Source organism: Cyclobacterium salsum (genome assembly GCF_010119245.1).
GTDB lineage: Bacteria > Bacteroidota > Bacteroidia > Cytophagales > Cyclobacteriaceae > Cyclobacterium > Cyclobacterium salsum.
In genome coordinates this window covers 57,672-115,342 of record NZ_WNKG01000010.1, presented here as the reverse complement: position 1 = coordinate 115,342, position 57,671 = coordinate 57,672, and the positions used below count along the sequence as shown (strand labels likewise).

The following is a 57,671-nucleotide window of genomic DNA, read 5'->3' as shown; positions in this document are numbered from 1 at the left end:
CCTCTTTCCCTTTACTTCGTCAACTACTTTGGGGTCATATTCCCATATCAACGCGCCGTTCGTTGCATCCACCGCCCTGATGATATTCATGGTTCCGGTAAAGTACATCACGCCATTTACCACCAGAGGTGTTGACACCAGGCCTACATCGTTTGGGAGTTCCATGAACCAATCCACCTTCAGGTCAGCCACATTATTGGTATTGATGTCAGTTGCAGGACTATACCGCCGCTCGTTGTGTGTACGTCCGTACGCAAGCCAGTCAGAGGTCTGCTCCTCATCGGCAATAGCAACATCGGCGTAGTGAGGGGTTTGATTTTTATTTCCGCAAGAAACCAATAGCAATAGTCCGATTAAGGCTGTTACGGTTTTTTCCATGATTTATTTAAGTTATATCTTTAAACCTTTAGGTTTATCGAGGACAAGGATTATGGTTTTGGCCATAGTTTTTTTTATGATTCAGTAGGCTTCCCAAAGGTGCTTAGACGGTTTAGAACTTGATTCCAAGGTCGTTGATTGCGAACTGGTTGAAATAGACCATTGGAGATTTTTTTCCAGGATCCTGATAATCGAGCATCCGGGTATAGTCCGAGACCGGATTGGTTTTACTCATTCATAGCATCATGTAATTTTTTTGTATCCACATATTGTTGAAAAGCGATCACTTTCCCATCCTTAAGTGTCCAGAAATGCGCCACTTGGGCATCATAACTATTGCCATTATTGCGTTTGGCATCATAGCGTAGATTGGCCAATACTTTGTCGTTATACATCTCGTGGAGCTCGATATCCTTCAAGTTAAAATATTCATGTTCTGCACCGATGCGGGCAAAAACACCATTCAGTACCGCTTCCGGTCCTTTGTATGGATTGCCATCTGCATAGGCATTGCCTTCGGCCTCATTCCAGACTATATTTGAATCCATCATTCCCAGAACTGTCGGGATATCGCCTGTAGCAAATGCTTTGTAAAGTCCTTCTATAATGGACTTGTTTTGGGTGGCAATTTTTAAATCATCTTCATGTGCTTTCATAAATATTCTTTCTGTTTTAATTTGTTAAGCTACTTTATAACTTTTCCAAAGTTCCAAACTTTGGAAAAGTTGGTTAGTATGGTTTATGTACTTCCAATTCGATTTCAATTAAGAATTCCGGCATGGAAATATCCGTAGGCTATGGGTCTCAATCAGAAGTATTCTGGTTTTTCTGATTTCATAGGAATCGTATATTTGAATCGTATATTTTTTTATTTTGGAAAAATCAATGACGGACTCAATGATCTGACCTTCAGTATTAATCAGTTAGAATTTAATCTTTCAAATTTTGAAATAAAACCCATCAAGGACGAGGCCACCCCTTTTTTGTCCGAATGCATCAATTTATTTTCTTTTGATCAATTGGTCACCCTTTTCTGTTCTTCCTGGGAGCCTACTTTTCTGTCTCTGGTACCTTTGATCTTACTGTTACCAAACTTGTAGGTGTAGGTGGCCATAAACACCCTTTTTTCAAACTTAAACCTCACGTTGAGTTCCAAATCAGCACCTTCCATTGATCTCGCTCTAAGTTGACTGGTTTCGAATATGTCGTTGCAGGATACCCTCAATACCCCGGCTTTTTCAAAGTTTTTCTGGATGCCGATATTCACAAAGCCGCGCGAGAGCATTTTGTAATAGCCGAAAATGCCGGGAGACATGTAATTTCCCATCAATTCAATGGTATATTTTTTGGGTAGGGTAAACGTATTGGTAAGCACCGCCTGAATCCCTTTCTGGTCAACTTCAAACACCTGGCCGTTATGCTCTGAAAGGACCCGTTGATAATTTGCCGTTAAGTTGTTTTGGGTTTCCCACCAGGGAGTCACTATTAAAGGAAATGCAAGTATCACGGCAACCGTCTGCCTTTGGTCGATATTTTCGGTTTTTAGAAACACCGTATTGGTTTCCTCATCCAGGGTAGGTTGAAAACGTTGGATTAAGTTTTTATCCACACTGTACTGTATCGAGAAGATCCAGCTTTTGTGGGAATAATCTGTCTTGAGGGTATTGGTATAAGTAGGCAGGATGTTTTCATTTCCGGCAAAAAGCGTATACGGATCAGAAAAAAACACAAAAGGAGCTATTTCATTGAAGGTAGGTCGGGTGATCCTCCGTCCGTAAGAAAGCTGCACCAGGTTATCAGCATTGATCTTTCTGGAAAAAAAGGCCGTTGGAAAGAAATCACCGTAATGCCTGTCAACGATTTCCTCTCCGGACACCGTTGTCAAATTGGTTTTGGTGTTTTCGTACCTGACTCCGGCATTCAAGCCGGTCTTTTCATTAAATTCAATTTTTGCGGCGGAAAAAACGGCCAGTATGTCCTCATGGAGAAGGCCGTTGCTGCTGAAATTGGGATTTACTTTCCAGTTTGATCTAAGTTTTTCTTCGAATACTACGTTATTGGTCAGAATTGAAAAAGCACCCCTGATGCCTGATTCGACCGATATGGCGTTTCCCATTTTCATCGAATGATTGAGGTCTGTCACCCAAAGCTCGATAGGTGTTTCCTTGGCTATGCGGTACTCTTCCGAAAAGCTGAGATCATTGGATTCATCGTATTTTAAAAGGGTATACCCTGATGGATTGGAATTTTTGTAGGTCAGGTAATCTACATTGGTACTGATGACCTGACCATTTTTAAAAGTATGCTGCAGATTGATATTGCCCATAATATGACTCCATTGGTTTTCTTCAACCGTTGTCATCCGGACAAGGGTGTCCGGGGAAATGGAATAATTGGATTTGGTTGTATTGGGTGCGGTCATATTCCAGCGGTTAGTATAGCCGCTGACCAAGCCACTAAGGATCGTATTGGATGCTAATTTGTAGTCAAACCCTGCCTGGTAATTGATAGCCTTTCTATTGGCGATTCGTTCGCTATACGAATCGAAACCGATGTCTTCAAACCCATTGTTGTTCCCTCTAAATTGTTCCCATTCCTGAACCTGATCTACATAAGTCGTGGACAAAAGACCAAACCAACTGAATTTTGGACCCTGATGGTTGAGATTGAGGCTCATATTGCCGTTATAGCCCGATCCATAGCCTTGGCCGACCGTCAGAGAACCGTTGGTGCCTATTATATCGTTGTCTTTTTTCATCACAATATTGATAAATCCGGCATCTCCGTCCGCATCATAGTTGGCCGGAGGGACGGTAATGATTTCGATCTTTTCCACATCGCTTGAATTCAGCCCCGCCAGCATCTGATACGCTGCCTCCAGGGGCATTCTGAACCGTTGGCCATTCATCAGGATAACCACGCCGTTTTTCCCTAAAACGGAAAGGGTATTGCTTTGCCTGTTCACCATTACCCCGGGAGACCTGTCCAGCACATCGATGACGGACAAACCCGCAGCAGAAACGCTGTTCGCCACATTGACCACCATTTTCCCCTGTTCCAACTCAAAAAGAGGCCGGATGGCGGTTACCGTCACTTCATCCAGGTCCTGGTCTTCTTCCTTCAATAAGATAGCCGCCAACTCATTTTTTTCAGTCCCCAAAAAAGGGAACACAGGGGAATACCTTTTGGCGTATCCCAGGATCGTTACTTCCACAAAGTATTGCCCTTTTGGGATGTCCGTAAATACATAGTTTCCGGATTCATCGGAAATGGCCCCTTTGATCAGGGAGGAATCCGGCTCGTTTCTTAGCAATACACTGGCATAGGATATCCCTTTTGTCTGGGAATCAAGAATCTTTCCCTGGATCATTCCTTGAGAAAAAACGCCAGATGCCAATAGACAAAGCAGTATGGCAATTAAGGGGGACTTCATTGGGTTAGAATAAAATTTTTAGTGGGTTATTTTTTTCAGCGTTAACTCTTCAAGACAAGCCAAAAAATGCCTTTTGATCGGAGAAATAAATCCCCTTGGCGATCTCAAGGTCACCAAAGGAAATATGATATGATGAAGGTGGTGATTTACTCAATTAGCCGGAGGAGTCACCTTAAACCCCTGCGTTTGTAGAATATTAAGCATGTCATACCAGTATCTCATAAACGTAATTTTACCATTTTCCATACGGGAGGCAGAGTGGTAGGGAACTTCAATTGTGTCCCCACTTGCCTTGTTTGTAAGCGTGTTTATTCCCCATGACAGGATCCATTCGCCTTCATTCCAGTTATTACTCACTTTGACAGGCAGATAAAGCTCCTGCGAAAGGCTGTGCCTGAATTGGTTGGTACTATTGGTGTAATATTCGTTGTGCTGTGCCACTGTAAGTGAGTCCAAGCCTCCGCCCAAACCATAAATCATAGCTCCTTTTGCGAATTGAGCGTTCATTGTGGCCACATCACCTGCTTGAAGTGCGTTCGCATAGGTTTGGGCTGCTTCCATCGCTTTTGCTGCATTCTGAAATTCCAGCGTTACTTCCTGTGCCATTGAAAGAGTGGTTGTCAATATCAGCAGGAAGGCAGATGCTATGACGGTTTTGAAAATTTTCATGGTAAATGGGTTTGATTGGTAAGAAAGGGGAAAAGTTTATGTAATCGACTAAATATAAATTGATTAGTAGTGATTGGAAAGAGGGGCAGGACGAATGGATGGTTTAATTGTCCGAAGTCAATAGAATTGTTTCCGGAGCAAGTTTTGAAGAACGGATTCTGAGGCCCATTTAAAAAATATACATGCCCGCTCCAAAAAGCGGGGGGAAATTATGCCCATTTCATGCCTGTAACTATCAAATAGGCAACCATCAAAGGACGAAAAGCAACGGCAGAAGGTCTCCGGAAATTTGGAATAGAAGTAAGGGGATAGCAATGAGCACTCAAAAACAAATCTCCTAGGACCATAAAAAATTATACTATAGGAAAATCCAACAATTGCTTTTATTTCCTAAGAAAAACCTTTTGCTCGATGTCCAAATGGGTGTATTTCGACATGCTTCCGGGGATAATAATCACGGTGATATAGTATTGCAAGTACCAAATCTGCAGGTCTGTTTTCCTCAAAAGGGATTGGTCGGCTTTCCTGCGTTCAAGCATGCCTAAGTAATTTTTAATTTTAACGAGTTTAGTAGATGTACGTTTCCTCAAACTGCCGGATACTTTCATCGGTTCCGGCTATAATCACCTCATCTTGATCTTGAAATCGAAAGGTTTTGGGGTCCAGGGTAGAAATTTTTTCACCTTTTCGTATGACGGCAAGTATGGTGCAGCCGGTTTCAGCTCGCACATCGCTTTTGGCCAGGGTAGTTCCTGAAAGACTACCAGCAGGCAACTGCACGAGGTTAATCCGTTTTTCTGCCGCTAAGGAGGTTTCGTCCTCAAATATGTTGGAGGCAAGCATACGGGCACTGACCGTGGCGAGGGACTGAACATAATCTGCTCCGGCATGGTACAGTTTTTTTACATTTTCAATATTATTGGCCCGTACGATGATATGCATTTTGCTGTTCATATTTCTCGCCAGTAAGGTGGCAAATAGTGCCATTGTATCGTCCTGAATGGTGATAATCATGGCCGATGCCTCACTAACGCCAGCTTCCAGGAGTGTTTCAGTTTTCCGGATATCACCGACCACGTGTACCCCTTCTTTTTCCCGAATGTCAATGACTTTTACTTCTATACTCTTCGTCTTCAGCACCTCAAAAGCAGCCTTTCCGGAAAGGCCATAGCCGACGATCAGTACCATTTTTCGGGTAAAATGCCGGATGGTCGCTTCCGCCTTTTTATTGAGCCTGGCGAGTTCCTCCTTGTCCCCGGCAACAAGCAAACGTATTTTTGGTTTTAAAATCAGATCAATAGGGACTGGGCTTCTAAACTCACCATTTTGCCAGGCACCAATAATATTCAGGTGGTATTTGTCGAGTAAATGCGCCTCACCAATAGATTGGTTACAAAGTTCGCTTCCGTCCTCAATGTCAATCTCGATTAATTCGACTGTACGATCAATCTCTACACTATTTTTGATGGAAATGGCGGGAACCTGGACCGCCAGGCTTTTTCCAATGAGTTGTCTTGGGGAGATGGTCGTATCGACCCCTGCCATTTTATAATATTTTTCCTTTTCTTCATCTTCCAGCACCGCAATTATTTTGATCGTTTTATGGGTATTTCTGATAGAAAAGACGATGCTTATATTTTTGTCGGTGGTTGAATTGAGAACGACGGTTTTTGCACTTGTTAACCCAGCCGCTTCCAACGTAGACTCCATCTCGGGATCGCCTACCATGACCTCCATGCCAGATCTCAAAAGAGCAATTGCCTTTTCCTCGCGGGATTCTACAATGACGTAGTCCTGGTTTCGGGAAACAAGCTCTTTAATTAGTACTTCGGCGTGACTTGAGTAAGTACAAATAATGACATGATTTCTTTTTGTCACTTTGGTCGGCGGGGATTTTTCGAGGGCTCCTTTTAGAAAAGGCAGGAAAAAAACGGGAAAAGCGATAAAGACAAGTAGCACTCCGGTCAGGTTCATGATGAGCACGAAGTAGTTTAAGAAATCACTTTCCCAAGGCGAAAACCCTCCATAGCCACTGGTTGTCAACGATTCTACGACTACCTGCAAGGCCTGCGGAAAGGTGACATCGCGATTTTCAAAAAAAGCCATGGACCATAAAAAGATTTCCGCATAGAAAACGATAATTGCAGCCACTATGAGTAATGCGATCGCAATTCTTGATCTAAGGTCTTTTTGCATAGGCAGACGAATTGGTAAAAGGACGGATAAAGTCTTTATCCGAATGGTTTTAGAGTCTTTTTTTTACTAAATCCTCAGTTTATTGTTTTTATGATTTAATGTACGTAAAAGGGACTGGTTTATAAAACAGAAATTGAATACTCGGTACACCTTAAAGGCACGGTCCCGGAAATTTTACGCAGGCGAAATAGTAGAATATGGTTTAAATTCAACAGTTTATTGATCAAACAGGCTCTGCTTCTGAATCAAAAGCCTCCCATGCTGCGCGAAGCAGCTCCGTGAAAATTTTTGGCTTAAGATGATACAATCGCTTTCCTAATTTGAGTGCATGGGTCTGTAATTTTGCTCTTTGGTAGTTGATGAGCGATTTTAATAACTGATAGGATTCGGGACCCGAGAATTGATTTCTATTTTTTTCAACCTCCGTTTCCAGCATAAAAAGATCGCGATCATCCCCCAGGTAATCTGATAGGTCATGTAATTCATCTTCCCAGAATGTTAGAAAACCCGGCCAGGTCCGGTGCAACAAGTCGAGTTGATAGCGTAGGTATTTAACCCGCTTTCGCCATTCGTGAAAATCTTCGGCCCTTTTTTTCTCTTTCGCTTGTGCATACCCCTTCCGACCCCTTTTGTAGACGCGTCCGATTGATGCTGATAGATCAGTAAAAGATTGAATGTCAATCGGCCAATGGGTGATGTTTACACACTTTGCTGAGAGGTGTGTTTTAATGACGGTCAGAACACCCCTGTCTTTCAATAAATCAGCAGTCATTTGGTCACGTGTTGCAATTAAGTAATCCCTGAATTGACCAAAGGTGTGCTTATAGAGTTGATCCTCGTAGAGGCCATAGAGATTGTCCAGCGCCTCAATGATTGAGGTGGTGTCACGGATAGCGGAGAGTCTTCGTCCTTCATCTCTAAAAAAGGCATTTTCTTCCTTATAAAATGGAATATGGTCACGAATAAGGCGTAAAATGCCTCTGGTTTTTTTGAATCTTTTGCGTATTTCGTGAATGATGTCATGAGGATCATTTTCCGATTCGGATGCGATTAGCTGAAATGCTTCCGTGCACTGCTCTTTGAGTTTTGATTTTAACCCCTCCGAAAAATCCGTTTTTGCTGCTATTTGTAGACTCATTGTATCCTTACGTCACGTTATTTTACTTCGAATCAAAAGAACTTCCACCCTTCATCACCTGAATGGACTACGGGTTTGGACGGTGTATCTTCCGATCAATCGTCGGCCATTTATCGACTTAATATAGCCACAATCACTCAAAAAAAACAACCAAACTATATAGAAAAGCCCTTTCGGATTCTCGGTTACCTGTATTTTGTTTTTTTGGCAGGCAGCACCTTTGGGCACGGATCTTTTTTACGGGTCTGCTTCAGATAGTAGGGCGGGAACCAGGTATTTAGGAGGTAAAAGGCGTTGTATTTATCTCACCAGGTGCTTTTTATGGCTTCTTTTGTGTTTACCATTCCAAATAATAAAACCAGTGATCGGCAGCGTTGCTGCAATTACAGCGGCTAAACATACCATAATCCTTCCCGGAAGCCCCAGAATACTCCCAAAAGTAAGTTTCGGTGGAGTTTTTTTAAATAATTAATCCAGCCCTTATTCATATCTTGTAAATGAATCAGTTCTGCCGAATAAGGGTTTAGTTGTGCGAGATAATAGGTACCAGGGGCGTACAACAGTACTTCGATGCTGCTTTCCGGGTCGCGGTAGAGGGCCGTCCGGAAATCTCCCTCGGGAAAGGTTTTTTCCAGGCTGTGTCGTAGGTCAGTGATGGAGACAACCGGTTTGTCCTGTGCTGCCACGGCTTGATGGTAGGCAAGCCGACTGAATTCCGGTTCCCAGGTATAAATCGCACCGGAAAGCGCAATGACGAAAAACAACAGCCCCGTCCCCAGTCCAAGGATCAGGTGTAAACGCGTAAGCAGTTTTCGAATAGACATGCGGAAATACGACATTCGCTGGCAGCCTAAATCCCTTATCCGGCCACGGCTATTTTGTGCATACCGGATAAGGGGTGGAGGATTGGAATCCTTGCTTATTTCTCAATGGGCGTCAAAACAATGTTCCGGTAACTCACCTTGCCATGATCTCCCTGCAGGTAGATTGGCCCGGGGGCCAGTACATCGGCACTCATAGCCCCACCGGTTGGTCCCCAGGCGGGCTCATTGTCAATGATTTTTTTACCATTCAATATTACCGTAACGTGGCGATCAACCAAGGTGATATCCATGGTCTGCCATTCGCCAGCGGGTTTTTCAGCAGCTTGGCTGGGGGTAATGCGGCTGTATAAAGCTCCCATATGGTGTGAATCAAGCGGTTTTCCGTAAGAATCCACTACCTGGATTTCATAGATACCACGCAGGTATACCCCGCTGTTATTTCCCTCTGGCACGTTGACTTCCAGTTTAAGGTTAAAGTCTTCAAATTCCTGTTGGGTGCGAATGTTGCCATAGGATAGATGCTCTCCATTTTCTGGCTGTACGGGATCGTTTACCAAAACGCCGTTTTCCGCGGTAAAGCCATTGGATTGATTGGGATTCATCAGTTCCCAACCGCTAAGGTCCCCGCCGTTGAACAAGGAAATGGGATTTCCATAGCTGAGTTTAGACAGGTCTGGTTTTTCCGGCATGGAAGGCATGCGTTTGCCGGTAAAATCGGATTGGTACTCTCCGTTTCTTCCAGGCCCAGTCATGGTTCCTTTTAGGGAGTCTCCGGATTTCTCTACCCGCAGGGTATGGGTGAGGATGTGGGTTCGGTCCTCACTTTTTCGGGAGTTGGTGGTTCTTGTGACTACCAGCGTGTTTTCATCGGCCAGGTAAACATTGGCTACGGGTAGCACACTTCCTCCTATCCAAAGCAGTTCGGCATCGAGGTATCCTTTTTCTTCACTGACATGCAGCCATCCGACCCCACCGCCTTCAATTTCCAGGCCCCACATGCCTAGAAATGGGTTGGCAAGCCGGGTTTCCGCAGCAGCATTTCCAATACTGCCTGCCAGCATAAGTAGGGATAAGATTGGGATTTTAAATCGTTTCATAATGTATTTTTTAGTTTTTTCTTGGATTTATTTTATTCTTAGTTTAATCTGCTCGTAGTTTGGAAATGACGACACTGACTTCTTTTGTTTCAAACGCATGAATCAATTTAAGAAACAACCATATCGTCGGGGAGGTAGGTGATTTGATAAGCCTGCTAAGGAATAGCACCACCCGATCTATCTTGTTTATAGCCCGTTCACTACGCTTCTCGTCCAAGGACCATAGGCGTTTGGCGGCATTCCAGGATTGCAGACGAGCCTTTCGCATGCTAAAATTAATGATTTTTTCGTCTTTGTTTTTGCCAATCAGGTCAAGCAGAAACATTAGAGGCGATACCCTGCTGAGGCGGTCTTGCAACTCATTGGTAATCTGAAAAAGAATGTCGTTCACTTTATGGAAATCATTTTCGATGGCATGGATGTCCTTACCCTCCATTACCGTAGCCGCCGCCACGGCAAGATCCAGATTGATATGGGCATTCATACCCAGGAGGATGTGTTGAACAATCGTCAGGGGCTTGTCTACCTGATCAAAGGCGTATGCCCAGGCGGCACTTACCTCTTGGTTATTTTTATAGGCTTCATAGGCATCCAGGTATAGTCGGGCAAAAACGACGTCAAATTCCTCTAGCAGCTCGTTATCCTCAAAATTACCCAGAGAAATCTCGGAAGCGATCTCAAAAGTAGTACGCCGGTAGATGTACGCAAACAAGCCGGTCCTGCTGTTGTTCTCGATGCTCTCTTCTATGATCCGATCGAGTTCCTTGAGCACATCTTGAATGGTAGTGGTTTCGGGCATAGCGTTACATGTATTACTACTAAGAAATAAAATCAGGCTGGCTTAAAGATCGCTAACCAAGCGTGAAAATAGTGGATTCGATTGATAAGTGTAGCTATTTTTATACCTATGAACATTTTTTTTACTGGGGAATATCCAACCAGGGGCTAAATGGTCCAAAGAGTAAACGAACCAGAAACAGGTCAACCTTTTACTCTATGTTATATCGGTACTTGTACCGAACCTCATTCAGTAGTATCTCGAAGGATTTATCCGATAGCCATTGGGGCATTCCTCCGGCTGTTACTTGTTTCATGCCTTAAATAGGCTCGAATTCATTCGATTGTTTACGGTATTTCACGGAATTCAGCGATGCTTCTTCGAGGGAAACGGTCCTGCCTTCTTTGGCGGTTTGGTAAGCCGCATATAGGATATTCACGTAATAGACTGTCCGATCGATGCCAGCGAGTGGCTCCCGCTCTTCCTGTATCACCTTTATGAAATTTGCAATCCCGGCGGCACTTTCCTGTGTCAGGGGACAGACACCCCTTCCTGCTACCTGTTCCGGCGGTACGTTCCGGTAATTTTCCAGATGCATAGGTGTCTGGTAGTGGGCACCGACCATTCCTATTCCTATCGTTTTTTTCGTCATAGGGCCTCAAAGTTATCCTTTTTCACCTTTCCATCCTCATCAACGGTATATCCCTGAGGCGTCCCTTTCTCCCAGGTCAATTGAGGTAACATGTCGCGCAACACGTTTCGGTGTTCTTCGATGACCGGTTGGTTTTCTTTTTTATAGGCGATGTTTTCCCATTCATTGGGGTCGTTCGCGTGATCGTAAAGCTCTTCCAGATTGATCTCCGGATAATAAATATACCGGTACCGCATGCTTCTCACGGCATGTCCGGTGACTCCATTCGGTTTGGGGTTACCAAATTTATAGCTGGATATGACCGGTGCCGTCTCGGTATCTGGGTCGTTTAGTTGGGGCAGCAGGCTTTTCCCATCCAGATGGGCGGGCTGCTCAAAGCCCGTCAGATCCACCAGGGTGGGGTACAGATCCATTAGGCTTACCGGTTGGTCACAGCGGCTCCCTGCCTGCTCCATACCGGGAACGGAAATGAGCAAGGGTACCCGGGTGGACCGTTCCCAGAGGGTGAACTTTTCAATGTTGTCTTTTTCACCCATGTGCATGCCATGGTCGGACCATAACACTACAATGGTATTATCGGCGTAGGCTGATTTTTCCAGGGCATCCAGCAATCGTCCCACCATCGCATCGGAGAAGGTGATGGAGGCAGCATAGGATTGGATAATTTTTTCCCATTGCTGGTTCTCCAGCACCCATTCCATGATCCAACGCCGCCCATGATCAAAGGCATCCTCCAGGTCGTCTTTTCGTCGTTCTGGCAGGACAATGTTTTCCAGGGGATACCTATCGAAATATTTTTGGGGAACTTCCCAGGGATCATGGGGTTTCCACATGCCCGCAGCCAGAAAAAAGGGTTTGTCCTGCGGCTGAAGGAGTTGGTGACTTGCCCAATCCACTACATGGTAGTCGGCCATTTTTTCATCCGGAACAGGGATGGCACCCCAGGTCCACCATCCGTCTGCCCCGCCACCGGGTCGGTTCTCGTTGTCTACGTCCTCCGGATAGATGACCTCGTCAGGGGCACGAATTTGAAAGGGGTGGGAAATATAGGGGCTGGGGTAGTAAAAATCCCAGTTGGCCGGCTCCACCTGGCTGGTGGGGGTCCAGGGAGGTGCCTGGCTGTGGTAGATTTTACCGGCGCCCAGTGTTTTATAGCCGTTTTGCTTGAAAAATTGCTCCAGGGTTACGACTCCTTTTAATGCCTCGAATTCCCGCCACTTCGGGCCATCACCCCAATGCACATTTTCGGCCCCCGAGCGGGCATGGTGTACGCCGCTAAGAATGGCTGCGCGGGTGGGCGCACAGGCCGGTGCCGGGGTGTGGGCGTTGGTAAACACCATGGAAGCAGCCGCAAGCCGATCGATGTTGGGCGTATGGATTTTCATTCCGGCATGTCCGGCCAAAAAACCGGCCCAATCGTTCATATCGTCTACCGCGATAAACAAAATATTTGGCTTCTCCACCGCCTTTTCTTGCGGGGCACTGCAGGCATGGAGCAGCAGGACCATTGCTGCTAACATAGGAAGACTGTAGGGATATAATGTTCTCATGGGGTTTCTTTTTTTCATTTTTTATATCGTGACTATCCTTTTAAAAGTTGACCGCTAGGACTGGTTGAAAATGCCTTGGGCCGAAAAGGCTCTGCCCGGCAGCAGCGAGGCTGGTTTCAGAAAAGAACGACTATTGGGCATTACACTCATCTCAAAAGAAAATATTAGTGGTTATGGAATAATGAAAAATAAAAATAGGTCAAAAGCCCCATTTGATCAACTTTTTAACGGAAAAATTCCTGTGCAACCTACGTTCGTGGACATCATCACGTTTTTTGGGGCAGTGGTGCGCTACGAAGCAAATGGGTACACGCCATTTTATTGATTACCGACCATTCAAAGGTGCACAACTCCTGTTCCAAAGGAAGAATAAGAGCTTGTCCACCAAAACCGGGAGGGATTTTTTCAGCATTTTCAAATTATTGACGCCTAAGTTAATAGAATCATCCCGACTAGGTTAGGGATAGTTGGAGAAAAAACCAACAACGAGAGTCCGATTTAAGCCTGTGGCTTGTTTCCTTATTGATGGGTAATTGGGGTTTAGATGTAGCGTTTTCACCACTTGATGCGTAATGGCTATATTAGGCGTAAAATTTAGTACATTGATTCAGATCTTTATCACGCACCTCTATTCTAATCGAATGATGTTTTTAAGCAGATAAAAAATAATGAATAAGGAGTCGATTGGGAATAGCCATTTTCTTATGATCCTGCTCGCTCTGGTTGGTTTTTGCGCTGGAGGTTGTTTGGAAAAAGAGGCTGAAGAAGTCTGTCTTCAAGGGCGGTATACAGGGACCTATTGCGACGGGATGGTCGTTGAGATTTTGGGAGAAAGTGATATTGCAATGAATTGGGAGGGAATGTTCCATTCCGAGACCTACGCCCATTCCGTCGTTGCCAGCGTAGACACTCTTTTTCTCTCCCAGTTGCCTGATAGAACAGAACTTGAGGAGTTTATTCTAGCTGGAAATAGTTTCTATTTTCAATACAGAATCGGGGGGTATCCCCGAAAACAGTACAGCATTTGCGAACCATCCCCGTTTATTACCATTTCAACTATCTCTAAAACCAGGTGCCATGACCATGTCGAAATTTAAATTTTTTGAGATCAAGCCATTTGCAGTTTTTACAGGTAATTGGTTGATTTGGGTAGGAATGGTTTTTCTTTTACCGATTCTTGGCGGATGCCAGGACAATGATGAAACACCCGTTTTTCAGGCCGAAGGGTACCTGATTGGCCACCATCCCTGCGTTCGCGATGCTACAGTAACAACAAGTAAAGGAGAAGGCAAAGGCTACCTGGTGGCAACCCTAGGTGCTAGTCCCGATACCTTGATGCTGTTTGGGTTACCAACCGATATGTTTGATGTTCCACTGGAATGGAACAGTTTTTTGCCAGAAGAGAGTCGTGATGGGTTCAAAATGAAGTTTTCCTATCAGGTGTCAAAAGAAAGCATTGGTTCACGATACCATTGTAATGGCTATTTTCCAGGGCGTATATTGCGCTATCTGGATCCAGAATATATAGTCTTGAAGGCGGAAAAAATCAATTGAGCTTGGGTTCGAAGACCTGAATAGGTCACCTGAAAGGATGAATCTTGCGATAGGGCGGATCAGCTTGAAAGTAATTGCTTATTTCGGATTAAATACCCCATTAATCTCAGCGATGGAAATCCCCAATAATTGCCGGGTGATTTTATCCAATCTGCTTTCGTTTCCGGTAAAGTGGTAAACATGGTGGAAATGCTCCATACTTTCGCCTGGAGAAAGAAAGGCAGCGGAAGAAACACTCTCTAATTCGTAAAACGGCCCCATCTGGCTACCATCCTCCAATGGTCCGTCGTTGTAGGCGTTGACCGCATCTCCTTTGAAGGGATCGGCTTCGGTGTTCCATTCCTGATTGAGGTAGGGCAATTCCGATGCGACATCGAAGGTAGTAATCGTCAATACCTTGTGGAGGGGATCGTAGCTGCCGGCCATAGGAAGGGCTCTTTCGGGAGAGACACCTACTTTCCCTCTGCTTTGGCCATCGGCCTTTAGGAACAGGTGGTTGTTGGTGATGGCTATTCTTTCCTCCGGAATCGTTCCGAAATAGTTGGTGGTGAGGCCTGCTTTTGTTTCGTTTGGTTGGAGAGGTAGCACAATGGTGGTTTCCGGGCTGGGTTTGAACATGTCCAACACCCAGATGCAGGGAGCTCCGGTTTCTCGGGTCCATGGAAAGTCTCCGGTATTTTGAATGGAATTGATGGTTTCATATCCTACCATCTTGATGGAGGAGACATCGGTTGTCAATCCCGTGTTAGCTATAATACCTTCCTTTTCCAGAAGGGTAATGGTCCGTTGGATCTTCAATGCAAACTCGGTGCCCTGATAGTTGGTGATCGATGTGGATTTGGTCATGGATACGTCCCTGCGGCCCGCCTCGATTTTTTCCCAGGCTTCGTGGTCGATGGCTGCAGGGGTATGCCAGTTTTCAAATTCCATTTTTTTCCCTGGTTCGAAGAATAAAGAGAAGGTATTTCCTTCCGGTCCCAGCCATAGGCGGCTTTCGCCTCCATAGGCATTCATGTGCTTGTCCAGGGGGCCTTCAAATGCTTCGTAGTTTATCCAGCCAAAGCTTTCTCCATCGTCCCCTGCTGCGGTGGAAGTAAAAACCTTGCCCTGGTATTTGGGGGATACCAGGACTTTGGCCTGTTTGTCTTCCGTACTCAGCTCGATAAGTTGCGGATCGTATTTTTCTAAAAACGTTTTATCCTGCAAAAAATGAGTTGGTACATCTTCTGAGGTTTGATTACGGTTTTTAGGCGCTGAGCAAGCGGTAGTAACGATTAAAATGCTGAGAAAAGCTAAAATAAGTGGGGATTTGTTCATTTCGGGTGAATTAATAGTCATTCTATACGCAATTATACCATTAAACCCAGATTATCCAATAGGGCTCGTAGTGGTTCCTTCAACTGACAGGAGGATTATTACTCATATTGAGTATATGAAAATTTGAATTTACAAATCGAAAAAACAAATTCCTGAACTGGCGGTGTCTTTCGGATACCTATTGAAAGTATTAAATAGTGTATATTTACAAAAAAGATTTGCGCCATGGTAGACTACAAACAGATAATCACCATTGAACCCGGAAAGCGTGGAGGTAAACCATGCATAAGGGGAATGCGGATTACGGTAAGTGATATTTTAGGTTGGCTGGCCTCAGGAATGACGTTTCAGGATATCATTGCTGATTTTGACGAATTGACTGAAGAAGATATCTATGCTGCATTACGTTTTGCAGCTAATAGGGAAAACAGGATATTTCAATTAGCTGTTTGAAGCTTTTGTTCGATCAACATATTTCTCACAAAATATTAAAATTTATCCCCAACCAATTTTCAGCTTCAAGCACTGTCAAAAAGGAAGGTTTGCTGAATGCTACTGACCGTGAAATTTGGGATTTTGCCAGGAGAAACGGCTATAGCATCGTTACAAATGATTCTGATTTTAATGATTTAAATTTGTTGTATGGATTTCTTCCAAAAATCATTTGGATCCGAACAGGTAATCTTCCTACCAAGAACCTGGCTAACCTACTGATAGCAAATGCGGAGAAAATTATTAATCAAGCATTAAACTGAAATTGAGGATGCGAAATGAGAAAGGGAATAGGCCTCAAATTCCTGAAGCAGTAGTGGCGATCTAAGTTTCAATATAGAAAACCAAAAAGCCATAAAGGAACCTTCGTGCCAAACCCAATTTCTATGTCGTCTGCTGCAACCAGGAATGACGGTTCCGTTTTTACCTGGGTGGCTTTTTTATTTTTGCCCCCTACTTCAATATGGATTCCAGACGCAAAAAAATCACCTGATTGGGGCAAGGTGACAGGTAGTTTTGCATTGATTAATTGGTTAAGCAAAAAGGTTTCTCTGATTGCTCCCAGGTCTGGGTGGGTTTTCATGGCAAAAGCCAAATTGGTGTTTTCCAGGTAAACCTTTTCCGGCTTTTGTAAGGTTGAGACTCCTTTTTCCTTGGCTAAAAGCAGATTTAGCATCCGGGCTTTGTCCAAGTGGACAAGCCATCCGTAAACGGTTTCTCTGCTTACATCCAACTTCCTGGCCAATGCGGAGATATTGGGTTTGAACGGAACTGACTCAGCCAGTACCCCTAAAAGTTTTTTAACCTTGAATGCAGTCCCTTGGCTATATCCTTGGATAAATGCCAAATCTGTTTCCACCACGGTATTTATTGTCTGGTTCAAGCGTAAGGGAAGTTCTTCCGGGATACTCTCTTTAAAGTAGGGGAAATAGCCATGTCGTAGGTATTGCTTAAAAAATGGCAAAGGCTGTATTGCATTGACAATATCCCTGGCAAGTTCATTCGGTCTGCTTGTCAGATCATTCCAGGGGATTGCCGGAATTTCCAGGTTTGCCTCCAAATTTAAAAATTCCCGAAATGACAACCCCGGCAAATCATAGGAGATCACCCGTCGACTTAAGTCAGCCTCACCTCTATAAATATCCAGTGCAGAAGAAGAGGAAAAAACAACCCTTAAATCCGGATACCCATCGTAAATATTCTTTAATTCTCTGGACCAATTTGGATATTTATGTACCTCATCAATAAATAAAAACCTGCCTCCATTTTTATAGAATTCATCCGCTGTTTCTACCAGATTGTGTGTGTAAAACCAATAATGGTCCGCAGTTATGTACAAAACCTTTTCGCGAGGTTGTTTCAGATGGTAACGGATATATTGCAAGATCAAGGTGGTTTTCCCTGAGCCACGGGGACCCTTAATGGCAAGCATCCGTTGCTCCCAATTAATGATTTGCATTAGAAAACGAAAGAAGGCATCATCTATCTGCTTGATTAGATTGTCATGAAAGTTATACAAAATATCCATACTTTTGTCATCTATACCTGACAAAAGTAATCAATAATTGTCAATAATTGGCGACAAATATACGATTAGATTACCTTGTCCTTAGGATCAGGGTGGTTTAGAAGTTCTCCCATTTATTATAATTAAATAAAACTGTCTAACCTGAACTTACAACTCTCCAAACACCTCATCCAAATCCAATTCAAAACCAGGAAGAGCCTGTGACCTTACCCGATCCCCAAAAGTAAACAGCCGGGAGGGGAGGTATTTCCCGGCTTTCAGGGTGTAGATCAGCAAGGTTCGTTCATCCGGATGTACTACCCAGTATTCCTTCACACCGGAGGTCTCGTACACTTCGTATTTTAGTTGAATCTCTTTCTTGTTATTTCCCGGAGAGAGGATCTCAACGATCAGGTCCGGGGCACCCACGCAGCCCAGTTCATCCAGTTTCTCCGGATCACAGACCACACAGAGATCCGGCTGCACCACGGTATCGATTTTGTCAGGGTCCCTGGAGGAAACGGGTAAACGCACACCAAAAGGAGCAGAAAATACTTCGCAGCGTTTTCCCTGAAGGAAATTACAAATGGGGTTAAAAATTTTCCTGGAGATTCGTTGATGAATAAGCCTGGGCGCTGCTGCCTGTCTGAATACGTTTCCCCGGATCAGCTCCACCATCTCATCCAACTGCCAGGAGAGGTAATCGGCATAGGAATAGTGTCCATAACCGGCAATGGGTTCTTTGATCTTATCTTGGGGCTTTTCCATAGTTGCTATACCAATTAAGAACTGTTTCTAAAGATAACAAGATTTGGGCAAATCCGCCAGAAGTAAAAACCTGACAATTCGGAATCGGCGTTGCAACTACCGAACAGCCCGATTCATCGCATCATCGAACCATCATCTGATCAGACAAACGGTTCGGTTCTGCTTTCCGAAACCTATTCACCGTGTGTTACTTTTGGTAATTACGGGGATTACAAATCCCCTGTATCTGTACCACGGAATTACAAATTCCGAGGAGCTGCTTACCTGGGGTGGTCATTGTTAGGGAAAATCAAATTAATTTTTTATTTTTCATAACCTAATCTTTAACTAAATATCGCAACAACCATGGCAAGATTATTCCTGATTACCGGCTTTATTTGGTTATTATTAAGCTGTCAATCCAATCCAGAGGATGTCCTCGAGCTGGCAAAGGAAAAAATGGAAGAAAATGCATATATCTCCTACAGCTATTTTTCCCTTTGGCCCGACATGATAGGGGAAAATGACACCATTGCAGGTACCTCCCAATTTAAAAGAAATAAAAACACCTATTTTGATTATGATTTTATAAGCCAACGGGATAAATATGACCTCATCTATGTTGGAGATGAATTCAAGCAAATCCTTCACGGGGATAGTATGGTTATTGTGTATACAACAAAAGACATCGAAAGGGAATCTATTCGAATGAATAAGCTGATGGTAACAAATTATTCTCCTATGATGCTTTTGAAAGCAGGGGAATGGAGGTACAGAAGGGACACAGCCATTTTAGATAAGCAGCTTTTGGATTTTTTTATAGTGGAAACGGATACTGTAATAAAAGACATGAATATTTATACCGAAAACCATCTTTTTATAAATCCTCATTCAGCTTTGGTGGAGCGTTACGAAAGGAGGCTTTATCACGATGGTAAAGAAAAACAGTTTATAATTTATACCTTTTCTGATTATGATTTCCATAACGATTCTTTGGAACTCACTTATTCCTATCCCAGCCATTATGTGTCTAAAATGGCCAGCGAAAAGGAAAAGCTGCATCGTTTAAAAGCAGGTCTTCCTGCTCCTGAATTTGAGCTAATGGATATGGAAGGGCGAAACATCAACCTATCAGATCTCAGGGGGCAAAAAGTGTTGATTAATTTTTCTATGATCAATTGTGGTTGGTGTAAAGTTGCCCTCGACAATTTCAATGAAGAAGAATTTGAATTCGCCGAGGGGATTACCGCTTTGTATATTAATCCTGTGGACAGTAAGGAGGATATGGCAAAATACCTGAAGAAATTCACTGTTCCTTTTCCCGTTATCCCCGAAGCCAAATCGGTCGGCAAATCCTATGGAGTAAGCGGATACCCGACTTTTTACCTGATAAATGAAAAAGGAGTAATTGAAAATGTTATTTCCGGATACCAAGAGGATTTTATTAATAGTTTAAGAAGGTAATTATTGGAGCACCTTTTTTCCTACCCTGAAATTTACCTTTGTATTGTATCTGTCCGTAAACCCATCTTTCAGGAATTCTAAATAGGTATGTTGGGAATATTAGTTAGGGCCTGCTGGTAAAACTAAAAAAACAAAACCAGCCCAGAGAACTTTCTGGGCTGGTTTTAAGATCTGGGATTCTTTGAGTTTTTCAGCAGGCCCTACTTAAAATATTTACGTCATGGTGGACTGCGAATCACCAAACGATCACATGATGGTACAAACGGTTCGGTTCTGCTTTCCGAAACCTATTCGCCGTGTGTTACTTTTGGCAATTCCGGGGTTTACAAATCCCCTCTATCTGTACCACGGAATTACAAATTCGGAGGAGCTAGGTTCGGCAATGCAATTTCCAACAGCCCGAATCATCTAATCATCGTACCATCACATCATCAGACCATTAAAAACCGCCATTTCAATTTGTTGGGGCGTAGTGGGTTTTATGCATGAGAAAAACGTCGTACCTGCCAAAGGGTAAAAAATTAAACCCGGTGCAACTTATACGGATACACCCCATCGGCATTCCACTGGCAAACATACAGGTTTTTGTCCCGATCCAGGCAGACATCGTGGCAATGCTTGAATACCGCTTGTTCCTGTAGCATGAGTGTCAATTTTCCATTTTCATACTGAGGCTCCGTTCCTCCCGGATTGGAGACTACCCGGTTTTCCTTGTCCAGAATGGTCACAAATCCCCTGTTCAGTTGCATGTTATAATTGCCCTCCGTCATGCCAAAGCAGACCCCGGAATACAGGTTTTCTCCGTCCAGCACCGGCCGGCTGATAAAGGCTCCCGGCAGGTAATGTTCTTCCAAATACTCCCCGGAAAGGGTAAATCGTTTGAAGGTATTTTTGATGCGGGCAGAAACCAGTAGCGTAGGATCACCGGGACTGCGGTAGTCGATGGCCACTCCGTGCGCCTGTTTGAATTTATCGGGCTGCAGAAAACTGTCGCCTCCAAATTTCCGGATAAAATTGCCCGCCGCGTCGAATTGCAAAATGAATTGCGCGCCGTAACCATCCGCCACGTAGATGTCACCGTTTGGACCGATGGCCGTTTCCGTTGGCCGGTAGGGCATTTTTTCATCGTAGGCGCCAATGGTGGCGGGATGCGGTAGTTCCAGTAGCACCCGGCCCTCCAGGCTGCATTTGACTACCTTTCCCTGGCCGGTGTCGGTGATGAATAAAAATTGTTCCCCTCCTTCATCGGACAGGGTCAATCCATGGGCACCCGGAAAATCCAAGGTCCAGCTATCCACTAACCTTCCCGAAGGCTCGTAGATCAGGATGTTGTTTTGGGGATGATCGGTTAATAGGATCAACCGGTTTTTTTGGTCCAACACCATCTCGTGACAGTTTTTGACCGGGAAGCGGCTGGATTCGGCCCGACTCCAGTTTTTTTCTACCCGATACCGGAAATCGCCATGGCCCAACACTTCCTCCTCCAGTTTGGGCCGGGCCGGTAGGATATGAAAGAGCGGCAGGCCGGAAGCTACTAGCGTGGCTCCTCCTGCGAACGACTGTTGAATAAATTTTCTTCGGCTGCGCATCGTATGTTGGGTTAGGCCAAAATATCGTTTACCACCTGCCCGTGAACGTCCGTCAGTCGGAAGCGCCTGCCCTGGTGTTTGAAGGTAAGCTTTTCGTGGTCAATCCCCAGCAGGTGAAGCAGGGTGGCTTGAAAATCATGCACGTGAACGGGATTCTGGGCCACGTTATAGCTGAATTCGTCCGTTTCCCCATAGACCATGCCCTTTTTTACCCCGGCTCCGGCCATCCACATGGTAAAACAGCCCGGATGGTGGTCCCGTCCGTAGTTGTCGGCCGTCAGCCTGCCCTGGGAAAAGCTGGTGCGCCCGAATTCTCCTCCCCAGACCACCAGGGTGTCTTCGAGTAATCCCCGTTGTTTGAGATCCTGGATCAAGCCCGCCGTAGCCTGATCGGTGCTGAGTGCCTGCCTTTTGATGCCTTTGGGTAAGTTGCCGTGTTGATCCCAGCCCATGTGGTACAGCTGAATAAATTTAACGTCCCGCTCGGCCAGCCTTCTCGCCTGTAGGCAATTGGAGGCGTAAGTGCCGGGTATCCGGGCATCTTCTCCGTACAATTCGTAGATGTAATCCGGTTCGTTGGAGGTGTCCACCGCATCCGGAACGGAGTTCTGCATTTTGTAGGCCATTTCGTACTGGCTGATTTTGGATTGGATTTCCGGATCCTGCCAGATGTCAAATTGCTGCTCGTTTAATTGCCGGATATGGTCCAGGGCCCTTCTTCGGTCATGGTCCTGTACGCCATGGGGGTTATTGAGGTACAATACCGGGTCTTTACCCGATCGGAATTGGATGCCCTGATGGTGGGAAGGCAGGAATCCATTGCTCCAGGCGGTGGAATTCAGGGGTTGAGCACCCGAACTCTTGGATAACAATACCACAAAGTTGGGCAGGTTTTCGTTGTCGCTGCCCAGTCCGTAGCTCAGCCAGGAACCAATGGAAGGCCTGCCGCTGAGCTGAGAACCCGTCTGCATAAACATGACGGCGGGTTCGTGGTTGATGGCTTCCGTAATCATGGATTTGACGATGCAGAGCTCGTCCACTACCTGTGATGTGTAGGGAAACAAATCGCTTACCCAGGCTCCAGATTGGCCGTATTGCTTGAAATCATAGATGGACTTCACCAGGGGAAAGGTGGACTGATCGGCCACCATGCCCGAATTTCGCTGGGTGCCCTGCACGGAAGGGGGGATTTCTTTCCCATGCCATTTGGCCAGGGAGGGCTTGTAATCAAAAGTTTCCAGCTGCGAGGGTCCCCCGGATTGAAAAAGGTAGATCACGCGTTTTGCCTTTGCGGGGAAATGGGTGCCATTCAATATGCCTCCCAGTCCCGGATCGCCCAGGCTTCCACCCCATGCTCCCGTTTGTCCCAAGAGACTGGAAAGGGCGATGGAACCAAATCCCAGGGAGGCTTTTTTCAAGAACCCCCTTCTGCTTTCTCCAAATTCGGTATGATCGTATCGACTCATTTTCTTCGTGTTTATCTGATGGTGTATCCGTCCGTGGTATTCATGATACCGTTGATAACGGTAGCCAGGGCTGCCACCTGAACGGGATCCAGGTTCGGTTTGGTGGGATGGCTCCCGGTGCTTAAATAGGCCAGCGCTTCATTTTTATTTTGGGAAAACCGCTCGGTCTCCTCCGTGTAAAACTGGTGTAAAATCTCTTTTTCTTTGGGGTTCGGCTGTCGGCCGGTACTCAATTGAAACGCGTTTTCCAGACGCTGTTCCGGCTTGTATGTTGCAATCAGTTTTTCTGCCGTTACCCGTGCTGCTTCCACGAACTGAGGATCATTTAGCAGCACCAGGGCCTGCAGGGGCGTACTGGTTTCGGAGCGTTTTACGGTACATTCTGCCCGGTCCCCTACATCAAAGATCATCATGGAAGGAGGGGCGGAAGTTCGTTTCCAAATGGTGTAGAGGCTTCTGCGGTACAGCCCTTCCCCCGGTTCCTGCAGGTAGCGATACCGCCAGGATTTGGTGCTGATTTCGTCCCATAGCCCTTCCGGCTGGTAGGGGTAAGCACTTTCACCTCCGATTTTGGGGGTTAAAAGTCCACTTATGGCCAGGGCATTGTCCCGGATCATCTCTGCCGTCATGCGAAAGCTGGGGCCCCGGGCCAACAAAACGTTTTCTGGATCTCTCTCCTGCAATTCTGGGCTGGTTTTGGAGGATTGTCGGTAAGTGGCCGACATCGCTATCAACTTGTGCATTTTTTTGATGTCCCAGCCAGATTCGCGAAAGGTCACCGCCAGCCAGTCCAACAGCTCGGGATGGCTGGGCATGCTGCCCTGATTGCCAAAATCATCCGAGGTTTTTACCAGTCCATTGCCGAAATGCATCTGCCAGAGGCGGTTGACAAATACCCTTGCGGTCAGCGGATTTTGCGGTTCGACCAGCCATTGGGCGAGGCCCAGCCGGTTTTGTGGGTAGTCGGAGGATTCGTCATGCAAGACCACCTCGGGAACGTTGGGGTAGACCTGTTCGGTGGGGGCACTGTACAGGCCCCGGTCCAGCATATAAGTGGGTCTGGGTTCGGGAAGATCCCCCATTACCATGATTTCGGGGATGTCGTTAGTATGTTCCGCCCGTTGCTTCCGGTATTCCCACACCGATTTTCGCAGCTTTTTGGCCGGTTCGTTGGCTGATTTAAACACATGCTGCCGGATGAGTTCCCGCTCGGAGGTATTTTGCGGGTTTTCGATCAGGGTTTTTGCTTTTTCCGGGTCGTTGGCAAATTGCACTTCCAGCGCGGTCAGCTCCCGCTTGTAAATTTTCAACTCGTCCAGGCCTCCGTTGAGGAAGGTTTTCATCTTGTCTCGTACGCCCAGGACAAAGCCTCTAAAGCCATAGGTATGGATATCCGGTTCAAACAGGATGGACTTGTAAATGTGATCCGCTTCCACTTCTACCGGCACTTTTTCTCCATTCAGGTAAATGCCGATACCGGAAGCCTTGCCCATGCCATCGTAGGTAATGCTGATATTGGACCATTCTTTTGGTGGGATGGGATCCCGGGTTTTTACCTGCAGGGCATTGGTGGGCCAACTGTAGGCCATGATGAAATTGAGGCGGTTGTCTTCCAGGAACAGCGAGTACCCTTTCAGCCCCAGCCGGATATCCTCGCAGTGAGTAAATAAGACGGCTTCTTTGTAAAGGGTATCCGGGAAGACGGAGAGGGAAACGGAAAAGGGATCCGTTTGGTCAAACCAGCCTACTTTTTCGGGAAGGGAAAGGGTGGTAAAATCGTTGATAAAGATGCCCTTACCGCGTACTCCTTCCGCAATATCGGGTTCGCGTATAAGCGCGGGACCGGGGTTTCCAGACCAGCCCGGATTTTTAAAGGATTTGCTATCCGGCTGTGGCATCAATTGGTCAAAATCGTAGGAAGCCACCAGGCCCTGGGTTTGCTGCTTCGTCAGATCCGCATGCAGGGCTTCGGGGCTGGGCTGCCCGGCAGTCGGGTCCGTTTCAGCCAATTCCTGCAGCTCGGATTCCGTCGTGTGAATTTGCTTGTCCAGATAATCTAAAAGTTTATCCTGCTCCTCATTGGTCAGCAGCAGGGAAGGACCGGGTACCTGTCCCGGGCCGTAAACGGCCGTTCCCAGTTCGTTGGTGCTATTGAAGTAGGCGGAAAATTCGTAGTAATCCTTCTGGCTGATGGGATCGTATTTGTGGTCGTGACAACGGGCGCACTCCATACTGAGTCCCAGAATGGCTTTTCCAACGGTATTGGTGCGGTCGGCCACGTACTCTGCCCGGTATTCTTCAAAGACGATGCCTGCTTCTGAGTTTCGTTTATGCAGCCGGTTAAAGGCCGTAGCGAGTATGCTCTCCTGGCTGGGATTTTCGATCAGGTCCCCGGCAATTTGCCAGGTAATAAACTGATCATAGGGCATGTTTTGGTTAAATGTCTCGATCACCCAATCGCGGTAGGGGCTGAAGTCCCGGTGTTTGTCATCCAGGTAGCCGTCTGAATCGGCATAGCGGGCCACGTCCATCCAATCTGCCGCCATGCGCTCCCCGTAGGCTGGAGAAGCCAGTAACCTGTCCACCAGTTTTTCATAGGCATCTTCGGAAGTATCCGAAACGAATTGCTCAATTTCCTCCAGGCTAGGGGGAAGTCCGGTCAAGTCAAAGCTTAGGCGACGAATCAACATCTCCTTGCTGGCTGCGGGGGAAGGTTGCAAACCAGACGCCTGCAGCTTTTCGGCGACAAAAGGGTCTATTTCATTCCGAGCCCAATCATCGGTTTCGACGTTTGGTTGCTCCGCTATTTCCGGTGGGATAAAGGACCAGTGCGGTTTGTATTCGGCACCCTGCTCGACCCACTTGGTGAGGATGGCAATTTCCTCCGTGCTGAGGCTAAGGTTGGAATCCGGTGGAGGCATAACCAGTTCCTTGTCCTCCGACAGGATGCGGCTTACCAGCTCACTTTTGGCGGGTTTACCGGGTACGATGGCATGGTTGCGGGTGTTGCTTTTTAGTGCGGCAAAGGCAAATTCCTCCCGATCCAGCCGGAGGTCGGCTTCCTGATTGGCTGCGTCCGGACCATGACAGGCAAAGCATTTGTCGGAAAGGATGGGCTTGACGTGGTAATTGAAGTCGATGGCCTCGGGTAGTTCCTGGTATGCCTCCTGGATTTTCTCCGGTGTTTCCCAGCTGCAACCGACCCAGCCCAGGGACAAAGCGATGAGCGGCAAAAGATGGTTGAAGCGGCGAGTTTTCATGGCTATTGGGAATTTGACTAGTTTTTTGACTTTTGGGTATTTTCCAAATATACTTGGAAAAATCCGGGCAATGCAAGGCAAAAAACCGTTTTGTTAACTGTTAAAGTTATTGATTATCTTTAAGAAATAAAAGAAAAGTACGGGATGGAGAAGGCTGTTTTTCTGGAACTTACGGAAAAGATCATCAAGAGTAAGGGTTTTGGGCGATCCACTACCTATGCCAATTTACTGCGGTTTCTGGTTCGTTGTTCCCTGGATGAGGATGCGCCCAAAGAGACGATTATCGCGGCCGAAGTGTTTGGTAAGCCGGATTTTGATCCTTCGGAGAGCACCCTCATACGGGTATATGTGTACAAATTGCGGGAAAAATTGCGCAATTATTACGTTGCGGAGGGTAGGGGGGATCCATACCGGCTGCGCATACCCAAGGGGAGCTACGGTATCGTGTTTGAGAAGGCGAAGTATCAAGCCGGAATTTTGCGCCTCGTTCAGAAGAAAACCGTTCGGATCGGCCTGATCGGTGGGATTCTTACCAGCCTGTTGCTGCTGGCCTGGTTTCAGCTGGGGCGGGGCGAGCACGGCTCTCTACAGGAAAGTACCTGGTCTGATTTGGTCAACAATGGTTTTCCGACGGCGGTATTTTTGGGGGATCTGTTTATCTACCTGGAAGAGGACAGTCTCGCCGGCATGAGCCGAACCATCCGTGATCCCGATATCAACGGGCTGTCTGATTTTGCTTTTTTTCGGAAGGATGATCGCCGGGAGGGTGTGCAAACCACCGCCTTGTCCTATGGCCTGCTGATTCGGGGCAGCTTGCAATGGATCAAGGACCTCACCCGCTTATTTGATGCGGCCGGGCATTTTTTTTCCATCCGGACCATTTCCCGTTTCAATCCCAAAGAATTGCAGGACCAGAATTTTGTGGTGGTGGGCATGATCAAAACCCTGGGCCTATTCAAAGATTATTTTAAGTACTCGCATTTTGCCTACGAGGAAACGGAAGAGGCATTGGTACTGAGAGAGGGTGAGTCAACTGAAAGGCGTGTTTTTTCTCCCACCGGCGATCCGGACGGGTACCATACCGATTATGGATTCATGGCCAAATTTCCCGGGCCAAACCAAAATACCGTTTATCTTTTCTGTGGTCTTTGGGATACCGGAGCTACACAAAGCCTGAAAAACTTCACGGATGCCTCGCTGCGGCAATCCATAGAAGCTGAAATCGCCGCGCGATTGGGCGAAGTGCCTGCGTATTTTGAAGTGCTTTTTGAAGTTTCAGGAATTGACCGCACCGAGCTCAGCACCCAATTGATTCATGTATTTGCACTGGAAGAACCGGCATCGTTCTGGGTAGATCCGGGTGGTGATAGCTTAAACCGTTGAGGTCTTTGGGACCTCGACGGTTTTTTTAGTGTACGTCCTGCTGAAAGACCTTCGGGGTTGGGAAAACCCCAAAGGTAAGGATTCTTCTATAACCTTTGAGGTCTTCGAGACCTCGACGGTTTTTTTAGTGTACGTCCTGCGAAAGACCTTCGGGGTTGGGAAAACCCCAAAGGTCAGGATTCTTCTATAACCTTTGAGGTCTTCGAGACCTCGAAGGTTTTTTCGTGAACGTATTGCGGAACGACCTTCGGGGTTGGAGAAACCCCAAAGGTCATAACCTTTGAAGTATTCCCTTACCAGGAAATATCCATTCGGACAAAGCCCATTTCATCTTCCAGATTTTCGAAGAGCCATAGCTTGCCGTCTTTGGCAAAATAAAAAGGAGGATACTTGTTCATTGCGGTTAGTTGACCTTCACTTACCGGATTGAAATCTTTGTCCAAAACGGTCAAGAAGACAGTTGCCCCGCTTGTTTCCCGCATAAAGCGGCCTTCGGGAATGGGTTGGGAGTCGTCAAACTCCATCCGGAAAGCCAGGCGGTAATACACCTGCTTTTTTTCGTCCCAAACCGGAGCGGCAAAGTTGATGTCAGATTGGATTTTCTCGTGAATGACCCGCATTTCGCTTTGACTACTCACCTCTGCCGGATATTCTCCGCTCTTTTCCGGAGGGAGGAGTTCACTCGCATAGCGTACCAGGCGGAATTCTTCAGCCTCTGGATCCAGTACATAAAGCTCATGTCCTACCCCGGTTCCAAAAATAAGCTTTCCATTTTCTACCTTTCCAAACCGGTAGGTGCCCAGCCCCATTCTTGACTCCCCATCGTTGAGCATGATTTCAAATTTGGAAGCCTTTTCAATTTCTGGCGTTACAAAGCTGGTTATTTGGTTCTGCTCCCGATCAATTAACACCAGTTTGGCGGTTTTCTTTTCCCAGTTGGTCACCATGCCCGCAAAGCGCTCAGCCTTTCCGTCAATACTCAATGGAGCCAGGATATTATCGCGCTCCTCCAGCCTTTCGTCATCCGCACCCATTTTGGCCAATTCAAACTGCTCCAGCTTTTTTCCCTGATCATTTATGATATTGTCTTGCCCATAGCTGCAAAATAAAAAGCGGTCTTCACCAATGAGTTCAAGGCTTCGAAAGTAGGCTCCCAACCCATTGGGTCCTTCCTTGTCCAGGGTGATTTTACTGACAAATTTAAGTTCGTCCAGGTCGATTTTCTCGATGCTGTATTCCTGGTAATTGAAATTGTAGAGGTATTTTTTGTCCGGAGTCAGCTTGGCATGGTACAGACCCGAGTTTAGAAAAAGGATCTCCTCTCCCGGGTGGATCATGACGGTATCCATCTGCAAATCGAATTGGTCTCCGGAATCGGATTGGTTTTCGGAGGATTGGCAGGCAGCGAGAGCCAGAGACAGGCCAAAAATGAAGGAGTATTTCATCAGCAAGTTAATTTGAGACTAAAAAATTAGCCGATAAATTTTAAATTTCCTAAGAAATCAAGGGAATTTTTACTCATCCCCGGACTTTTTAGTAAAAGTAAGCAGCAGCCTGTTGTCCTCATCCCTTAACTCCAGCGTATCCGCCTCCAGCCGGTAGTACCGCACCTGTTCCAAATAGGCGAAAAAGAAATTTTCTGCCTGCATCTCGCTCTCACAGTATTTTTGGGTCCTGCCAATCTTTCCAAGTTCCAGCCCGTTTCCGGTTTCAAGCTCATATACGCCAAAAAAGTTGTTGCAGCCACCAAACCCGTGCAGACGGCTGCTTTCTTTCTCCAGAAAAACAAAGATCTCCCCGGGGTTCCAGTCTTCTGCTGGAAACTTTTCCATCGCCGTGAGTACCCATTTGGCATCCAGCAAGGGGTGGTTGGTTTTGGCAACGACCTTTTTCAACACATAGTGGGCTGCCAGCTCTCCGGAAATCCGGTTGCCTTCACTGTCCAGGTGAAAAAGTTGATTTTCTCCTACCAGGTATTGATTGGGGGCATCTGTAATGCCGGTTAGGCTGATGGTGTTGCCAGCTGAATTCCATTCAAAACGCCCTTCCTGCCGGTATTCCTCCCCACTCTTTCCCAGATACCGGGTGGCTTTCACGTATTTTCCTTCCCGGTCCAGGCTGATGGAGGTAGCGATCCCCTCGCAGTCAGCGCAGGGAAGGGTACCTTCATAGGTGCCTTCCCAGTCCAGGGAGTTGGCACTGGTATCTCCAGTGACAGGAGCCTGTTGGGTTTTACAACCTGCCACCCAGCCCAAGGCCGTCAAAAGAAGCAAAAAAAAGAATTTTTTCATAAGTTCATCTGATATAATTGACAACTGAATTTACGAATTAGTTATTAATTAAGATGAATTTTTAAGAAAAAATGTCGGGGTCCAAGGGGCTGCTTCGAGATCAAGAATCCAGGCCCTGGGTTTTATTGACCAGGTCCCAAAGGGCAATGCCCATGGAGACGGAAATATTTAAGGAATGCTTGGTGCCCAATTGCGGGATTTCCAACACCTCATCTGCATGCTCCAGGACTTCCTCTTCCACACCAAATACCTCATTACCAAAAACCAGGGCATAGGCTTGATCGGGTTTGGGTTGGAAGCGGTTCAGAGGGGTGCTGTGGGAGGCTTGCTCCAGCACGCAAATTTGATAACCATCCTTCCTGAGTTCCCTTACCAGTTCCACGGTGTTTTCCCGGTATTCCCAGGATACCGATTCGGTGGCACCCAGGGCGGTTTTGTGAATTTCCCGGTGGGGAGGGCTACCGGTAATGCCACAGAGGAAAATTTTTTCCACTAAAAAAGCATCTGCGGTTCGAAAGGCCGAGCCCACGTTATTCAGACTGCGAACATTGTCCAGTATCAGTACAATGGGATTTTTTGTGGCTTTCTTGAATGCCTCGACCGATAGCCGGTTAAGTTCATCCATGCTTCGTTTTCTCATTCTCGGATGGGGTTTGGGCTGCAAAGATAGGGGTTATCCGAAATAGTAGAAAGTCCTAATTTCGGAGCGGTATTTTTGTTTATGGGAAGGATCAAGTAAATTCAGGGTTTATTTAAACAAGACAAATTCACATGGCGAAAGCAGCGGTGAAGGAAACCCCTTTAATGAAACAGTACAATGCCATTAAGGCAAAGCATCCCGGAGCAATTTTGCTTTTTCGGGTAGGGGATTTTTATGAAACCTTCGGGGAAGATGCCATCAAAGCGAGCAAAATCCTGGATATTGTCTTGACCAAACGGGCAAACGGTTCTGCTTCCCATATAGAATTGGCGGGTTTTCCGCACCATTCCCTGGAGGCTTACTTGCCTAAATTGGTCCGGGCCGGCAATCGGGTTGCCATTTGCGATCAGCTCGAAGATCCCCGGGAGGTAAAGGGGATTGTGAAAAGAGGCGTAACGGAGCTGGTTACTCCCGGTTTGGCATATAACGACAACGTCCTGGATAAGCGACGGAATAATTTTTTGGCCAGTATTCATTTCGCCGGGGACCAGTTGGGAATTGCCTTTCTGGACCTGTCCACGGGTGAATTTATGTGTGCCGAGGGAAAGCAATCCTATATCGAAAAACTGCTGCAAAGTTTTAACCCCTCCGAGGTGATCCATTCCAAGGCTTCCAGAAGCCTTGCCGGAGACCTATTGAAAAACGACTTTACCACCTTCCACTGTGAGGATTGGGTGTACCAGCAGGATTACACCTACGAAAAACTCATCCGTCATTTTGGCACCAACAACCTGAAGGGCTTCGGAATCGAAAACCAGGTGTTGGGTACCATTGCAGCCGGGGCCATTCTCTATTACCTGGAAGAAACCGAGCACAAGGAAGTAAAACACATTGCTTCCATCTCCCGCATAGCGGAAGAAAAATACGTGTGGTTGGATAAGTTTACCATTCGCAACCTGGAGCTCATTTACCCTCAGCAGGACGGGGGCGTTCCCCTGATCCAGATTCTGGACAAAACCCATACCCCAATGGGCAGCCGGATGCTGAAACAATGGATGGTATTGCCTCTGAAGGAAAAGGAACCCATTGAAGAAAGGCAACAGGTGGTCCGGTTTTTTTACCAAAAACCGGAGCTGAGGGAGGAATTGTTTTCCCACCTCAAACAAATCGGAGACCTGGAACGGCTCATCTCCAAGGTAGCGGTGGGCAGGATCAATCCACGTGAAATGAACCACCTGCGAAAGGCCTTGAAAAGCACACTTCCGATCAAGGAATTGCTTTCCAGCCAGGAAAACGGGCCCTTGAAAAAACTAGCGGACCGGCTAAATACCTGTGCCTACCTGCTGGAAAAAATCGAGCGGGAGCTGCTGGAGGATGCCCCCATGTTGACCCATCAGGGAGGCATCATCAAAAATGGAGTCGATCCGGACCTGGACGAATACCGCAAGCTGGCTACCTCGGGTAAGGATTACCTGGTGCAGATCCAGCAGCGGGAAGTCAAAAAAACTGGCATTTCTTCCCTGAAGGTCGCGTTTAACAAGGTTTTTGGTTATTACCTGGAGGTGAGCAACACGCACAAGGACAAGGTGCCGGCAGAATGGATCCGCAAGCAGACCCTGGTCAATGCCGAACGCTACATTACCGAAGAGCTCAAAACCTACGAAGAAAAGATCCTGCATGCGGAAGAAAGGCTGCTGGTGCTGGAACAAAAGTATTTCCAGCTATTGGTACAGGATGCGGGGGATTACGTAGTCCAGATTCAGCAAAATGCTCGGGTGCTGGCCTCCCTGGACTGCCTGTTGAGTTTTGCAGAAGTGGCCTCTGAAAATAACTACTGTGCGCCTAAAATTGCCGATTCGGATACCATTGAGATTCGGGATGGGCGGCATCCGGTGATCGAAAAGCAACTGGGTATCGGGGAGGATTACGTGCCCAACGACACCTTTTTGGATAATTCCACCCAGCAGGTGATCATTATTACCGGCCCAAATATGGCCGGAAAATCGGCATTACTGCGGCAGACGGCCCTGATCGTGCTGATGGCTCAGATGGGAAGTTTTGTGCCGGCAACCTTTGCCCGAATCGGCATGGTGGACAAGGTCTTTACCCGGGTGGGGGCCTCCGATAACCTGTCCAAGGGAGAGTCTACCTTTATGGTGGAAATGACAGAGACGGCTAGTATTCTGAATAACTTATCCGATCGTAGTTTGGTGTTGATGGACGAGATTGGAAGGGGAACGTCCACCTACGATGGGATTTCCATTGCCTGGTCCATCGTCGAATACCTGCACAACCATCTCAAGTGCCGGGCCAAGACCCTATTTGCCACCCACTACCATGAATTGAACCAATTGGCCACGGATTTTCCGAAGGTAAAGAACTTCAATGTTTCGGTAAAAGAGGTAGGTAACAAGGTCGTCTTTATGCGCAAGCTGGAAAAGGGGGGGAGCGAACACAGTTTCGGTATCCATGTGGCCCAGATGGCGGGCATGCCCAATCCGGTGGTACTGCGGGCGGCAGAAATTATGAAATACCTGGAAAAGGACAAGAAATTGCAGCAGCATCAGGACAACATCCGGGACATGCCGAAGAACAATTACCAGTTGAGTCTGTTTGAAATGGATCCGAAATTTAAGGAGGCCAAAGAGCTATTGGATGCGCTGGACATCAATACCATTTCTCCGGTGGAGGCCTTGTTGAAATTGAATGAGGTAAAGAAAATGCTGGAATAAACGTACCCGCTTTAGTTTCAGAGGAGTAGGGGGGCTGTAACAAAAATTTGCATCGGAATATTGGAGATTAGAAATTATGGCGTAAATTTGCCCTCAGATTCACGGAAAAGGGAAACCATTTTGTGAATGATATAATCAGCGAAAGTAGCTCAGCTGGTAGAGCACGACCTTGCCAAGGTCGGGGTCGCGAGTTCGAATCTCGTCTTTCGCTCCAAGAAAAGCCCTGATGCAGGGCTTTCTTCTTTTGCGGGTTCTGGTAAGGGTAAAATCCCGGATTTTACCTAACTTTGAACTTGTTATTGCCGGGATGGTGGAATAGGTAGACACGCAAGACTTAAAATCTTGTGGCCATTAGGCCGTGCGGGTTCGATTCCCGCTCCTGGTACAAATTTTGGCAAAATCGGCCAATACGTCGCTCAAACGGGGAATTTTGTTTCACACAAATTTCACCCGACATGCCCAGACAGGCTATTAAGGCTACTTTTGCAAGTAGTATTTCTCCCTTTTTTCACCCTAACATCGGAGGTATGAGAACCTCCGTCTATTGTAGGATAAAAATTGACCGAGTCAATTCTGATGGTTTTGCTCCTGTTTATCTCCAGGTAATTATCAATTCGAAAAAAACCACGATCTCATTGAAGATTTCATGGCCAGTGGAATTTTTTGATACCAAAGCAGGTGTGTTTTTACCCCGAAAAAAGAAGGATCAACTGGCGAATGATTACAACCTTCTGGTGAATAAGGAGATAGCCAAAATCAACGATATTTTTATGTTCTACCGGCATTCGGACATGGAGCTATCTATTGAGCAGTTTCATAAGGACTTGAAGCGGTACGGTGCAAGGAAGGATTTTATAATCTGGGCAGAAAATGACATTGAAGACCGGTTCAATGCCTTTATGATCGAAAAGCAGACCTATAAAAATGAGCTTTCGGGATTAAGAAAGATTAAATCTTTTAAATCCGAGATCCCATTTTCTGAGATCAACAAGGAATTTTTAGAAACCTTCAAAGCTTGGTTGATTAAACACGAAGGACTCAAGCTTTCATCCACCTGGCGAGTTCTGAAAACCATGACGACATATGTAAGGAGAGCCTATGCATCAGGAATTTCAGTAAACATCGATTCAATAAGTCAATTTTCCATGCCCAAATATCCTGGGAGAAAAGTTTACTTGAAACCCGAGGAGATTGAGAAACTCAAAATTTATTTCAACGAAGACCATATTCCAGAACACCATAAACGGGTACTTTGTCATTTTCTTTTTTCTTGTATATCTGGTCTCAGGTTTTCGGATATCAAACGCGCAAAGTGGTCAGATATCCATGATGATTTACTAATTATTGTCCCCTATAAAACCCGGAAAACCGAGAAGACAATTAAAATCCCTCTTCGAGATGAACATTTTACTTACATCTTAACCCAAAAAGGATATTTATTTGAGACAGTCAGCGACCAGGTGACCAACCGAACATTAAAAGAAATTGCTGCTAATGCTGGCATACGGAAGAATTTAACTACGCACGTAGCCAGGCATACGTTTGCAACGCAGTTCCTGAGAAGGGGAGGGCATGTTGAAGTTTTGCAAAAGCTCATGGGCCATGAAAAAATTTCGACAACTTTGGAATACACCCACGTTGATGATGATAGATTAAGAGAAGAAATGAAGTTTCTTGTTGAGTAGTTCGTAAGTTTAGATATTCTGCAAATCGTAGATTTCCTGCATGTTTACCAGCAGCGCACTATAAACCTTTTCGGCCAGTGTCTCTCCAGGGAAGGCTGTAGCAGGCAAACTTTGCCAATACTGCAGCTGGGTGATGGCTCCCTCCGGGTAATTTCCATTTTCATCTGGGTAAACCAATTCACCGGTATCAGGAAGAACCATGGATCCTCGGGTAGAACTCTTCCAAACTCTTGTCCGGAACATTTCCAGATCATTCCTTTTTTGTGATTCTGTCAGGCTGGTATCCTCCCGAATTACATCGAGTACCGGCCGGTCAAACTCTCCGGCTTCGTCCTTGGTATAAAAGACCAGGCGGATGGAAGCAGTCATTTCCAGATCCTGGTCAATTTCCAGTCTTTCATGCTCCAGACGGATCAGGTAATTGGAATGCCTGTGCTGAATTTTTTGCTCTGAGTAAAGTTCTTCGGTCATAATCCTCTCATGTAAATGGTTGGCTCGTTAGTAACGGGGTCAAATCCATACACCTGGTCGAAGGAGGTAAATTCACCAACATCGTATATTTCCAGGACTTGTGGCATATTATAGGGAGCCAGGTAGAGTTTGCCATTTCCAGCGCTTTTTATAGAACTGTACTTTTCGCCGGTCGTCCCCATATTAAATCCGAATGGAGAGTCGATTCCATCTATCGTTTTGTGACGGATGACGAAGGGGCTATTTGCCGGTGCGCAAAAAAGGTTGCCATCTGGTGCCGGTGTAATTGCAAAATTATTAGCTCCGGGAGAATATGCCTGATAGCCGGATGCTACCCCTTTTACCCCATTGGTGTCATACCAGGTATTTAGATTACCATCAATATGATTTGCGTAATAAATATTTTCGTTGTCTGCAGCCAGGCACATTCCCCAATGAGAATTATTTCCCCCGATATCTTCCGTATTAAAGATTTCTGTAGTATCTGAAACTGGATCATATCTATAGATTCTACGTTTATTTGCCACCGAATTATAAATCTTGTTATCCTTACCAAGAATCGTGGTTCTAAATATAGAACCTGCCACGCTGGATAAATCACTTTCCCCAACAAGGCTGATTTGAAGGCTTACCGGATCAAATTCAATCAGCTGGTTTCTGTCACTGTCACCACCGCCACCAGCTCTCCAACTGTACAATTTCCCATTGGGGTGAAAAGCAATGCCCCTGGCAAGGTCGTAACCTGAATTGATTTCTGTCATCGTATCCGTAGCAGGATCTATTTCCAAATAGGTTAATCGGGCGTTTGGTGCACAATATAACTTGCCGTTTGGATGCGCGCAGATACCCCACCATTTAGCATTTCCCAGGTACTCAGGTCCAATTTCCGTAACGGTGGCATTTTCCGGATCTATTTTCAAAACTCTTGGATGATAATAGGGACAGCAGTACAAGCAACCATTTGCAGCCAGAGTCATTCCCATCGTTTTGCCTCCTCCGGTAAATTCGGGTCCAATGAATCGCATCTTCGGGTCTACTCGTCCAAAAAATTGAATCGCTGTCATGAGGATTGATTTTGGGTGATGGTGTAACTTACTCTAACCACTTCACCATTGTTATCCTTATGGCATATAAACAGGTATTCATTTATCTCTGATGCCACGTGGGTACCTCCGGCATGGTGAAGTACTACGCCGGAAGGGACTGAAATGGATGGCATGATGCTTCGGTTATTCAACACCTTTGCCATACATCCGCTGTTTGCATACGCAGTTGCGATTACCATATTAAAGTTAAGTGGAGTTCCATCATATCCATAGGATCGATTGCAATCAAAACGAATGGTACTGCCCGCTGTGGGCAGATAATCCAATTGATTCCGACTTGTCCATCTAGCACCTGCAGGTAATTCTGCATATCCCTGGCCGTTTCGAAGACTCGAATCTGAAACCGTTTTAGACTTTGGACCGGCAAAATCAAATGTAAGGGTTTGATAGAAGGCAGTTTTTTTGACATAGATAGCGACAACCGTAGGAGCCACCTGCACCAATACGAAATCTCCGCCCCGTGGCGCAATGTCAACCGTCATTAAATGTATCCGATTGGGATCGAACACGCTATTACTAACATTGGTGACAAAATTGACCATCAGAAATCCATTCAACGGCCGCTGCCGATTCGAACTGTAATCAGATGCCCAGCCGATATAGGCAATCTTGAAATCGTAATAGGTGTTTGCCTGGACATCTTGCCGCCAAACTTCCGCATAGAGTTCGTAATCACCCGCCTCATTTTTAGTCTCCGGAGAATCCGGGTTTTGGGGGGAAATGATATTCTCCCCTGAATTTAATCGAAGGATCTGGTGCAGGACCATTTCACCTGCAGGTGGATTGGGAACTACCGGGTCTTCGGATGGAGTGCCAGCCTGATACCCTACCGAATTGGAAGGCTGGGTATAGATCACATCAAACCGGCTATCCGGAGCCTCAGGGGTATCTGCCAATACCACAGGTCCGGTATACTGGTAGGTAACGCCATCCCGCACCCAGGAGGCACCTGTGAGAGTGCCGGAAGTACTGTCGGCCATTTCAAAAACGCCAGGATCAATGATCCTGTCATCTGCAGGAATTTCCAATTCGTTTCTCAGGTATTCCATAATGGTTTGGAAGGTTAGTCCCTTCCATTCCTGTTCCCCGGCTACCTGTACCGGAAAAATGGCATCGGATGGATCTTCCAGTTCCGGAAAGATCCACATCCTAGGTACCAGGTAATACAGCTCCTGGTCCGGACCGATGATCACCAAAATGTCCAGCGGCTCATCCGAGACCCAATCCAGGTACTCCACCTGGCGGGTAAATACAAACTGAAAATCGAATGCTATCAGGTCGTACCTGACGGCTTCAAATTTCGGCTCCCTGGTAAGGACCCTGCGCAGTTCATTGCCCTGAACGAGGTACTTCTGCATGCTGCTGAAAAAATCCTGCGACCAGAACAGCTGACGGCGGCTCCGGAAAAAACCCGTGTTCTTTTCATACGCCTTATCCGGATTGATATCGTACTCGAGCTCGAATTCGTCGAAGAAAATCCCGGTATCAAAATCCTGTTTGTTTAGCAGGGTCTTGGTGCCGGTGAAACGGATGGTGTCGATTCCTCCGAGGGTATTCTCGAAAACAAAAAGGTCGTCAAACTCAAAGACCTGATCTGTGAGTACGTATCGCTGCCGCCAGGTGTTTTCGCCCTCATCGGCATTTTGGATCCAGACATCAAAATACAGCGGCTGCTCATCAAAGAAGCTGTGGATTTTTTCGAAAGTGACATTGACCGTGTGCAGTGATCCGGCCGTGAGAATGTAGGCATCTGCGGTATTGTCCGATCCGTTTTCGAAGAAGGCCTTTACCTTGACCGTGACTTGGTCGATGGCGTAGTAGGAAAGATACTCCGGATCCCGGTACCTGACTTGCTTGGTCTGCGGCTGCCAGGTGAGCCAATTGAGAAAAAGGAAATCCGATGTATTGAAATCCGGACGGTCCACGCCGCCCCTGACAATGCGGAAATCTATCTCCTCATCACCCAGAAGACACTCGATATCCTTCACGGCTCCCGACTGAATGAAGCTGTCCGTATCCGGTACCAGCATCGATAGCTGATCCTCCAGAATCATCCGGAGCGGAATGGTGATATTACCGGCCGCATCGGCTGTGTAATATTCCTCCAGGAGAAGATCCCCGCCGATGGTAATGGAGAAATCATGTCCCGGATCATCTGTGGTGACGATGATATCCGGAAGATTGCCGGCAAAACATAATGCAGGTGGTGCCTGTGTGATGGTGATGGCCATTTAGAATAATTTGAATTTTGGGAGAAATCTCAAGCCCAGAACCAGGACCAGGACACCCAGGGCTACTCCTATCCAAATGAAGAAATTAGGGGTACGGCTGACTTCTTTTTCTTCGTCAATGGTAGAATTGGTATCCTGAAGGTCTTGGCTGGTAACTGATCCGGAGCGGCTCTGATCGGTTTCCTTCTGGTCTAGCTTCCTGATTTCACTGCTTTGGGTGGTATCCCGATGATGGAACCTAACCTGTGATGCTTCGCCCTCAAAGCTGCCATCAGGAGAAATTCGGAACGCTCCCCGGGGGATAATCTCAACGAAGGACTTGGATCCTGTCCTGGTGATGACTGATTCATCAAGTGCAATTGTTTTTTGAAGGTCTTTTTCATCGGTCTGTATGGTTTGATAGGTGTACCTCAGCTCCTTGTCCGAGGTGCTGCGAATGAACTTCTTCTGGGTATTGCAAGCCAGCGATAGGACCACTATTATTAGAAATACCCTCATGATCCGATGACGATTTCGGTTTCGTCCGGAAGCCTTTCCAGCAGTGCCATTTTGGTCTTTATAGAACTGGTGACATCCTGCAGCCCATCTCCATCTATATCGGCCCTGGCCTCGCCGATGGCTATGCATCCCCTGAGCTGACTTACGAAATTCGCCTCATGAATCAGGATCCAGGTGCGTCCCGGCACATCGAGAATGTGAAGGTGATTGCCATACTTGTCACTGTATCGCTTTTTCACCTGGTAGCGGCCTGCCGGAATGCAGGATATATTTTGCTGATTGTCCCTCCAGGGAAGCTCCAGGGTATAGCAAAGGAACACGGAAGCGCCGTTTTCATCCAAGACAAAAAGGCGGCCTTTCGTCTGGTTTGGCGACTGTACGTCTCGGATAAGGGAGAGGCTATTTCGATTCATCCTGTTTGGGTTTAGGTGGATCATTGAAATTTTTGAAATCGCCTGTTTCGTCGAAATCTTTTAGCCTGGCCAGGATAAATTGGGGTACCAGCCTTTTGGATATTTTGCCGGCGTTATTCAAAACAGAAATGGCTTCCTTGATGATGATGGCCACGTAGATAAGTACCTTCATGTAATTACCTCCTGGAATGGTGTCTCCTGAGACAGTGAAATTTTCAAGGACATGGCCGACGATCAGGCAGGAGCTGTAGACGATTATTTTCAAAAGTATATCTCCGAATTTGTCTTTATCAATCTCCCTCCGGATGAGTGCCAAGCCGAAACCTAATGCAGTATCCAGGGACATCAGGACCACGAGCCATTTGAGGTAGTCAAAATCATTAAAAATATATGTCTGAAAGAATAAAAAGACCGGAGTAAGCAGAAGCGCCCACCTACTTTTATCAAAAATGTCTGTGATAATTTCCGCCGATCGCTGAAGCAGGTGAGCATTCATGAGGCTGTTTGATTTGATAGCGTCTGCCATGTACGTCCAACTAATTTTTATACAAATTACCAGAGATCGATGGTGGGATAAAGGACAGCTACAAATCCCCCTGAACAAGGTCCACCTGGGCAGGCTCTATCTTGTTTTGCCGAATAGTGATATTGATTCGCTCAATGAAAAAATTCATACCCCGTAGGTATACTTTCCGGCTTAGGTTCAAGTTTTTCAAGTCAAGGGCATTTAGCAGAAATAAACCACGAATAGAGCGCTTATCGGCTGCAATGTAGTCCCTGTACGCACTGTGAAAATTGGACAAAAGGCCGTCTGAGCCTTCCCATTCCAGGGAAAGGTTTCCCAGGCGGTTGCCATGAGCATCATAATTATGAGGAGTCATCAAGGGGTAAAGGTTTGGAGAGTTCTCAGAGCCTGTAAGGGTGCTGAAGCTTTCCCGGACTCCATGAAACAAACCGATTTGAGGACGCTCAGGCCTGGCAAGGCGATTGCCCCTGAACTCCGGGACATACCAGCTGCCAAGTTCGATGCCATTACTATTGCTGTCCTCATGCCAATACTCATGAATACCCATCCGGACGGGCTCCAGGTTTGGTTTCATGTCAAAACCTCCCTGATCCTCCGAAGGGGCTGCACCCAGACCGGTACCCTTTAGATCAAATAGGTAACGCTGGGGATCCTGCGGATCTGACTTTTCCCTAAGGCGTTTTGTCCAAAGTTCCTTGGTGTCACGGACGTATACATCGATTTCCCCCTCGGAAGGAACCTGGTAATTGAAAAGATCCAATACGGTATCCACTTCTACCCCATTAAATTCTTCAATACCTTCCACGGCCTGGCCATATCCATAGGCGTAATTCTGCCCTTCACGCTTGCTGATGGTGAGCCGATTGATACGTTTGGCATCCCAATTTACTAGACTGGTATCCGCGAGAATATCGGCATTGGTGCGAATACTGAATCCGTTCCCTGCCGGGAACATGGTGGCAGCGACTAGCTTTAACAGTTCCCGGACCATTTCATTGGCCGGAAGACTGGGAAGGAAGGAATTGAGATAAAAGAAATTGTCAGGTGCTTCGCCTCCGGAGCTGTAGCCATCCAGCAGGATGCCCCTCCGGATGGAAAGCAGCGATTCGTTATACCGGGGGTGATAGGTACTGGACAGAACGATTTTTTGCAGCTCTCCGCTGGCAAAGGGATTCACATCGAGCCTGCCGTCAAAAAACGCTTCAAAAATATACCTGGCCCTGGGGAAAGGAAATACAACAGTATGGACTGGGGAGCTGGAGCCAAACAGCACGTAATTTTCCTCCCTGGCATTGAAAAAATTGATGTATTGTTTTAATGAAGCAAAATTACCAGCATTTTTTGGTATATCGTTCGGATCATTCAGGTATGGCCAGGGTTCATCGGCGAGACGCATAACAGGGGCACAAAAATCAGAATTGTTAAATAAAGTAGGCCAGATTAATTCCCTGTAATTTGATGCCCAAAAATCAGAATTGAAAAGATTATTAGACCCCGTACTTGTGCCAAAGCCGTAATAGGTCATGGGAAGCTGGAAAAGAGGGGATTTCATGCCGTCGGTGATCACTGATCCACGAAAAAAACACTTTATATCCCGCTCAAATTCCTGTACTACCAGCACACCGGAGAGAATCCTGACGGTTCCAAAATAAATTTCAAATCCATCGTATTCTTTGAAAGAATTAAAGCTATTCAAGCGATCGGGTCGATTGAATAGCGTCAGGTTGTGATTTGTAGCAGGAAGCGAAAAGTTCAGCGAATGATTGGATGGAATTCGATCATTGAAAAAGAAGGGATTCTCATAAATGAGATTGAGTGAAATATCCGGAGGGTAGTTTACTGGTACTCCTTTCAGTAGCATCTTGAGCATGGCTAGAGGTTTACATTTTGTTCGATTTCCTTATAATCTTTCTCTGCTTCGTAGAAGCCACGACGGCCCAAGAGACTGACATCTGCCCGGATACCCTTGCGGATCTCTCCCCGCAGATCTGCCATCAATTCATTGTTTTTCCGGATCAGTTCTTTTGCCTCATTATCTAGGCTTACGGCTGCAGGTGCCGCCGATGCAGGCCTGGTTTGCGCAAAACCACCCCTTTGGCGCCCTGGCATAGTGAACATTTCCATTCGCCTGGCCATGACTTTTTCCAGGTTGATACTGGAAATGGTACCGTTTCGTTGCGCTGTATCGATAGCATCCAGAACGGGCCGAATGGTGGGATTTTCGTATGCCTCGTTACTGGCCACAAACTCCCGTCCCGACTCCGCAATAAGAATGCGGGGATCATCGACGTACCCCGGACCGGCAAAGCCACGGGAGCGAAACATTTTTTTATCCTGCTTTCGCACCACATTTGCATAACCTCCCTTTTCGGCTCCTGGAATCTCGGGTAAAGGTTCTTTTTTGATAGTAGCGATCTGCAGGCCGCCCATCAATCCGACTATCGCAGCCAGAGCCAGGTTAGGCAAGGATTTGGCCACTCCTGCGGCGGTATTAACGATGGCGGACATAAGCGCAACGTTGCGCTCACGCTTCGCTCTGTTACGCTCATATACCGCCCTCTTTTTGTCCAGGTCGGCATTAAGCCGGTCCACCTGTTGATTATATTGTTCTTGGGTAATCACCCCATTTTCAAGTCTTTTTTTCAGGGCGGCTTCCTTCTGTTGGTTAGCCATTTCGAACTGCTGCAGCTCTCGTTGCTCACCGGCCGTTCGCATAGCATTGTACTGGGACCAAACCTGACCCAGGGACTGGGTGGCCATTAACAGCCCATCTATGGAAACCGCTCCCTGCCTGAGGTTTGAAAAGAAAGTCTCCCAATCGTCCGGAGTGAAGCCGAGCACATCGACATTGGATCTGCGCATGCCCCGGTCTTCTGCTATTTCGGTACCGGTACCAAGGCCAAGCTCGCTGAGCTGCTGCCGGACCTCTGCCAGGCGTGCGTTGATGGTTTCTCTTTCTTCGTCAGAAAGAATTCGATCTGACAGATCCAGGCCTTCCCATTGTCCGGTATCCAGTACGGCCTTCAATTCACTTTGCAAATCCTGCAAATGTGCCTTTACCAGTGCTTCCTCTTCCCTTCTAAATTTTTTGTCAATTTCCTGCTGTGCCTGGCGCATATTTCTGAGTCCGGCCAATGCTTCAGCAGACAGGTCATCACGAAGGAAAGCCCGGGCTTCTTCCAGGCTTTTGATCTCTTTGTACTGCTCATTATGGGATACACGGAGCTCCTGAAGCTCTTTATTAAATGCTGCCTGCTTTTGCTCGATGGCTTTTTTCATCGCATCGGCATCGAGCTGGTTGAGGTTGGCGTAATGTTCCTTCTCCAGGGCTTCTTTTACGCGGAGTTCTTCCTCCGTCAGCTCCTTACGCTCTTTGCCGAATATCCCTGCTTCCTGAAGGCGTTTTTGATAAGCCAATCGTTCCTGTTCAATGAGAGACATTTGGCCTTCCAGGACTTTTTGGCGGTATTCTGCTTGCTTTTTTAATTCCGCAGCTAATTTGGAATCCTTCCCATCAGAAGCAGATGTCACAGTAGATCCTGAAGCGGTTCCTGGGTTGCTGGCATTGGTGCCAGAATCATTGTTCGGCCCAGAGAACAAAGAAACCGGTTGGACTTTCTGATTGAGGTCCATGTTTTTCTGAATGAAGCCTGTAAGGAGTTCTTCCTGCGCTTTGAAATCTTCCTCCATGGCTTGGCGGTTTTCCTGGCGGTATTGCTCACGAACTTCATTGACCAGAGCTTCCTCGTTACCAAACCGTAAGACTGCCAATTTGGTCTTTTGCCAAAGGCTCAATTCTTCATCCTGTCCGTTCCGTAAAGCTTCGATCCGCTTTTTCTGTAGTTCTACCAATTCATCTTCAGCGGCCTGGACGGAGGCTTTTTTGAGAAGACTTGCAATATATTTTTCAGTTGCCCTGGTGGCTTCTTCTGTATTAATCGTTTCTAGGGAGAGGTTGCCCAGGTATTCCGGAGACAACTGTTGCAGTGCTTCGATGGCTTTTCTTCTATCCTCATCAGACCGGGCTTTGTCTCTGGCCATAGCAAGCAATCGTTCCATTTCTACCTTTTCCCGGACAATATCTTGCTCCGCCTGAACCTGAACATCCTGTAGTTTCCGCTGAGCTTTTTCCGCACTGGTAAGCCCTTTGGAATATTGATAGAGGGCTGTTGTCACTGCAGCTACACCCGCGGCTATAAGCAACCACGGATTTAATCTTGACACCGCATTGAATACCCGCATGGCTGCGGTAGCTCTGGAAAGATTCCCAGTAAAAAGTGCCTGAGCTGCTGCGAGCAGTAACATTCCGTTTCGCTGCAAAGCAATCAATCCCAGGTTGATTCTGGAAAGACTATTGAAAACCCGCATGTAGTTGGTGCTGGCAAAAAGCGCAAGATTATACCCGACAATAGCAGCGGTTAGCGTAGTGAGTAGCTTCCAATTGTCTTGAATAAAATCAAACAGTATAGTCAGAATGCGAACAAAATAGGTAAACCCGTTGGTGCTTACCGTCATTACCGGCATGAGCTTTTCCCCCAGCTCTACTACCATATTTTGAAGACCTTTCCTGGCTTTCTCCAATTTAGCCTGGGCAGTTTCATTCTTAATGCCAAATTCTTCGGTAAGACTAGTCCCTCGCTCAAATGCCTGGTTGGATAATTCCTGCTGCTGGCGAAGCTTCTCTGTATTATTGGCCAAGGATCCCAGCACCCCGATGACACGGCCCCCATCCTGTCCTAGATCCCCAAGGGTATCGGCCAGGTTTGTTAATCCGTCAGAATTATTTCTAACGCCTTCCAGGACACGTAAAAACGCCTCGTTTGCATCACTATTAAGCAACTCCCTAAATCCTGAGGCATCCATGGAAGCATATTTGGCAAATACATCCGAATTTTTTGCCATCTCCAGGAATAACTTTGAAAGTGCCGTTGTGCTTACCTCTGATGTTTGTCCTAGGCTGTCCAAAGTAGCGGCCATTCCCATTAAATCGTTAATGGAAACATTAGCCAGGGGGCCAACGCCAGCCATTCGCCTGGTGAACTCTACAATGTATCCCTCATTGGCGGTGGATGCCATGCCAAGCTCATTGATAGCGGATCCAACCTTTAAAAGTGCGTCCTCCAGCGGTACGCCCTCATCAATTTTAAAGATATCCACCAGCTTTCCGACCTGGGTAATCGCTGCTTCTACATCCCCTCCCAAGTCTTCGGAAAGCGCAACTCCGATCTGATCGGATGCCCGAACAAATCCCAGGATGTCTTCCCTTCCCTGAATACCTAATTTACCTGCTACCCGAGACAGGCCTAAAAGGTCGTTTTGTGAGGTTCGAGTATCGATATTTTTAAGTTCCTCGTTTAACTCCCTGACCTCTTCTTTGGTCAGGTTGGTAGTCTTCATCACGTCGGCTAGCTTGTCGTCGAACTCTGCAAAGTCGTTGATGGTCTTACGAATGCCGGAGACCGCTGCAAACATGGTGGCAAATCCCGCTGTTAGTACTCCGATATAGTGATTAAACCTGCCAGCCATGCGCTGCAGTGAAGACCCGGTGGCTCTGGCCCGCCCATCCAGCTCCCGGTAACGAGCAGTTACTTCTTGCAACCTTTCGTCATGCTTTCGCCATTGCTCCGTGTGGGGGCCTGCCAGATCGCGCAATCGTCGCACCCTGTTCATTTCCCGCCTTAGATCCACCAGGGACATTTTGTTTACATCGATTTGGGATCGAAGTACTTTTAGCCTCGATTCAGCGATGTTCAAGGCATTGTTTTTCTGCTTAATGGCATCTGTTACGGCTTTGTATTGTTGGGTATTTTGCTTACCGGATCGGCGAAGCTTTTTTTCTTCCCGTTCCAGGGCACGTAATTCGGTATTGGTATCTTTTACGGCTCTCTCGAGTTCGCCAATTTCCTTTTTACCACGGTCACCATTGACCACGATGTTTAGTATTAAATCTTCGTCTCTGAGTTTTTTGGCCATGGCTACCTTTCCATTTCACGTTTTAGCGATGCTGCTACGTCATTGGTAAAGTCTACCATGAGCCTATTGGCAATCACGTAGTAATGCCCGAATACAAATTTGTTGTGAATGGGGTAGTTTTTCCTTTTGATCCGTCTTCCCCGTTTTAGTTGGGGTTTCTTTTTGAGATCCAAAAATCGCTCGTAGGCTTTGTGCTTAAAAGTTAGTTTCCCATCCAGTCCAGCTTCTTGATGGATGTGAAAGTCTCTTTCGCTTTCCAAGGTACCAGTATGGAAATGAAGCAGCTTTCTCATTTGGAGGCCCTGGTTTCTTTCCAACCGGTAGGCTTCCTCTTTCAATATCCGTCGGACGAATTCCTTTTTGATTATGGCATCTTCCACAGCAGTAGCATTTTCTTACTAAGCTATGGGGGTGGGTGGGGTAAATAAAGGACAAAGGGAGGGGCTTTTCCATACGGAACCGGGCTACTTCATTACTAGTCCTCGCCTTGTTCCAAGGCTCCGGGCTATCCATTGCGATCCCTAAGCCAAAAAAACCCGGACAAAAAGGCCCGGGCTAGTGAATAAACTAAATCTTAATCGGATTCTCTTGATAATCCATAACCTTAAAGGGTATCATACCAGTTGTGGATTTCAATTCTGTGATAAATTTTCTCAGTTGGTCTTTATCTATGCTTTTGATTTCATAGACAAGGTAGTACGTGTTTGATGTTTTAGGCATGGTATTAAAGTATGGTGGCCGGAGCTGCTGGGTACATCAAACATTTGCTTAATAAACCCCCGGGACCTCACGATCATCCGACTCCGACCAAATTTAAATTCTATTTTCATAATGTTTGATGTTTTAGCACTTCAAAAATAGAAAAAAATATGGTGTGCTCCTGGGGTCGCACTGGTTAATTGGTGGGATTTTTTGGGGTGTGGGGGGCGGCTTGTCATATATCCATTTCAAAAAGTCTTTTTGCAATTGCAAACACAAAGGAGGGCGGAGTCGGGGTCAATTCTGACAGAATGACTTTTGAAAAAAGTAATCAAAACCTTAAACCGCTGAAAATCAAGTTTAAATATTTTTTTTAAGTGCTAAAACAGGCTCTTTTTAGCCGTTTTAAGCCACTTTCTGGCCTTTTTTCTCCAAAAAAGAGGTAAAAAAAATTTTAGTCTTTCCTGCTTTACTTCTGCCCATTCAATGGGCGAAACGAAAGCTAAGATCCTTTAATACAGGTTTTTATAGGTTGGTGAAACCTAAATATATGCGTATATTTATATAAACAAACAAACAGATATAACCTTTAAAAATCATGAAAGAACAGACCAAAAAAACAACAACACAGCCCACCGGAAAAAACGAAGTGGAGCAACTGAAAGCACAAATTAAAAAGCTTGAAACACAGCTAAGCCAGCAGCCCCAAAGCCTAGAGGAAAAAATAAAATTCTTCCAGGAAAAGCAGGAAATGATTAAACGCCTTAACCTTTTGGACAACTACGCAGACAACCTTTTGAAAGTAGGGGAAGAAATCCAGAAGGACCAAGAGGAAGACGAGTTTTTGACAGACCGGTATTTTATGAAAATCACCTACAAGCCTACCACATACGGAAGCGAGCAGGAAGTTTTAAAAATCCAAAATATCAAACTTATCGGTGAGGTCCTTGGCTTTGCCATCGGCAAAATCAACGAGAAAAGAAACGAATTGCAAACACTAATCAACGCCTAAAAATGGAAAAGCAAATGAACCCCAAAAGGGCGCAACTCATAGCCCTAAGCAACGAAGCCAAGGAAATCAGAAACGACATGGCAGAAGCAGCAGAAACGGAAAACGAGGCCCTTTTTTGGGCCTCCCGTACCGTGAATTACATGCTTTTAAATCACATGTACGACACCGAAGGAGCGGAAGAGTTTAACACCTTCAAACAATGGAAAGAGCAAGGAGCCACCATAAAAAAAGGATCCAAAGCTTTTTTGGTCTGGGGGCAGCCGATAGGCAAACAACGAGCCCAGGAAGCACAGCAGAAAGGGCAGGAAGCACCGGAGGAAGACGAATATAGGTTTTTCCCTATCTGTTACCTGTTTTCTGACAAGCAGGTAATAACCGCCGAAGAATTGGCGCAGGAAAAACAGCAAGCTTCCAAAGTGGAAGAGCCCAAAGTAAATTTTATTCAATCCGTAAACCTTGACATTGTGATTTAACCATGAAACTAAAAGAACCAATTCAAACACTTTACGACAAAGGAAAGGCAGCTCTGAGCAATACCATGTTAATCAGTGCAGCTTTTAACCTGCCAGAGGACACCGCAAGAGAAATTTTGAAACTTTCAAATAACAATTTGGCAGCCCTTGCCAAACTTTCCGCTAACGACCTGATGAAAATTAAAAACATCAGTCACACAAGAGCCGCCGCTATCTTGGCAGCTTTCGAAATGGGCCGCCGGCGCTGGGTATTGAACAGCCCGGGTAAAATATTTTCCATTAAATGTTCGGGTGATGTGTACAGTTATTTTAAACCCTACCTTTTGGATGAAGTAGTGGAATATTTTTACATCATCCTGCTAAACCGAAGCAATAAGGTTATTTGCCATAAACTGATAAGTCAGGGGGGAACCTCTGCCACCATAGCAGACCCCAAACTGATTTTTAAACATGCCTTGGAAAACCTGGCTAACGCTATTATTTTGATACACAACCACCCAAGCGGGAATTTAAGACCCTCACAGGCCGATATTACCCTAACCAAAAAACTGGTTAACGCCGGTAAAACGCTGGAAATCCCCGTATTGGATCATCTTATAATTACAGATACAGATTACTATTCTTTTGGGGATGAAGGCATGATTTAATCGGGCAGTTACTTTTTAATGTCTGGAAACTACCTAACTATTAGGGTAGTTTCCCGCGTTGGAAGCGGCATTTTCTCCCGTGTCCCCTCCTTTCGTCGGCATTTTTCTTCAAAAAATTATCATTACTATCGTATGATGGACCCGGGAGAAAATAAGGTGGTTTGTCTGCTTTTACCCTGCAACATGCCCTCAACACATTCTGCGAATGTTGCATGGTAAAAGATTGTTGCCTACCGCTCATTGCCAAAAAATAGTAGAAGCTCCTTAACGGAAACATACCGCGGGGCGGTCCCTTCGGGCCAGGGAGTAGGGTTAAAAAAAGGGACGAAAAGTCCCTTAAAATATATGGTGCCTTCGGCGAATTTATTTATTTCAGTGAAACTTTATTAACTTCAATCTTTTGAAAATTTTATTCCTTATTCAATGATGTCTTTTTTCCCACGTATCCTCCTTTCGCCGGTATTTTTCTGCAAAAAATAATCATTACTATCGCATGATGGACAGGGGAGAAAATAAGGTGGTTTGTTTGCTTCTACCCTGCACCATGGCCACCCACCACATTCTGCGAATGCTGAATGGTAAAAGGCTCGTTAAAATTGGGAATCCAACTTCAGTCGTACAGGTAGTAAATCCGATTTTAGATAAAGTGGGTGTTTTGGTGTACCATTTTTTCCTAAATCAATCGCATAAAGTTTACCTTTCGCAAAACTGATTAAATCAGTTCCCTTTTGGCCATTTAATAGCTTTTTCAATAGTTTCCGATTACCCCAGGCGCAAATAACTTTGTCTACTTTATCAATAAGCTGTCGGATATGATCAATATTTTCATCGCCAAATGGATTGTCACATATTAATAAATCTTTTGGCTTTGTGGCTCGAAAGGCAAATAAATTACATACATGCAGTCCACCATAACCCCACGATTTTGAAAACCCAATACACCTAGTTATTGTCCGGTCATCTTTTGTTGCATCGGCAGTTGAGGGGTTAAGCATTACGAATAATACTAAAGGTTTTCCTGTTTCCCATATTCGCGTCAGGGTATACCGATATTTCTCACAAGATGAAATTTTTGCACTCTTCACCATTCTTTAAACTATTTTATTCACCTCAACCTTCTTAAAACTCCACCCTTTATAATCAAATGGAAACTTCCAGGATTTGATGTATTCGTAGGAAAATTCCGGATGATGTTTGCACAAGAGCTTCAAATTGGACCAAAATTCCTCATGCCCTTCTTTCCGGATCACTATGATATTTCTAAAGGATCCCATGTATAAATTTACTCATATTTTTATACATTCCAAACCAGGCCAGGTACCAGGAAGATTTTTTATTCTGTTGCCAGGTCACGTTTTTCCTTTTCCCATTTGATCTTACAAAATTGACCAAATCGAATATTCACGTCCAGAATATCTTTCTCAAACTCCTCACGGGTATATCCGTGCTCCTGTAGCCAGTTGGTATACTCCGTTTCGGGCTTACCGTACAGCACATTCCACTCTCTGAGTGCCTGGCAAAAATCATCAAACCCCTTTTCCCGAAATTCCACTTCATAGGCGTCAAAGTCCTCCTTCATGTTTTTCAGATCGGCGAGGGGAGTTTTTCCATCAAAATAAAAATTGGCATCTACCAGCTCCTTAAAAAAAGTAGCGTATCGGCTCAGGGAATCTTCGCTGATCTCCCAAGCGGCCACAAACTCCTGTTCATAAAAACGCTTCTCTTCAATCTGATGATGCAGGTCAGCTGCTACCAGCGCCGCCGCAAAGGTTGAATGCACTTCCTCGTAACGGGAGTTCCCCGTACTTTTTTGCTCACAAGACCAGCTCATGCCAATTGCCCCAATAAGGACGATCAAACGGAAATTTCTCATGCTAGTGTTTGTTAGACAAATATTTAGTACAACCACATAGTTAGTTTTCTCCAGAAGGGTCCTAAGATCAGTGCTGTTGGGAGGATAATTGTTACAAATTTTATCCAAAAGAGGTAAAATCCATATCTAGCTTTCATCTGCCCAATTCCAACGGTCGTCTTAGGTTTTATTATTACAATTATGAAAACAAATACCCCTATTAGTAGTAAACGTAAATATATCGGGTCTCTTGGTTTTTCCTCTTTAATAAATTCATCGGGCACATACCCACTTTCAGATTTCAACAATAAATCTATTGCCTTATAAATGTTAGTTGAGTCTACCCCTTGCTTTATTATTTCATATGATTCTCTTTTCATTATATCACTATACGAGGTATATGAATCGCTTAAACTATAGATCAGTAAATAGATCAATAGAAAGAACAAAAAATATGAAATGGCACCACCATAATTAGCCCAAATACTTAAGATCCTTCTAGGTTGATTATCCTCTATCCAACAGTCAATCTTATGCTGGATGTCTTCTTTTATTGCCGGGTCGTAACATTTTAGTTGATATTTAAGATCTCCACCAAAAAGTCGTGTTAATCTTAAATCAAATTTGTTACTGTACGAAGATCCACGGGATATATTAATGACAATTTCATGAGGAGCCATTTTTGGCAGGCCAGGATGCTTTAGAAGCCCATTAATAGTACTATCTGATAGTTTAATTCCATCTTTAGAAATTAGTTGACAATCGATTCTGTTATCAAATGGGTAAACTCTTTTTTTTATTCTTTCAAATTCTTTTGCTAGTCCGTCTGGATTAATATCAGGATTATCCTCTAATATTTCACGATTGATCTTATTGTCCCAGGACGTCTTAAGTAAATCATCTATTTCTGAAACTATCTCATTTAACTTCTCCAAATCTTCACGGCTAAGGAGCCAAGGCCCTTTAAACTCTTTTTCATCTGGATACAGAATTTGTCCCATAGTAGTTTTGTCAAATTAAAAGCTAAATATACCAAAAAAAATACGCACAACTCCCGCCATGCGTAGGATCCGGGCCAAACCCATTCAAATGCCCGGATCAGTCGATATGAAAAAATATCACCTTATGGCATTTTGGGCAGGACTCGATTACCACCCGTCCATCAAAGGCACTTTTTTCCCGGATGCTAGAAACTGAGCAGCATGGACCAGCCGTTCCAGCCGCCAAAGATGTTGAATTCCGGGTCGATGTTGATGCTTTCGGCCTGCAGCCGCCAAAAGGGGCCGCAACCTTCCTCAAAGCTTTCCAAAATCTCCTCCCGGATGGCCAGAATAATTTCCTGCGTCTTTTCATATTGGTCCAGTTGTTCGCCTTTCTGCTGATCGGTCCAACCCTTGTCAATGACAAACAGGTAGGTGCTGTGATCATCCACCAGGCTGGAAGGGTCCCGGCCGGAGGCATTGGCTGAGGGGATTACGGCCACTAGCTGGATGCCTCGCTCATCTTTCAGTGAGTTGATCGCATGATTATCTTGGGCCACCAGGTGATGGCCTTCTAGTGCCGGAATTGTAGCCACCCATTCAGCACAAAGGGCGTTAAAATCCTTGATCCCTATCATTTATTTTTGAGTTTGCGCTTCATTTCCCTGTTCTGATCGTCACAGTCTTTCATGTACAGCAGCACATCAAAGAGCCCCATTTTGTCGGTTTTCTCGACATCTCCAAAAGGACCTTCCTTGGCTACGTTATGCAGTACGGATACCCATCCATTGCCGCGAGACCGGCGTTCATCACCGGATCCACTGCCAAACAGGCTGGAAAAATTCACTCCCACCCCACCCAGAACGAGCGTTTCTTTCTGGATATAGCCGACCAGGTAACTAAACCACAAGAGAATGGCCGTCTGGATCACCTGCCCCACCTGGGCGGTATGTTGGGCGTTGATGGGGAGCCGGGAGCGGTTAAAGGGTTCCCGGCGAAATCCGTCAAAGTCTTCCCGCTGGGAGAGCTGGGCAAAGCCGCTGCGCTCCGGCCTGTACAGGCAGGCCAGGAAACGGAACATGCATTCTGATTCCCGAGTATCGAAGTACTCGTTCATTTCTTCCAGGGCTGCCCGGAATTCGCCAAAGGTCAGATCTGCCAGCAGATGGGCAGGCCCGTACAGCTTTAGCTTTCCTGCCCGGATCACGGGGAAGTGATTGAACACCGTTTCGTAACAGATTTCAAGCTCTTCCTTTTCATTTTTCCGGAACACAAAGCCGCAAAGCGATTCCGCCAGCATCCAGGTCCTGCTTTGCTTTTCCATGCGCTGCTCCTCACTCATGATCCGCTCCATGGCCACACTTTTATAATCTCGCTGGATATCGGCCAGCTGATAGAAGCAGCGGACCAGGGCCTCTTCCGGACGGATCACTCCGGCACTGGCCAGTACCGCCTGCTTCAGGCAATACAGGCGCTGTGCCTGATCCATTTCGTCCCAGTGAGAGGGAATTTCGATATGAATGGATTTTTCGGGAAGTTCCAGGGTGTTCATGTGCGGAAAAATTTATTTCTTTCCTCATTCTCCGGCAATAGTGGATAAGTCCCGGACTCCGGATCTGCCCGCTGCAGCCAGAGCCGAACATCATCCAATACCTCTGCAGCATCCTCCTGTAATCGCTTCGCGTGCCAGCTGATCACCTCCGGTAAGGCCGCTGCACTAGCTGCCCGGCTTTGCATGTTGCTTTTAAACTGTTGCACCACGCCTTCCGGCAACACCTGCAGGCTGAGCCGCTTCACAGCCATGACCATCACCAGGAGCGGGATGGCTTTTTGTACCAGGCCTAGCAATTCTTCAATATCCGGATCCCCATCTGCAGACGGGATTCCCGAACTGCCGGAGCCACTGCCAGTCGTGCCCTCGAGGTGATAGCTTAACAATTCCGAATACTTCGCTCCTAACGCTTTCTTGATGGCCCGTTCCTGAATTTCCCGTATCCAGGGAAGCACCGTATAGTAAAACCGTGGGCTGGCATCAATGGGATAGGCATCCTGAAAGATGGTCTCGTTGTGAACGAAGAGCCGCCTGGCGGTTTTCCTATTTTGGCTGTCCATCCATTCCGGAAGCTGTTTCTCTTCCAGCCAGGCCAGTAGCAGATCCGTGGTCTGATGGGCTTTGCGGAGCTGTGCTTCATCGTCCCGGTCCAGCATCCATTCCCAGGGCATCTTCTCATTTTCCGGATCCAGCTTTACTTTCCGGCCGGCATCCTCATGAGAGACCAGATTGGATTGGTAATAGTTAAAGGTGGCCCGGTAGGCAATGGGGATCTGCAGTAGCAGGACCAGCTGGTCATTCAGTGCCTGGGTTTCGTCCGGGTTGACCGCCTGGTAGTTCTCACTTCGGTAATGGTCATGTGCCCGATCATAGACCGCTTGACCTACCAGCTTGGTGATTTCAGATTCGGCCAGCATCACGTCCGTGGCCACCCGCTCAAATTTATTGTTGGCGTAATAAGATCCGGTCCGGTCCCGGAGTTCCACTGCTCCGTTATTGTCTTTGTTGAATAGCATGATCAAGAGGGGTTTTCTGCGTTATTGACTAATCGCTCATTTGGGGCCACATCCTCTTCCTTCATCACCGAATGATGGTAGAAGCCCATGCGCAGCTTTTTACCCTTGAAATTGGCGGCTATGGCCTGATTGATGGGTTCAAATACCACTTCCTCGGGCAGTGTAGTATCTGAGGCCATGTATAACTTAAGCGCATAAAGCATTTGGGATCCACTGCTCAACTGCCCGTTCACGATGATATTGGAAAGGGAAGGATGCAAGCCCATGCCGGAAGTGGTAGCCGAATCGGCCTTTTCACCGATCTTCACCTGGCTTTCGACAAAATCCTTGATCTTTTGGTCGATGGCTTCCACCTTCCATTCGTTTTTGTTGCCGTCTTCGTCATAGAAGTCCACCGTCTCGATAAACTTCCCGGCATTTCGTTTGCCGGTCAGTACTCGGGCCATTTTTTGGAAGGTTTTGTCCTTCAGTTCTTCCACCCGTTTGCTGCGCTGGGCTTCGGTCTCCCCAGGGTGCATCTTTTCGATTTTCTCTTCCTTGGCTTCCCAATAACCGGCCGGGCTATGGATATGATAGGCTGAGGTGATCCCATTTTCACTCAGGTATTTCAGTACCTCCGGAATATCGGAGCTGCGCATGATCCAATTGAGCGAACCGTAATAGCTGGGTACACTATAGAAGTTACGCCCAAAGCTATATTTGTTATGGTAGGCGATGGAAATTCCATGTTTGAAAGGATTCCACGGATCGTGGACCGGGTAACCTGTCATACCCGTATGCAGGCAATGGTTTTGGAAGTCACCCACCCATATCCGCTTTACGGATTCAAGCCGTTTTGGTCCCTTTTCCGGCCATTCCAGGCGGGCATCCGTGCCGGGAATCACTTCCAGGTACTTGATCATACCGGGACCGCCAATCCTGGGAGCCCGGTTTCGGACCCGCTTCACATACACGCCCTTCATGTACTTGTATTCCACCATGGCCATGTCGATGTAGCGCTTATAGTCCCAGCTGTCCAGCCAGGCTTGCACCTGGGCATCTTCCACGTATTCCCGGCTGACCTTTCCTTCCTCGTACTTCACCTGGTACAGCTGCGGTCCATCCCCATAGAGCAGGCCCATTTCCCTTTCCAGGATACCGGGAGCCAGGTTGTTTTTGTCCATGATGTCCCGGATGATCACGGGCAGGTCATTATTCAGGCCATGCGGTACCAGCTTCACCCCACCGATCAGGGCGGGATCAGCTTCCCAGTCTACCGTGCGGGAGAGGCCCGCATACTCATCAAAATGGGCAAAGGGATTATTTCCCATCACAAAGGCCCCGGCATCGGTATTCGCCACACGGGATTTGCCTATTTTCTTGATTTCGCTCATAGCAAGGTGGTTTTTTGCCCGTTAAAGGTCATCAGCGTGGGTATGTAGAATCGCCGCTGCTCCAGGGTGTCCAGGTCGGTGTAGGGTTCCAGGAGTTCCCCGTTTTCAATATCAATATCCTGACTCCTGGGGCGCAGCCTGGCCCGGCGCACTTCCACGATGCCCTGGGTTTCCTGCTTGGATTCGGAGTACGACATAAAGGAAAAGGAAACCTCCTGCCCCTGGGCAGAACGCTTCCGCATCTCTGAAATGGCTTCGTAAACGGTTAATTGACCCATGCGCCTAATTTCGCATGGGATTGGGAGGGGGAAAAGGACAGGGAATTATTTGTATATTAGAGAATGGAACATTTGGACACGATAATTTTGGCAATTGGATTATTAGTTTCTCTATTTTTTAACTGGAAGCAATATCAAATGAGCAAAAGACGAGAATTTTATGAAATTGAAGAAAGGAAACGGACACGAGAAAAAAAACTAAAATTTAAAATTTCTCAAAACGGTCCCCCAGATGTAAAAAATGATGGTATTTATGTCTACCTAACCGTAGAAATATTCAATATATCAGAATTACCCATCCACTTATTAAAAGCAAAAATAGTTTTTTATAATAATGGCCTTCCTACTGACACAAAATTACCCATGACAAAGGAAAATGCTAGGTTTTTAGGGTCGACGGTATATCCGGTAGATCCAATACAAAAAATAATGACACTAGTTACAGATGATTTAAATATAATGGAAAAAGTAGCATATAATCCATTTAAATTAATTATTACTGATGAGTTTGATACAACCTTCCAAAGTAACCTCTTCCAAATTAAATGGACCCCCTCACGCTAGCATCACCCACTTCTGGCTTTCTGGCACCACGAACATGCCGCCGCCAGGTCTTGCGCATCATCAGGTATTTGAAGCTGTCAAATAGGTTTATGTCTTCAGGGAAATTTTAACGTTTACCTCGGATCGGTAAATTGACCCATGCGACTAATTTCGCATAGGATTGGAAGGGGGAAAAGGACAAATTATTATTCGTTAGGGTCTTCGTATGCCAATCCCAATTCAGTTAAAACATATAAATTCCCTTTTTCTGATTCAACCTTGAAAATAAGATTCTGTTGTAAAAAATATTCTATTTCTAAATCCGGATAAATATTCTCAATATCAAATTCACCATTTAAAATTCGTGACCAAATTTTATCAAAACCCATTCTTTTTAGTGCAATTAAATTATCATTATTAATTCTAATACGGCGATTTTGATACTCTCTGATATTTCGACGAGCATAAAATACATTTTCAAGTAGGGAAATTTCCAAGCTTTTGCGTGGATCCTGGGACAGATTTTCCGGATTCAATTGTTTTAATATGCTAGACAGTGCTTTTTCATTTTTTTCCTTAAACTCCTTAATTTCCGTATTTTTAGAGGCAATCTCCTCCGAATAACTTTTGTTCTCATTTGACAAATCGGAAATTTTTTCATTTTTTTCATCCAATTGGTTTTTAAGCTTTTCAATTTCATCATTCAGCGCCTTATATTCGAGTTGCCCTGCTCTGACTACTTCCTCCTCTCTTTTCACTTTGATAAGCTCTCGTCGTTTTATTGATGACTTTTTACTATAATCAATTTTCGAACTAAAATTATTGAAGTTTATATTTTCCAATCTCCTATGGATAAACCCTAATAAATAAGGTCGGCCAAAAGTATATGCTATTGCTAAAAGAACTGGAACCAAATACACATGCCATTGTGTAGAGTCAGATATATGGGATACCATTGCTATTCTTGATTCTATGCTTGTATCTGAAAACAAAAGTATCAATACTATTTTCCAGTTGATTATTATCCATGAAATCAAAAATGAGTTCAAAATAGGCATTTTGACTCTTTCGGCTACAGAATCATACCAACTTTTGATGTATTCAAGCAGATCTTTCATTAAATTAGTTTTAAGTCACAACTAAAAGTACAAAAAAAATTGTATCTCACCCCCTCACACTCGCATCA

General features: G+C 45.9%; 53 protein-coding genes and 2 tRNA genes (2 of these 55 cut by a window edge). 15 read left to right on the top strand and 40 right to left on the bottom strand.

Going from position 1 to position 57,671, the window contains the following annotated elements:
* The 12 genes from GJS45_RS18040 to GJS45_RS17985 all read right to left on the bottom strand — a co-directional run.
* Window positions 1–378, bottom strand: partial view of a PQQ-dependent dehydrogenase, methanol/ethanol family gene (locus GJS45_RS18040; RefSeq protein ID WP_162343271.1) — the beginning only. It extends 1,740 nt beyond the left edge of the window; the window shows 378 of its 2,118 coding nt (coding positions 1–378); its start codon is at window positions 376–378; its stop codon lies off the left edge, out of view.
* Between the two features lie 227 nt (window positions 379–605).
* Entirely contained in the window at window positions 606–1,034 is a 429-nt protein-coding gene (locus GJS45_RS18035; RefSeq protein WP_162343270.1) for a nuclear transport factor 2 family protein, read from the bottom strand.
* Between the two features lie 359 nt (window positions 1,035–1,393).
* On the bottom strand, window positions 1,394–3,811 hold the full coding sequence (locus GJS45_RS18030) for an outer membrane beta-barrel protein (RefSeq protein ID WP_162343269.1): 2,418 nt from the start codon (window positions 3,809–3,811) through the stop codon (window positions 1,394–1,396).
* A 150-nt stretch (window positions 3,812–3,961) separates the two neighbouring features.
* Window positions 3,962–4,480 (bottom strand): nuclear transport factor 2-like protein, encoded by a 519-nt coding sequence (locus GJS45_RS18025; protein WP_162343268.1) that lies wholly within the window; start codon window positions 4,478–4,480, stop codon window positions 3,962–3,964.
* A gap of 383 nt (window positions 4,481–4,863) precedes the next feature.
* Window positions 4,864–5,019 carry a hypothetical protein gene (locus GJS45_RS18020; RefSeq protein WP_162343267.1) on the bottom strand — a complete coding sequence of 52 codons (156 nt, stop codon included), beginning with the start codon at window positions 5,017–5,019 and terminating at the stop codon, window positions 4,864–4,866.
* A gap of 28 nt (window positions 5,020–5,047) precedes the next feature.
* Window positions 5,048–6,676, bottom strand: a complete 1,629-nt coding sequence (locus tag GJS45_RS18015) for a potassium channel family protein (RefSeq protein ID WP_162343266.1) — start codon at window positions 6,674–6,676, stop codon at window positions 5,048–5,050.
* Between the two features lie 223 nt (window positions 6,677–6,899).
* Entirely contained in the window at window positions 6,900–7,814 is a 915-nt protein-coding gene (locus GJS45_RS18010; RefSeq protein WP_162343265.1) for a CHAD domain-containing protein, read from the bottom strand.
* Window positions 7,815–8,206: 392 nt separating this feature from the next.
* Complete coding sequence (locus GJS45_RS18005) at window positions 8,207–8,638, bottom strand: PepSY-associated TM helix domain-containing protein (RefSeq protein WP_235954849.1); 432 nt, start codon at window positions 8,636–8,638, stop codon at window positions 8,207–8,209.
* A gap of 95 nt (window positions 8,639–8,733) precedes the next feature.
* Window positions 8,734–9,735 (bottom strand): 3-keto-disaccharide hydrolase, encoded by a 1,002-nt coding sequence (locus GJS45_RS18000; RefSeq protein ID WP_162343264.1) that lies wholly within the window; start codon window positions 9,733–9,735, stop codon window positions 8,734–8,736.
* Between the two features lie 43 nt (window positions 9,736–9,778).
* Window positions 9,779–10,534: a DUF5995 family protein gene (locus tag GJS45_RS17995; RefSeq protein ID WP_162343263.1), complete on the bottom strand. Its 756-nt coding sequence runs from the start codon at window positions 10,532–10,534 to the stop codon at window positions 9,779–9,781.
* Between the two features lie 298 nt (window positions 10,535–10,832).
* Entirely contained in the window at window positions 10,833–11,165 is a 333-nt protein-coding gene (locus tag GJS45_RS17990) for a hypothetical protein (RefSeq protein WP_162343262.1), read from the bottom strand.
* Window positions 11,162–12,733, bottom strand: a complete 1,572-nt coding sequence (locus GJS45_RS17985; RefSeq protein ID WP_162343261.1) for a sulfatase — start codon at window positions 12,731–12,733, stop codon at window positions 11,162–11,164. Before GJS45_RS17985 ends, GJS45_RS17990 begins: the two co-directional genes overlap by 4 nt.
* 52 nt (window positions 12,734–12,785) lie before the next feature.
* Here GJS45_RS17985 and GJS45_RS17980 point away from each other — a divergent pair, with 52 nt between their 5' ends.
* From GJS45_RS17980 to GJS45_RS17970, 3 genes are all read left to right on the top strand, one after another.
* Window positions 12,786–13,040 carry a hypothetical protein gene (locus GJS45_RS17980; protein ID WP_162343260.1) on the top strand — a complete coding sequence of 85 codons (255 nt, stop codon included), beginning with the start codon at window positions 12,786–12,788 and terminating at the stop codon, window positions 13,038–13,040.
* A 343-nt stretch (window positions 13,041–13,383) separates the two neighbouring features.
* Window positions 13,384–13,812 carry a hypothetical protein gene (locus GJS45_RS17975; protein ID WP_162343259.1) on the top strand — a complete coding sequence of 143 codons (429 nt, stop codon included), beginning with the start codon at window positions 13,384–13,386 and terminating at the stop codon, window positions 13,810–13,812.
* Complete coding sequence (locus tag GJS45_RS17970; RefSeq protein ID WP_162343258.1) at window positions 13,799–14,269, top strand: hypothetical protein; 471 nt, start codon at window positions 13,799–13,801, stop codon at window positions 14,267–14,269. The genes GJS45_RS17975 and GJS45_RS17970 overlap by 14 nt, the downstream gene beginning before the upstream one ends.
* A gap of 78 nt (window positions 14,270–14,347) precedes the next feature.
* Here the strand turns inward: GJS45_RS17970 and GJS45_RS17965 are convergent, their stop codons facing one another.
* On the bottom strand, window positions 14,348–15,607 hold the full coding sequence (locus GJS45_RS17965; RefSeq protein WP_235954848.1) for a DUF6786 family protein: 1,260 nt from the start codon (window positions 15,605–15,607) through the stop codon (window positions 14,348–14,350).
* 204 nt (window positions 15,608–15,811) lie between these two features.
* Here GJS45_RS17965 and GJS45_RS17960 point away from each other — a divergent pair, with 204 nt between their 5' ends.
* Both GJS45_RS17960 and GJS45_RS24120 read left to right on the top strand, forming a co-directional pair.
* Window positions 15,812–16,039 carry a DUF433 domain-containing protein gene (locus GJS45_RS17960; protein WP_162343256.1) on the top strand — a complete coding sequence of 76 codons (228 nt, stop codon included), beginning with the start codon at window positions 15,812–15,814 and terminating at the stop codon, window positions 16,037–16,039.
* Window positions 16,036–16,341 (top strand): DUF5615 family PIN-like protein, encoded by a 306-nt coding sequence (locus GJS45_RS24120; RefSeq protein WP_162343255.1) that lies wholly within the window; start codon window positions 16,036–16,038, stop codon window positions 16,339–16,341. Before GJS45_RS17960 ends, GJS45_RS24120 begins: the two co-directional genes overlap by 4 nt.
* A gap of 68 nt (window positions 16,342–16,409) precedes the next feature.
* Here GJS45_RS24120 and GJS45_RS17950 read toward each other — a convergent pair whose 3' ends face one another.
* Both GJS45_RS17950 and GJS45_RS17945 read right to left on the bottom strand, forming a co-directional pair.
* A complete protein-coding gene (locus GJS45_RS17950; RefSeq protein WP_162343254.1) occupies window positions 16,410–17,606 on the bottom strand; it encodes an ATP-binding protein in 1,197 nt (398 codons plus the stop codon).
* A gap of 147 nt (window positions 17,607–17,753) precedes the next feature.
* Window positions 17,754–18,353, bottom strand: coding sequence for a Uma2 family endonuclease (locus GJS45_RS17945; RefSeq protein WP_162343253.1), 600 nt, complete (start codon window positions 18,351–18,353; stop codon window positions 17,754–17,756).
* 345 nt (window positions 18,354–18,698) lie between these two features.
* On the opposite strand from GJS45_RS17945, the gene GJS45_RS17940 reads away from it, so the two are divergent.
* Window positions 18,699–19,796 (top strand): peroxiredoxin family protein, encoded by a 1,098-nt coding sequence (locus tag GJS45_RS17940; RefSeq protein WP_162343252.1) that lies wholly within the window; start codon window positions 18,699–18,701, stop codon window positions 19,794–19,796.
* A 521-nt stretch (window positions 19,797–20,317) separates the two neighbouring features.
* Here the strand turns inward: GJS45_RS17940 and GJS45_RS17935 are convergent.
* From GJS45_RS17935 to GJS45_RS17925, 3 genes are read right to left on the bottom strand one after another with little or no spacing between them, the layout of a single operon-like run.
* Window positions 20,318–21,385 carry an NHL repeat-containing protein gene (locus tag GJS45_RS17935; protein WP_162343251.1) on the bottom strand — a complete coding sequence of 356 codons (1,068 nt, stop codon included), beginning with the start codon at window positions 21,383–21,385 and terminating at the stop codon, window positions 20,318–20,320.
* 11 nt (window positions 21,386–21,396) lie between these two features.
* Window positions 21,397–22,851, bottom strand: coding sequence for a DUF1501 domain-containing protein (locus GJS45_RS17930; protein ID WP_162343250.1), 1,455 nt, complete (start codon window positions 22,849–22,851; stop codon window positions 21,397–21,399).
* 11 nt (window positions 22,852–22,862) lie between these two features.
* Window positions 22,863–26,111 (bottom strand): DUF1553 domain-containing protein, encoded by a 3,249-nt coding sequence (locus tag GJS45_RS17925; RefSeq protein ID WP_162343249.1) that lies wholly within the window; start codon window positions 26,109–26,111, stop codon window positions 22,863–22,865.
* 144 nt (window positions 26,112–26,255) lie between these two features.
* Between GJS45_RS17925 and GJS45_RS17920 the strand changes: the two genes are divergently transcribed.
* Window positions 26,256–27,494, top strand: a complete 1,239-nt coding sequence (locus tag GJS45_RS17920; protein WP_162343248.1) for a hypothetical protein — start codon at window positions 26,256–26,258, stop codon at window positions 27,492–27,494.
* Window positions 27,495–27,787: 293 nt separating this feature from the next.
* Here GJS45_RS17920 and GJS45_RS17915 read toward each other — a convergent pair whose 3' ends face one another.
* The 3 genes from GJS45_RS17915 to GJS45_RS17905 all read right to left on the bottom strand — a co-directional run bounded on the left by GJS45_RS17915 (window position 27,788) and on the right by GJS45_RS17905 (window position 30,425).
* Window positions 27,788–28,939, bottom strand: coding sequence for a DUF4221 family protein (locus GJS45_RS17915; RefSeq protein WP_162343247.1), 1,152 nt, complete (start codon window positions 28,937–28,939; stop codon window positions 27,788–27,790).
* A 69-nt stretch (window positions 28,940–29,008) separates the two neighbouring features.
* Window positions 29,009–29,785, bottom strand: coding sequence for a copper resistance protein NlpE N-terminal domain-containing protein (locus tag GJS45_RS17910; protein WP_162343246.1), 777 nt, complete (start codon window positions 29,783–29,785; stop codon window positions 29,009–29,011).
* A gap of 100 nt (window positions 29,786–29,885) precedes the next feature.
* Window positions 29,886–30,425 carry an RNA methyltransferase gene (locus tag GJS45_RS17905; protein ID WP_162343245.1) on the bottom strand — a complete coding sequence of 180 codons (540 nt, stop codon included), beginning with the start codon at window positions 30,423–30,425 and terminating at the stop codon, window positions 29,886–29,888.
* Window positions 30,426–30,556: 131 nt separating this feature from the next.
* Here GJS45_RS17905 and mutS point away from each other — a divergent pair, with 131 nt between their 5' ends.
* The 4 genes from mutS (at window position 30,557) to GJS45_RS17885 (ending at window position 34,842) form a co-directional block, all read left to right on the top strand.
* Entirely contained in the window at window positions 30,557–33,157 is a 2,601-nt protein-coding gene (mutS, locus tag GJS45_RS17900; protein ID WP_162343244.1) for a DNA mismatch repair protein MutS, read from the top strand.
* Between the two features lie 138 nt (window positions 33,158–33,295).
* A tRNA-Gly gene (locus GJS45_RS17895) sits at window positions 33,296–33,371 on the top strand.
* Between the two features lie 87 nt (window positions 33,372–33,458).
* Window positions 33,459–33,542 (top strand) — tRNA-Leu (locus GJS45_RS17890).
* Window positions 33,543–33,612: 70 nt separating this feature from the next.
* On the top strand, window positions 33,613–34,842 hold the full coding sequence (locus tag GJS45_RS17885; protein ID WP_162343243.1) for a tyrosine-type recombinase/integrase: 1,230 nt from the start codon (window positions 33,613–33,615) through the stop codon (window positions 34,840–34,842).
* A 9-nt stretch (window positions 34,843–34,851) separates the two neighbouring features.
* Here GJS45_RS17885 and GJS45_RS17880 read toward each other — a convergent pair whose 3' ends face one another.
* Genes GJS45_RS17880 through GJS45_RS17840 form a run of 9 tightly spaced genes read right to left on the bottom strand, consistent with a single transcriptional unit; the run spans window position 34,852 to window position 46,440 of the window.
* Complete coding sequence (locus GJS45_RS17880) at window positions 34,852–35,313, bottom strand: hypothetical protein (RefSeq protein ID WP_162343242.1); 462 nt, start codon at window positions 35,311–35,313, stop codon at window positions 34,852–34,854.
* The gene (locus GJS45_RS17875) at window positions 35,310–36,377 is read right to left on the bottom strand and encodes an NHL repeat-containing protein (RefSeq protein ID WP_162343241.1); all 1,068 of its coding nucleotides are present in this window, start codon (window positions 36,375–36,377) and stop codon (window positions 35,310–35,312) included. Before GJS45_RS17875 ends, GJS45_RS17880 begins: the two co-directional genes overlap by 4 nt.
* Window positions 36,374–38,650 carry a hypothetical protein gene (locus GJS45_RS17870; protein WP_162343240.1) on the bottom strand — a complete coding sequence of 759 codons (2,277 nt, stop codon included), beginning with the start codon at window positions 38,648–38,650 and terminating at the stop codon, window positions 36,374–36,376. The genes GJS45_RS17875 and GJS45_RS17870 overlap by 4 nt, the downstream gene beginning before the upstream one ends.
* Window positions 38,651–39,148 carry a hypothetical protein gene (locus GJS45_RS17865; protein WP_162343239.1) on the bottom strand — a complete coding sequence of 166 codons (498 nt, stop codon included), beginning with the start codon at window positions 39,146–39,148 and terminating at the stop codon, window positions 38,651–38,653.
* The gene (locus tag GJS45_RS17860) at window positions 39,145–39,561 is read right to left on the bottom strand and encodes a DUF5675 family protein (RefSeq protein ID WP_162343238.1); all 417 of its coding nucleotides are present in this window, start codon (window positions 39,559–39,561) and stop codon (window positions 39,145–39,147) included. The genes GJS45_RS17865 and GJS45_RS17860 overlap by 4 nt, the downstream gene beginning before the upstream one ends.
* Window positions 39,548–40,087, bottom strand: coding sequence for a phage holin family protein (locus GJS45_RS17855; RefSeq protein WP_162343237.1), 540 nt, complete (start codon window positions 40,085–40,087; stop codon window positions 39,548–39,550). Before GJS45_RS17855 ends, GJS45_RS17860 begins: the two co-directional genes overlap by 14 nt.
* 58 nt (window positions 40,088–40,145) lie before the next feature.
* Window positions 40,146–41,957 (bottom strand): hypothetical protein, encoded by a 1,812-nt coding sequence (locus GJS45_RS17850; protein ID WP_162343236.1) that lies wholly within the window; start codon window positions 41,955–41,957, stop codon window positions 40,146–40,148.
* A 2-nt stretch (window positions 41,958–41,959) separates the two neighbouring features.
* The gene (locus tag GJS45_RS17845; protein ID WP_162343235.1) at window positions 41,960–46,060 is read right to left on the bottom strand and encodes a phage tail tape measure protein; all 4,101 of its coding nucleotides are present in this window, start codon (window positions 46,058–46,060) and stop codon (window positions 41,960–41,962) included.
* Window positions 46,061–46,062: 2 nt separating this feature from the next.
* Window positions 46,063–46,440 (bottom strand): hypothetical protein, encoded by a 378-nt coding sequence (locus GJS45_RS17840; protein WP_162343234.1) that lies wholly within the window; start codon window positions 46,438–46,440, stop codon window positions 46,063–46,065.
* Between the two features lie 917 nt (window positions 46,441–47,357).
* On the opposite strand from GJS45_RS17840, the gene GJS45_RS17835 reads away from it, so the two are divergent.
* From GJS45_RS17835 to GJS45_RS17825, 3 genes are read left to right on the top strand one after another with little or no spacing between them, the layout of a single operon-like run.
* Window positions 47,358–47,771 (top strand): hypothetical protein, encoded by a 414-nt coding sequence (locus GJS45_RS17835; protein ID WP_162343233.1) that lies wholly within the window; start codon window positions 47,358–47,360, stop codon window positions 47,769–47,771.
* Between the two features lie 2 nt (window positions 47,772–47,773).
* Entirely contained in the window at window positions 47,774–48,244 is a 471-nt protein-coding gene (locus GJS45_RS17830) for an ArdC family protein (RefSeq protein ID WP_162343232.1), read from the top strand.
* A 2-nt stretch (window positions 48,245–48,246) separates the two neighbouring features.
* Window positions 48,247–48,891 (top strand): JAB domain-containing protein, encoded by a 645-nt coding sequence (locus tag GJS45_RS17825; protein ID WP_162343231.1) that lies wholly within the window; start codon window positions 48,247–48,249, stop codon window positions 48,889–48,891.
* Window positions 48,892–49,481: 590 nt separating this feature from the next.
* On the opposite strand, the gene GJS45_RS17820 is transcribed toward GJS45_RS17825, so the two are convergent.
* The 8 genes from GJS45_RS17820 to GJS45_RS17785 form a co-directional block, all read right to left on the bottom strand.
* The gene (locus GJS45_RS17820) at window positions 49,482–49,979 is read right to left on the bottom strand and encodes a DUF1643 domain-containing protein (RefSeq protein WP_162343230.1); all 498 of its coding nucleotides are present in this window, start codon (window positions 49,977–49,979) and stop codon (window positions 49,482–49,484) included.
* Window positions 49,980–50,224: 245 nt separating this feature from the next.
* On the bottom strand, window positions 50,225–50,764 hold the full coding sequence (locus GJS45_RS17815; RefSeq protein ID WP_162343229.1) for a hypothetical protein: 540 nt from the start codon (window positions 50,762–50,764) through the stop codon (window positions 50,225–50,227).
* A 23-nt stretch (window positions 50,765–50,787) separates the two neighbouring features.
* The gene (locus GJS45_RS17810; RefSeq protein ID WP_162343228.1) at window positions 50,788–51,744 is read right to left on the bottom strand and encodes a hypothetical protein; all 957 of its coding nucleotides are present in this window, start codon (window positions 51,742–51,744) and stop codon (window positions 50,788–50,790) included.
* 185 nt (window positions 51,745–51,929) lie between these two features.
* On the bottom strand, window positions 51,930–52,361 hold the full coding sequence (locus GJS45_RS17805; RefSeq protein WP_162343227.1) for a hypothetical protein: 432 nt from the start codon (window positions 52,359–52,361) through the stop codon (window positions 51,930–51,932).
* The gene (locus GJS45_RS17800) at window positions 52,358–53,275 is read right to left on the bottom strand and encodes a hypothetical protein (protein ID WP_162343226.1); all 918 of its coding nucleotides are present in this window, start codon (window positions 53,273–53,275) and stop codon (window positions 52,358–52,360) included. Before GJS45_RS17800 ends, GJS45_RS17805 begins: the two co-directional genes overlap by 4 nt.
* Window positions 53,272–54,291 carry a DUF6712 family protein gene (locus GJS45_RS17795; protein ID WP_162343225.1) on the bottom strand — a complete coding sequence of 340 codons (1,020 nt, stop codon included), beginning with the start codon at window positions 54,289–54,291 and terminating at the stop codon, window positions 53,272–53,274. Before GJS45_RS17795 ends, GJS45_RS17800 begins: the two co-directional genes overlap by 4 nt.
* Window positions 54,292–54,293: 2 nt before the next feature.
* Window positions 54,294–55,664 (bottom strand): hypothetical protein, encoded by a 1,371-nt coding sequence (locus tag GJS45_RS17790; protein WP_162343224.1) that lies wholly within the window; start codon window positions 55,662–55,664, stop codon window positions 54,294–54,296.
* Window positions 55,661–55,942, bottom strand: coding sequence for a hypothetical protein (locus tag GJS45_RS17785; protein WP_162343223.1), 282 nt, complete (start codon window positions 55,940–55,942; stop codon window positions 55,661–55,663). Before GJS45_RS17785 ends, GJS45_RS17790 begins: the two co-directional genes overlap by 4 nt.
* 138 nt (window positions 55,943–56,080) lie before the next feature.
* Here GJS45_RS17785 and GJS45_RS17780 point away from each other — a divergent pair, with 138 nt between their 5' ends.
* Window positions 56,081–56,506: a hypothetical protein gene (locus tag GJS45_RS17780; RefSeq protein ID WP_162343222.1), complete on the top strand. Its 426-nt coding sequence runs from the start codon at window positions 56,081–56,083 to the stop codon at window positions 56,504–56,506.
* A gap of 185 nt (window positions 56,507–56,691) precedes the next feature.
* On the opposite strand, the gene GJS45_RS17775 is transcribed toward GJS45_RS17780, so the two are convergent.
* Window positions 56,692–57,603, bottom strand: a complete 912-nt coding sequence (locus tag GJS45_RS17775; protein WP_162343221.1) for a coiled-coil domain-containing protein — start codon at window positions 57,601–57,603, stop codon at window positions 56,692–56,694.
* A gap of 46 nt (window positions 57,604–57,649) precedes the next feature.
* Window positions 57,650–57,671 carry the final stretch of a hypothetical protein gene (locus tag GJS45_RS17770; RefSeq protein ID WP_162343220.1) on the bottom strand. 1,730 nt of this gene lie beyond the right edge of the window, so the window shows 22 of its 1,752 coding nt (coding positions 1,731–1,752); its start codon lies off the right edge, out of view; its stop codon occupies window positions 57,650–57,652.

Coding starts and splice junctions, on each gene's coding strand:
- GJS45_RS18035 (WP_162343270.1), bottom strand. CDS start 1,034: ATGAAAGCACATGAAGATGATTTAAAAATTGCCACCCAAAACAAGTCC.
- GJS45_RS18030 (WP_162343269.1), bottom strand. CDS start 3,811: ATGAAGTCCCCCTTAATTGCCATACTGCTTTGTCTATTGGCATCTGGC.
- GJS45_RS18025 (WP_162343268.1), bottom strand. CDS start 4,480: ATGAAAATTTTCAAAACCGTCATAGCATCTGCCTTCCTGCTGATATTG.
- GJS45_RS18020 (WP_162343267.1), bottom strand. CDS start 5,019: ATGCTTGAACGCAGGAAAGCCGACCAATCCCTTTTGAGGAAAACAGAC.
- GJS45_RS18015 (WP_162343266.1), bottom strand. CDS start 6,676: ATGCAAAAAGACCTTAGATCAAGAATTGCGATCGCATTACTCATAGTG.
- GJS45_RS18010 (WP_162343265.1), bottom strand. CDS start 7,814: ATGAGTCTACAAATAGCAGCAAAAACGGATTTTTCGGAGGGGTTAAAA.
- GJS45_RS18005 (WP_235954849.1), bottom strand. CDS start 8,638: ATGTCTATTCGAAAACTGCTTACGCGTTTACACCTGATCCTTGGACTG.
- GJS45_RS18000 (WP_162343264.1), bottom strand. CDS start 9,735: ATGAAACGATTTAAAATCCCAATCTTATCCCTACTTATGCTGGCAGGC.
- GJS45_RS17995 (WP_162343263.1), bottom strand. CDS start 10,534: ATGCCCGAAACCACTACCATTCAAGATGTGCTCAAGGAACTCGATCGG.
- GJS45_RS17990 (WP_162343262.1), bottom strand. CDS start 11,165: ATGACGAAAAAAACGATAGGAATAGGAATGGTCGGTGCCCACTACCAG.
- GJS45_RS17985 (WP_162343261.1), bottom strand. CDS start 12,733: ATGAAAAAAAGAAACCCCATGAGAACATTATATCCCTACAGTCTTCCT.
- GJS45_RS17980 (WP_162343260.1), top strand. CDS start 12,786: ATGCCTTGGGCCGAAAAGGCTCTGCCCGGCAGCAGCGAGGCTGGTTTC.
- GJS45_RS17975 (WP_162343259.1), top strand. CDS start 13,384: ATGAATAAGGAGTCGATTGGGAATAGCCATTTTCTTATGATCCTGCTC.
- GJS45_RS17970 (WP_162343258.1), top strand. CDS start 13,799: ATGTCGAAATTTAAATTTTTTGAGATCAAGCCATTTGCAGTTTTTACA.
- GJS45_RS17965 (WP_235954848.1), bottom strand. CDS start 15,607: ATGACTATTAATTCACCCGAAATGAACAAATCCCCACTTATTTTAGCT.
- GJS45_RS17960 (WP_162343256.1), top strand. CDS start 15,812: ATGGTAGACTACAAACAGATAATCACCATTGAACCCGGAAAGCGTGGA.
- GJS45_RS17950 (WP_162343254.1), bottom strand. CDS start 17,606: ATGGATATTTTGTATAACTTTCATGACAATCTAATCAAGCAGATAGAT.
- GJS45_RS17945 (WP_162343253.1), bottom strand. CDS start 18,353: ATGGAAAAGCCCCAAGATAAGATCAAAGAACCCATTGCCGGTTATGGA.
- GJS45_RS17940 (WP_162343252.1), top strand. CDS start 18,699: ATGGCAAGATTATTCCTGATTACCGGCTTTATTTGGTTATTATTAAGC.
- GJS45_RS17935 (WP_162343251.1), bottom strand. CDS start 21,385: ATGCGCAGCCGAAGAAAATTTATTCAACAGTCGTTCGCAGGAGGAGCC.
- GJS45_RS17930 (WP_162343250.1), bottom strand. CDS start 22,851: ATGAGTCGATACGATCATACCGAATTTGGAGAAAGCAGAAGGGGGTTC.
- GJS45_RS17925 (WP_162343249.1), bottom strand. CDS start 26,111: ATGAAAACTCGCCGCTTCAACCATCTTTTGCCGCTCATCGCTTTGTCC.
- GJS45_RS17920 (WP_162343248.1), top strand. CDS start 26,256: ATGGAGAAGGCTGTTTTTCTGGAACTTACGGAAAAGATCATCAAGAGT.
- GJS45_RS17915 (WP_162343247.1), bottom strand. CDS start 28,939: ATGAAATACTCCTTCATTTTTGGCCTGTCTCTGGCTCTCGCTGCCTGC.
- GJS45_RS17910 (WP_162343246.1), bottom strand. CDS start 29,785: ATGAAAAAATTCTTTTTTTTGCTTCTTTTGACGGCCTTGGGCTGGGTG.
- GJS45_RS17905 (WP_162343245.1), bottom strand. CDS start 30,425: ATGAGAAAACGAAGCATGGATGAACTTAACCGGCTATCGGTCGAGGCA.
- mutS (WP_162343244.1), top strand. CDS start 30,557: ATGGCGAAAGCAGCGGTGAAGGAAACCCCTTTAATGAAACAGTACAAT.
- GJS45_RS17885 (WP_162343243.1), top strand. CDS start 33,613: ATGCCCAGACAGGCTATTAAGGCTACTTTTGCAAGTAGTATTTCTCCC.
- GJS45_RS17880 (WP_162343242.1), bottom strand. CDS start 35,313: ATGACCGAAGAACTTTACTCAGAGCAAAAAATTCAGCACAGGCATTCC.
- GJS45_RS17875 (WP_162343241.1), bottom strand. CDS start 36,377: ATGACAGCGATTCAATTTTTTGGACGAGTAGACCCGAAGATGCGATTC.
- GJS45_RS17870 (WP_162343240.1), bottom strand. CDS start 38,650: ATGGCCATCACCATCACACAGGCACCACCTGCATTATGTTTTGCCGGC.
- GJS45_RS17865 (WP_162343239.1), bottom strand. CDS start 39,148: ATGAGGGTATTTCTAATAATAGTGGTCCTATCGCTGGCTTGCAATACC.
- GJS45_RS17860 (WP_162343238.1), bottom strand. CDS start 39,561: ATGAATCGAAATAGCCTCTCCCTTATCCGAGACGTACAGTCGCCAAAC.
- GJS45_RS17855 (WP_162343237.1), bottom strand. CDS start 40,087: ATGGCAGACGCTATCAAATCAAACAGCCTCATGAATGCTCACCTGCTT.
- GJS45_RS17850 (WP_162343236.1), bottom strand. CDS start 41,957: ATGCTCAAGATGCTACTGAAAGGAGTACCAGTAAACTACCCTCCGGAT.
- GJS45_RS17845 (WP_162343235.1), bottom strand. CDS start 46,060: ATGGCCAAAAAACTCAGAGACGAAGATTTAATACTAAACATCGTGGTC.
- GJS45_RS17835 (WP_162343233.1), top strand. CDS start 47,358: ATGAAAGAACAGACCAAAAAAACAACAACACAGCCCACCGGAAAAAAC.
- GJS45_RS17830 (WP_162343232.1), top strand. CDS start 47,774: ATGGAAAAGCAAATGAACCCCAAAAGGGCGCAACTCATAGCCCTAAGC.
- GJS45_RS17825 (WP_162343231.1), top strand. CDS start 48,247: ATGAAACTAAAAGAACCAATTCAAACACTTTACGACAAAGGAAAGGCA.
- GJS45_RS17820 (WP_162343230.1), bottom strand. CDS start 49,979: ATGGTGAAGAGTGCAAAAATTTCATCTTGTGAGAAATATCGGTATACC.
- GJS45_RS17815 (WP_162343229.1), bottom strand. CDS start 50,764: ATGAGAAATTTCCGTTTGATCGTCCTTATTGGGGCAATTGGCATGAGC.
- GJS45_RS17810 (WP_162343228.1), bottom strand. CDS start 51,744: ATGGGACAAATTCTGTATCCAGATGAAAAAGAGTTTAAAGGGCCTTGG.
- GJS45_RS17805 (WP_162343227.1), bottom strand. CDS start 52,361: ATGATAGGGATCAAGGATTTTAACGCCCTTTGTGCTGAATGGGTGGCT.
- GJS45_RS17800 (WP_162343226.1), bottom strand. CDS start 53,275: ATGAACACCCTGGAACTTCCCGAAAAATCCATTCATATCGAAATTCCC.
- GJS45_RS17795 (WP_162343225.1), bottom strand. CDS start 54,291: ATGCTATTCAACAAAGACAATAACGGAGCAGTGGAACTCCGGGACCGG.
- GJS45_RS17790 (WP_162343224.1), bottom strand. CDS start 55,664: ATGAGCGAAATCAAGAAAATAGGCAAATCCCGTGTGGCGAATACCGAT.
- GJS45_RS17785 (WP_162343223.1), bottom strand. CDS start 55,942: ATGGGTCAATTAACCGTTTACGAAGCCATTTCAGAGATGCGGAAGCGT.
- GJS45_RS17780 (WP_162343222.1), top strand. CDS start 56,081: ATGAGCAAAAGACGAGAATTTTATGAAATTGAAGAAAGGAAACGGACA.
- GJS45_RS17775 (WP_162343221.1), bottom strand. CDS start 57,603: ATGAAAGATCTGCTTGAATACATCAAAAGTTGGTATGATTCTGTAGCC.